At 59.4% G+C, this 56,513-nt stretch carries 53 protein-coding genes, 1 tRNA gene and 1 pseudogene (2 of these 55 running past the window's edge); 28 read left to right on the top strand and 27 right to left on the bottom strand.

Annotated elements, in window-relative coordinates; translation table 11 throughout:
- Together ACU5AZ_RS13225 and hemH are read left to right on the top strand one after the other, a co-directional pair.
- A protein-coding gene (locus tag ACU5AZ_RS13225; RefSeq protein WP_446822824.1) for a 5'-nucleotidase C-terminal domain-containing protein crosses the window boundary here: on the top strand, window positions 1-957 show its end. Its footprint begins 1,053 nt before the window's first position; only the last 957 of its 2,010 coding nucleotides appear in the window; the start codon falls outside the window, past its left edge; its stop codon occupies window positions 955-957.
- Window positions 958-1,074: 117 nt separating this feature from the next.
- On the top strand, window positions 1,075-2,106 hold the full coding sequence (gene hemH, locus ACU5AZ_RS13220; protein WP_446822823.1) for a ferrochelatase: 1,032 nt from the start codon (window positions 1,075-1,077) through the stop codon (window positions 2,104-2,106).
- Window positions 2,107-2,118: 12 nt separating this feature from the next.
- Here the strand turns inward: hemH and ACU5AZ_RS13215 are convergent, their stop codons facing one another.
- A complete protein-coding gene (locus tag ACU5AZ_RS13215; RefSeq protein WP_446822822.1) occupies window positions 2,119-2,889 on the bottom strand; it encodes an MBL fold metallo-hydrolase in 771 nt (256 codons plus the stop codon).
- An 88-nt stretch (window positions 2,890-2,977) separates the two neighbouring features.
- Here ACU5AZ_RS13215 and ACU5AZ_RS13210 point away from each other — a divergent pair, with 88 nt between their 5' ends.
- From ACU5AZ_RS13210 to ACU5AZ_RS13200, 3 genes are all read left to right on the top strand, one after another.
- Complete coding sequence (locus ACU5AZ_RS13210; protein ID WP_446822821.1) at window positions 2,978-3,931, top strand: GlxA family transcriptional regulator; 954 nt, start codon at window positions 2,978-2,980, stop codon at window positions 3,929-3,931.
- Between the two features lie 174 nt (window positions 3,932-4,105).
- Entirely contained in the window at window positions 4,106-5,116 is a 1,011-nt protein-coding gene (locus ACU5AZ_RS13205; protein WP_446822820.1) for an SPFH domain-containing protein, read from the top strand.
- A gap of 3 nt (window positions 5,117-5,119) precedes the next feature.
- Window positions 5,120-5,581 carry an NfeD family protein gene (locus tag ACU5AZ_RS13200; RefSeq protein WP_446822819.1) on the top strand — a complete coding sequence of 154 codons (462 nt, stop codon included), beginning with the start codon at window positions 5,120-5,122 and terminating at the stop codon, window positions 5,579-5,581.
- Here ACU5AZ_RS13200 and ACU5AZ_RS13195 read toward each other — a convergent pair whose 3' ends face one another.
- Entirely contained in the window at window positions 5,582-6,577 is a 996-nt protein-coding gene (locus ACU5AZ_RS13195; RefSeq protein ID WP_446822818.1) for a KpsF/GutQ family sugar-phosphate isomerase, read from the bottom strand.
- 222 nt (window positions 6,578-6,799) lie between these two features.
- Here ACU5AZ_RS13195 and ACU5AZ_RS13190 point away from each other — a divergent pair, with 222 nt between their 5' ends.
- The gene (locus ACU5AZ_RS13190; protein WP_446822817.1) at window positions 6,800-8,257 is read left to right on the top strand and encodes an outer membrane beta-barrel protein; all 1,458 of its coding nucleotides are present in this window, start codon (window positions 6,800-6,802) and stop codon (window positions 8,255-8,257) included.
- A 58-nt stretch (window positions 8,258-8,315) separates the two neighbouring features.
- Here the strand turns inward: ACU5AZ_RS13190 and galU are convergent, their stop codons facing one another.
- On the bottom strand, window positions 8,316-9,197 hold the full coding sequence (gene galU / locus ACU5AZ_RS13185; protein WP_446822816.1) for a UTP--glucose-1-phosphate uridylyltransferase GalU: 882 nt from the start codon (window positions 9,195-9,197) through the stop codon (window positions 8,316-8,318).
- A gap of 259 nt (window positions 9,198-9,456) precedes the next feature.
- Here galU and ACU5AZ_RS13180 point away from each other — a divergent pair, with 259 nt between their 5' ends.
- On the top strand, window positions 9,457-10,677 hold the full coding sequence (locus ACU5AZ_RS13180; protein ID WP_446822815.1) for a lytic murein transglycosylase: 1,221 nt from the start codon (window positions 9,457-9,459) through the stop codon (window positions 10,675-10,677).
- A 155-nt stretch (window positions 10,678-10,832) separates the two neighbouring features.
- The gene (locus ACU5AZ_RS13175) at window positions 10,833-12,044 is read left to right on the top strand and encodes an SGNH/GDSL hydrolase family protein (protein WP_446822814.1); all 1,212 of its coding nucleotides are present in this window, start codon (window positions 10,833-10,835) and stop codon (window positions 12,042-12,044) included.
- A gap of 15 nt (window positions 12,045-12,059) precedes the next feature.
- Here ACU5AZ_RS13175 and ACU5AZ_RS13170 read toward each other — a convergent pair whose 3' ends face one another.
- Window positions 12,060-13,514 (bottom strand): glutamate synthase subunit beta, encoded by a 1,455-nt coding sequence (locus tag ACU5AZ_RS13170; protein ID WP_446822813.1) that lies wholly within the window; start codon window positions 13,512-13,514, stop codon window positions 12,060-12,062.
- Window positions 13,515-13,617: 103 nt separating this feature from the next.
- Window positions 13,618-18,315, bottom strand: a complete 4,698-nt coding sequence (gltB, locus tag ACU5AZ_RS13165; protein WP_446826009.1) for a glutamate synthase large subunit — start codon at window positions 18,313-18,315, stop codon at window positions 13,618-13,620.
- Between the two features lie 593 nt (window positions 18,316-18,908).
- On the opposite strand from gltB, the gene ACU5AZ_RS13160 reads away from it, so the two are divergent.
- The 5 genes from ACU5AZ_RS13160 to ACU5AZ_RS13140 all read left to right on the top strand — a co-directional run bounded on the left by ACU5AZ_RS13160 (window position 18,909) and on the right by ACU5AZ_RS13140 (window position 22,902).
- Entirely contained in the window at window positions 18,909-19,958 is a 1,050-nt protein-coding gene (locus tag ACU5AZ_RS13160) for a threonine aldolase family protein (RefSeq protein ID WP_446822812.1), read from the top strand.
- A 275-nt stretch (window positions 19,959-20,233) separates the two neighbouring features.
- On the top strand, window positions 20,234-20,542 hold the full coding sequence (locus ACU5AZ_RS13155; protein WP_446822811.1) for a BufA1 family periplasmic bufferin-type metallophore: 309 nt from the start codon (window positions 20,234-20,236) through the stop codon (window positions 20,540-20,542).
- 69 nt (window positions 20,543-20,611) lie between these two features.
- Entirely contained in the window at window positions 20,612-21,523 is a 912-nt protein-coding gene (gene bufB, locus ACU5AZ_RS13150; protein ID WP_446822810.1) for an MNIO family bufferin maturase, read from the top strand.
- Window positions 21,516-22,289: an HvfC/BufC N-terminal domain-containing protein gene (locus tag ACU5AZ_RS13145; protein WP_446822809.1), complete on the top strand. Its 774-nt coding sequence runs from the start codon at window positions 21,516-21,518 to the stop codon at window positions 22,287-22,289. Before bufB ends, ACU5AZ_RS13145 begins: the two co-directional genes overlap by 8 nt.
- Window positions 22,290-22,317: 28 nt before the next feature.
- A complete protein-coding gene (locus ACU5AZ_RS13140) occupies window positions 22,318-22,902 on the top strand; it encodes a DoxX family protein (RefSeq protein WP_446822808.1) in 585 nt (194 codons plus the stop codon).
- A gap of 80 nt (window positions 22,903-22,982) precedes the next feature.
- Here ACU5AZ_RS13140 and ACU5AZ_RS13135 read toward each other — a convergent pair whose 3' ends face one another.
- Complete coding sequence (locus tag ACU5AZ_RS13135) at window positions 22,983-23,453, bottom strand: Hsp20 family protein (protein WP_446822807.1); 471 nt, start codon at window positions 23,451-23,453, stop codon at window positions 22,983-22,985.
- Between the two features lie 401 nt (window positions 23,454-23,854).
- Here ACU5AZ_RS13135 and ACU5AZ_RS13130 point away from each other — a divergent pair, with 401 nt between their 5' ends.
- Window positions 23,855-24,841, top strand: coding sequence for an alpha/beta fold hydrolase (locus ACU5AZ_RS13130; protein ID WP_446822806.1), 987 nt, complete (start codon window positions 23,855-23,857; stop codon window positions 24,839-24,841).
- Here the strand turns inward: ACU5AZ_RS13130 and hisN are convergent, their stop codons facing one another.
- The 3 genes from hisN to ACU5AZ_RS13115 form a co-directional block, all read right to left on the bottom strand.
- Window positions 24,842-25,615, bottom strand: a complete 774-nt coding sequence (gene hisN / locus ACU5AZ_RS13125; protein WP_446822805.1) for a histidinol-phosphatase — start codon at window positions 25,613-25,615, stop codon at window positions 24,842-24,844.
- 296 nt (window positions 25,616-25,911) lie between these two features.
- Window positions 25,912-26,796: an N-formylglutamate amidohydrolase gene (locus ACU5AZ_RS13120; protein ID WP_446822804.1), complete on the bottom strand. Its 885-nt coding sequence runs from the start codon at window positions 26,794-26,796 to the stop codon at window positions 25,912-25,914.
- A 15-nt stretch (window positions 26,797-26,811) separates the two neighbouring features.
- Complete coding sequence (locus ACU5AZ_RS13115; protein WP_446822803.1) at window positions 26,812-26,934, bottom strand: hypothetical protein; 123 nt, start codon at window positions 26,932-26,934, stop codon at window positions 26,812-26,814.
- Window positions 26,935-27,050: 116 nt separating this feature from the next.
- Between ACU5AZ_RS13115 and cpdR1 the strand changes: the two genes are divergently transcribed.
- Both cpdR1 and ACU5AZ_RS13105 read left to right on the top strand, forming a co-directional pair.
- Entirely contained in the window at window positions 27,051-27,416 is a 366-nt protein-coding gene (gene cpdR1 / locus ACU5AZ_RS13110) for a response regulator CpdR1 (protein WP_446822802.1), read from the top strand.
- A 195-nt stretch (window positions 27,417-27,611) separates the two neighbouring features.
- Window positions 27,612-27,686 (top strand) — tRNA-Val (locus tag ACU5AZ_RS13105).
- 110 nt (window positions 27,687-27,796) lie between these two features.
- On the opposite strand, the gene ACU5AZ_RS13100 is transcribed toward ACU5AZ_RS13105, so the two are convergent.
- From ACU5AZ_RS13100 to ACU5AZ_RS13090, 3 genes are all read right to left on the bottom strand, one after another.
- Window positions 27,797-29,419 (bottom strand): DUF927 domain-containing protein, encoded by a 1,623-nt coding sequence (locus ACU5AZ_RS13100; RefSeq protein ID WP_446822801.1) that lies wholly within the window; start codon window positions 29,417-29,419, stop codon window positions 27,797-27,799.
- Between the two features lie 137 nt (window positions 29,420-29,556).
- Window positions 29,557-29,991 carry a hypothetical protein gene (locus tag ACU5AZ_RS13095; RefSeq protein ID WP_446822800.1) on the bottom strand — a complete coding sequence of 145 codons (435 nt, stop codon included), beginning with the start codon at window positions 29,989-29,991 and terminating at the stop codon, window positions 29,557-29,559.
- A gap of 463 nt (window positions 29,992-30,454) precedes the next feature.
- A complete protein-coding gene (locus ACU5AZ_RS13090; RefSeq protein WP_446822799.1) occupies window positions 30,455-30,790 on the bottom strand; it encodes a helix-turn-helix domain-containing protein in 336 nt (111 codons plus the stop codon).
- 387 nt (window positions 30,791-31,177) lie between these two features.
- On the opposite strand from ACU5AZ_RS13090, the pseudogene ACU5AZ_RS13085 reads away from it, so the two are divergent.
- A pseudogene (locus ACU5AZ_RS13085) lies at window positions 31,178-31,958 on the top strand (IS5 family transposase).
- On the opposite strand, the gene ACU5AZ_RS13080 reads toward ACU5AZ_RS13085, so the two are convergent.
- Window positions 31,955-32,830, bottom strand: a complete 876-nt coding sequence (locus ACU5AZ_RS13080; protein WP_446822798.1) for a LysR family transcriptional regulator — start codon at window positions 32,828-32,830, stop codon at window positions 31,955-31,957. The pseudogene ACU5AZ_RS13085 and the gene ACU5AZ_RS13080 overlap by 4 nt on opposite strands.
- Before the next feature lie 65 nt (window positions 32,831-32,895).
- On the opposite strand from ACU5AZ_RS13080, the gene ACU5AZ_RS13075 reads away from it, so the two are divergent.
- Genes ACU5AZ_RS13075 through ACU5AZ_RS13045 form a run of 7 tightly spaced genes read left to right on the top strand, consistent with a single transcriptional unit; the run spans window position 32,896 to window position 39,783 of the window.
- Window positions 32,896-34,059 (top strand): polyamine ABC transporter substrate-binding protein, encoded by a 1,164-nt coding sequence (locus ACU5AZ_RS13075; RefSeq protein ID WP_446822797.1) that lies wholly within the window; start codon window positions 32,896-32,898, stop codon window positions 34,057-34,059.
- A 15-nt stretch (window positions 34,060-34,074) separates the two neighbouring features.
- Window positions 34,075-35,013, top strand: coding sequence for an ABC transporter permease (locus ACU5AZ_RS13070; RefSeq protein WP_446822796.1), 939 nt, complete (start codon window positions 34,075-34,077; stop codon window positions 35,011-35,013).
- Window position 35,014: 1 nt separating this feature from the next.
- Window positions 35,015-35,836 (top strand): ABC transporter permease, encoded by an 822-nt coding sequence (locus ACU5AZ_RS13065; RefSeq protein ID WP_446822795.1) that lies wholly within the window; start codon window positions 35,015-35,017, stop codon window positions 35,834-35,836.
- Window positions 35,833-36,936, top strand: a complete 1,104-nt coding sequence (locus ACU5AZ_RS13060; protein WP_446822794.1) for an ABC transporter ATP-binding protein — start codon at window positions 35,833-35,835, stop codon at window positions 36,934-36,936. The genes ACU5AZ_RS13065 and ACU5AZ_RS13060 overlap by 4 nt, the downstream gene beginning before the upstream one ends.
- The gene (locus ACU5AZ_RS13055; protein ID WP_446822793.1) at window positions 36,933-38,198 is read left to right on the top strand and encodes an amidase family protein; all 1,266 of its coding nucleotides are present in this window, start codon (window positions 36,933-36,935) and stop codon (window positions 38,196-38,198) included. Before ACU5AZ_RS13060 ends, ACU5AZ_RS13055 begins: the two co-directional genes overlap by 4 nt.
- Window positions 38,195-39,094, top strand: a complete 900-nt coding sequence (locus ACU5AZ_RS13050; RefSeq protein ID WP_446822792.1) for a polysaccharide deacetylase family protein — start codon at window positions 38,195-38,197, stop codon at window positions 39,092-39,094. Before ACU5AZ_RS13055 ends, ACU5AZ_RS13050 begins: the two co-directional genes overlap by 4 nt.
- Complete coding sequence (locus ACU5AZ_RS13045; protein ID WP_446822791.1) at window positions 39,091-39,783, top strand: DUF1989 domain-containing protein; 693 nt, start codon at window positions 39,091-39,093, stop codon at window positions 39,781-39,783. The genes ACU5AZ_RS13050 and ACU5AZ_RS13045 overlap by 4 nt, the downstream gene beginning before the upstream one ends.
- 9 nt (window positions 39,784-39,792) lie before the next feature.
- On the opposite strand, the gene ACU5AZ_RS13040 is transcribed toward ACU5AZ_RS13045, so the two are convergent.
- Complete coding sequence (locus ACU5AZ_RS13040) at window positions 39,793-40,671, bottom strand: LysR family transcriptional regulator (protein WP_446822790.1); 879 nt, start codon at window positions 40,669-40,671, stop codon at window positions 39,793-39,795.
- A 127-nt stretch (window positions 40,672-40,798) separates the two neighbouring features.
- Here ACU5AZ_RS13040 and ACU5AZ_RS13035 point away from each other — a divergent pair, with 127 nt between their 5' ends.
- Window positions 40,799-41,491 (top strand): FMN-dependent NADH-azoreductase, encoded by a 693-nt coding sequence (locus ACU5AZ_RS13035; RefSeq protein WP_446822789.1) that lies wholly within the window; start codon window positions 40,799-40,801, stop codon window positions 41,489-41,491.
- Between the two features lie 263 nt (window positions 41,492-41,754).
- Here ACU5AZ_RS13035 and ACU5AZ_RS13030 read toward each other — a convergent pair whose 3' ends face one another.
- The 6 genes from ACU5AZ_RS13030 to ACU5AZ_RS13005 all read right to left on the bottom strand — a co-directional run bounded on the left by ACU5AZ_RS13030 (window position 41,755) and on the right by ACU5AZ_RS13005 (window position 49,336).
- Window positions 41,755-42,300 (bottom strand): recombinase family protein, encoded by a 546-nt coding sequence (locus ACU5AZ_RS13030; RefSeq protein ID WP_446822788.1) that lies wholly within the window; start codon window positions 42,298-42,300, stop codon window positions 41,755-41,757.
- A 214-nt stretch (window positions 42,301-42,514) separates the two neighbouring features.
- A complete protein-coding gene (locus ACU5AZ_RS13025; RefSeq protein ID WP_446822787.1) occupies window positions 42,515-43,096 on the bottom strand; it encodes a hypothetical protein in 582 nt (193 codons plus the stop codon).
- Between the two features lie 179 nt (window positions 43,097-43,275).
- Window positions 43,276-45,576, bottom strand: a complete 2,301-nt coding sequence (locus ACU5AZ_RS13020) for an nSTAND3 domain-containing NTPase (RefSeq protein WP_446822786.1) — start codon at window positions 45,574-45,576, stop codon at window positions 43,276-43,278.
- Between the two features lie 132 nt (window positions 45,577-45,708).
- Window positions 45,709-47,658, bottom strand: a complete 1,950-nt coding sequence (locus tag ACU5AZ_RS13015; RefSeq protein ID WP_446822785.1) for a DUF3732 domain-containing protein — start codon at window positions 47,656-47,658, stop codon at window positions 45,709-45,711.
- Complete coding sequence (locus ACU5AZ_RS13010; protein ID WP_446822784.1) at window positions 47,655-48,143, bottom strand: three component ABC system middle component; 489 nt, start codon at window positions 48,141-48,143, stop codon at window positions 47,655-47,657. Before ACU5AZ_RS13010 ends, ACU5AZ_RS13015 begins: the two co-directional genes overlap by 4 nt.
- On the bottom strand, window positions 48,140-49,336 hold the full coding sequence (locus ACU5AZ_RS13005; RefSeq protein ID WP_446822783.1) for an ABC-three component system protein: 1,197 nt from the start codon (window positions 49,334-49,336) through the stop codon (window positions 48,140-48,142). Before ACU5AZ_RS13005 ends, ACU5AZ_RS13010 begins: the two co-directional genes overlap by 4 nt.
- A 364-nt stretch (window positions 49,337-49,700) precedes the next feature.
- On the opposite strand from ACU5AZ_RS13005, the gene ACU5AZ_RS13000 reads away from it, so the two are divergent.
- Window positions 49,701-50,384, top strand: a complete 684-nt coding sequence (locus tag ACU5AZ_RS13000; protein WP_446822782.1) for a hypothetical protein — start codon at window positions 49,701-49,703, stop codon at window positions 50,382-50,384.
- A 160-nt stretch (window positions 50,385-50,544) separates the two neighbouring features.
- Here ACU5AZ_RS13000 and ACU5AZ_RS12995 read toward each other — a convergent pair whose 3' ends face one another.
- Window positions 50,545-51,063 (bottom strand): superinfection immunity protein, encoded by a 519-nt coding sequence (locus tag ACU5AZ_RS12995; RefSeq protein WP_446822781.1) that lies wholly within the window; start codon window positions 51,061-51,063, stop codon window positions 50,545-50,547.
- Complete coding sequence (locus ACU5AZ_RS12990) at window positions 51,063-51,590, bottom strand: DUF805 domain-containing protein (protein WP_446822780.1); 528 nt, start codon at window positions 51,588-51,590, stop codon at window positions 51,063-51,065. The genes ACU5AZ_RS12995 and ACU5AZ_RS12990 overlap by 1 nt, the downstream gene beginning before the upstream one ends.
- Window positions 51,591-51,729: 139 nt before the next feature.
- Here ACU5AZ_RS12990 and ACU5AZ_RS12985 point away from each other — a divergent pair, with 139 nt between their 5' ends.
- Window positions 51,730-51,996: a helix-turn-helix domain-containing protein gene (locus tag ACU5AZ_RS12985; protein ID WP_446826008.1), complete on the top strand. Its 267-nt coding sequence runs from the start codon at window positions 51,730-51,732 to the stop codon at window positions 51,994-51,996.
- A 26-nt stretch (window positions 51,997-52,022) separates the two neighbouring features.
- On the opposite strand, the gene ACU5AZ_RS12980 is transcribed toward ACU5AZ_RS12985, so the two are convergent.
- Both ACU5AZ_RS12980 and ACU5AZ_RS12975 read right to left on the bottom strand, forming a co-directional pair.
- Complete coding sequence (locus tag ACU5AZ_RS12980) at window positions 52,023-52,373, bottom strand: DUF3768 domain-containing protein (protein WP_446822779.1); 351 nt, start codon at window positions 52,371-52,373, stop codon at window positions 52,023-52,025.
- Window positions 52,374-52,396: 23 nt separating this feature from the next.
- On the bottom strand, window positions 52,397-52,978 hold the full coding sequence (locus ACU5AZ_RS12975) for a hypothetical protein (RefSeq protein ID WP_446822778.1): 582 nt from the start codon (window positions 52,976-52,978) through the stop codon (window positions 52,397-52,399).
- 478 nt (window positions 52,979-53,456) lie between these two features.
- Between ACU5AZ_RS12975 and ACU5AZ_RS12970 the strand changes: the two genes are divergently transcribed.
- Window positions 53,457-54,002: a hypothetical protein gene (locus ACU5AZ_RS12970; RefSeq protein WP_446822777.1), complete on the top strand. Its 546-nt coding sequence runs from the start codon at window positions 53,457-53,459 to the stop codon at window positions 54,000-54,002.
- Between the two features lie 80 nt (window positions 54,003-54,082).
- On the opposite strand, the gene ACU5AZ_RS12965 is transcribed toward ACU5AZ_RS12970, so the two are convergent.
- The 3 genes from ACU5AZ_RS12965 to ACU5AZ_RS12955 all read right to left on the bottom strand — a co-directional run.
- Window positions 54,083-55,297, bottom strand: coding sequence for a tyrosine-type recombinase/integrase (locus ACU5AZ_RS12965; RefSeq protein ID WP_446822776.1), 1,215 nt, complete (start codon window positions 55,295-55,297; stop codon window positions 54,083-54,085).
- A 223-nt stretch (window positions 55,298-55,520) separates the two neighbouring features.
- Complete coding sequence (locus ACU5AZ_RS12960) at window positions 55,521-56,180, bottom strand: phosphoribosyltransferase (protein ID WP_446822775.1); 660 nt, start codon at window positions 56,178-56,180, stop codon at window positions 55,521-55,523.
- Window positions 56,177-56,513, bottom strand: partial view of a D-amino-acid transaminase gene (locus ACU5AZ_RS12955; protein ID WP_446822774.1) — the 3' portion only. 518 nt of this gene lie beyond the right edge of the window; only the last 337 of its 855 coding nucleotides appear in the window; its start codon lies beyond the right edge, outside the window; its stop codon occupies window positions 56,177-56,179. Before ACU5AZ_RS12955 ends, ACU5AZ_RS12960 begins: the two co-directional genes overlap by 4 nt.

The following is a 56,513-nucleotide window of genomic DNA, read 5'->3' as shown; positions in this document are numbered from 1 at the left end:
GTCTGCCGCGTCCGGGAATGCGCCATGGGCGATCTCGTGGCCGACGCCATGGTCGACCGCGTCAAGGATCAGGGCATGACGATCGCCATCCAGAACGGCGGTGGGTTGCGTGCGTCGATCGACGGCGGCGATGTCACCATGGGCGAAGTCCTGACGGTCCTGCCGTTCCAGAACACGCTTGCCACCATGCAGCTGAAGGGCGCCGACGTTGTGACCGCGCTTGAAAACGGCCTCAGCCAGATCGAGGACGGCGCCGGACGCTTCCCGCAGGTCTCCGGCCTGAAATACAGTTTCGACCGGTCGAAGCCGGCCGGCAGCCGCGTCGTCTCCGTCGAGGTCAAGGAAGGGGATGCCTACGTGCCGCTCGATCCCGAGAAGCTCTACGGCGTCACCACCAACAACTACATGCGTTCCGGCGGCGACGGCTACAAGATCTTCGCAACCGCAGCCCAGAATGCCTACGACTACGGTCCGGGCCTGGAAACGGTGGTCGCGGACTACGTTGCCGCTCATAGCCCGTATCAGCCGATCGACAGCACCGACCGCATCACCGACGTGACCCCGGCCGATTATGTCGCGCCGACGGCCGCACCGGCAACGGCAACTGCCGCCGAAGTGGTCAAGGACCAGAAGAAGGCCACGACAGAAGCTGCTCCGGCCAAGACGGAAGCCGCGGCACCGGCCGAAACACCCGCCAAGACCGAGGCACCGGTGAAGGCCGAGACCGCCACTCCGACGGAATCGCCGGCAAAGCCCGAGGCGACCACGACGTCGGAAATGCCGGCCAAGACCGACATGTCGATGAGCTATGTCGTCAAGAAGGGTGATTCCCTCTGGACGATCGCCAAGGAGCAGCTCGGTGACGGCGGCAAGTGGCCGGCGATCGCCAGGGAAAACAAGCTGCGCCATCCGGACGTCATTTCGATCGGCAAGGAGCTGACGCTTCCGAAAATGTGATCGGAACGCCGGAACCGACCGTAATAAGGACAGACAAATGTCCGGCCCGGGCTTTGCCGGGCCGGATTTTCTTTCTAGATAGCCTACACATGACTCCGTCAAAGGACTGATATCGAAATGCTCACCGCTTCCTCCGCGCTCCCGTCCGATCACCCGCCCGTCAAATTCGGTAAGGTCGGCGTCCTGCTCGTCAATCTGGGAACGCCGGACGGCACCGATTTCAAGTCCATGCGCCGTTATCTGGAAGAGTTCCTGACCGACCGGCGTGTCATCGAGTGGTCGCGGCTCTTCTGGTACCCGATCCTTTACGGCATCGTTCTCAATCGTCGTCCGGGCAAGGTCGGCAAGGCCTATGAGTCGATCTGGAACAAGGATCGCAACGAAAGCTATCTGCGGACCTACACGCGCAGCCAGGGCGAGAAGATGGCGACTGCGCTCGCCGATCTGCCGAACGTGACGGTGGACTGGGCCATGCGCTACGGCCAGCCGTCGATCGCCTCGAAGATAGACGCGCTGCAGCAGGCCGGCTGCGAGAAGATCCTGCTCTTCCCGCTCTATCCGCAATATGCCGCATCGACGACGGCAACCGTCAATGACAAGGCCTTCGAGAAACTGCAGCAGATGCGCTGGCAGCCGGCGCTGCGCACCGTGCCGGCCTATCACGACGACCCGGTCTACATCGAGGCGCTGGCCAATTCCGTCACCAGCCACCTCGCGACACTGGACTGGGAACCGGAGAAGATCATCACCTCGTTCCACGGCATTCCGCAGTCCTACTTCAAGAAGGGCGACCCCTATCACTGCCACTGCATGAAGACGGCTCGCCTGCTGCGCGAGAAGCTTGGCATGGGTGACCGGCTGATGATCACCTTCCAGTCCCGCTTCGGGCCGGAGGAGTGGCTGCAGCCCTACACCGACAAGACGGTGGAAAAGCTCGCCCAGGAAGGCGTGAAACGGATCGCGGTGATGAACCCCGGCTTCGTGTCCGACTGCCTGGAAACGCTCGAGGAAATCGCCGGAGAAGCCGGCCACATCTTCATCGAGAATGGCGGCGAGAAATTCACCCACATCCCCTGCCTGAACGACAGCGAGGACGGCATGCGCGTCCTCGAACATGTCGTCCGGCGGGAACTGCAGGGCTGGGTCTGACCACCTCTCGTCTCAGGCGAGCGCCACACGCTCGCCGCGTCCGATCGTCCGCAGCCGGTCGCTGATCCCGAAGGTCGTAAATGCCTCGACCAGCACGTCAGCGGTTTCCGTGAAGTGCTCCCATCCTTCGTTGTGGACCGGAATGACCAGCGCATCCTTGAAGGCATGCGCCGTGTCGAGCACGTCATTGACCGACATCGTCAGGTCGAACGGGCCACGCGCCTGGGCGGCACCGGTGAACGCAATGATGTGGCCGGGCGAAAAGCGGCGAGCGACCTCGGCCACGCCCTCATAATAGACCGTGTCACCCGTCACATAGACCGGATTCACGCCGTCGGCCTCGATCATGAAGCCGATGACGTCGCCGGAGATCGGCTCAATGCCCGCCGGTCCGTGGCGGCACGGTGTCGCGGTCACACGGACGGTACTGCCATCGGGCGCCGTCAACTCGACATGGTCCCACACCGCGAGCCCCCTGGCGGCACCGCCCAACCGCCCGGCGCCGACCTCCGTGGTCAGCACCAGAGGCACGCTTTCGAGGAATTGCCGCCCTGAATCGTCGAGATTGTCCTTGTGCTGGTCGTGGCTGAGCAGCACAGCGTCGATCGGACCGAGCGAGCCCGGGTCGATGACCGGGTCCGAGGTTTTCCGGAGCGTGACGGCACCATGATATTCGCATCCGGCGTGGTCGAAGGTGGGATCAGTCAGAAACCGCAAGCCCCTGAACTCGATCAGGACCGTTGGTCCATTGATCAGCGTGACGACGAAATTCTGGTTTGGCATTTTCAACTCCTTTGATAGAATAATGCCAAAATCTTATAACGGCACAACGAATGCACAATTGGCCAATTCGCCATTATTGGAGTGATTAATGCCAAACTCGACCAGCATCGCCATCCTGTTCCACAAGCATGCGGCGGTCAGCTACGCGCTGCTCTGCCAGTCGGTGTTCAGACTGGCCAATCGCATTTCCGGCGAGCTGTTATTCGACGTCCGTTTGGTCGGTGCCAACAGACACCACCAATGGGAGAACGGACAGATCAACCTGCAGCCCATGACGGACATGACACCGGGCTCCTATCTCGTGATCCCGCCTATCGAGGACTTTTCCGAGGAGACCGCACTTCGCGACAAGGACATCGCCATGATCCAGGCCGCCCATGACGCAGGCACCGTCATCGCGTCCGCCTGCCTCGGCGCCCTCCTGACGGCTGAGGCGGGCCTTCTCAAGGACCGGGAAGCGACCACCCACTGGTCACGCATCGATTATGCGGCAAGACGCTTCCCGGCGGTTCGCTGGAACGGCCGGGAAATGCTGATCGACCACGGCGACGTCGTCACCGCCGGCGGACTGCTCTCCGCCGTCGATCTATGTCTCCACATCGTCCGCAAGACCTGTGGCCGCGAATTCTCCCTGCGGCTCGGCCGGCATCTCCTGGCGGACACCATCCGGCAGAAGCAATCGCTCTATGCCGTCCATCTCACCGCGCCTCCGAAGGATGCCGGCAGGTTCGCGGCGCTGGAAGCAGAGATCGAGCGTCGGCACCCCGACAGCCCCTCCGTCGCGGAGATGGCAGACTTCTGCGGCATGAGCCTGCGCAGCTTCCATCGGCATTTCGAGGCGAACTACGGCGTCACGCCGGTCAAGTATCTGCAGCTGCGGAAGATCGAAAAGGCGAAAAGTCTGCTTGCCGAAAGCCACATGCCGCTCGAGGTAATTGCCGGGCAGACAGGGTTTTCGGACATGGCCTTCTTCCGCTCGGTCTTCGCCCGGGAAACCGGCCTCACGCCAGGCCAGTTTCGGCGAAAGGCTGGCGCCGCTTGAGCTGTATCTGGCTGGCCGGACGGCAAGAATAGACGACGAATCCGGCATGCCGCGATCCTGCGGGATCGCCGCAACCGATTATGCTCCCTGCCGATTTCATCTTGTGTTCGCGAACAATCCATACCATTTGAACTCTAGTTGAATTCTTATGCCTGGGGTTCAGGGGAGGTTGTCATGAGTTTTACCGGTTTCGACATCGTCGTCATCGCGCTTGTCGTACTCGTCATTCTGGTCGTCTTCGCGGGCGTCAAGACCGTGCCGCAGGGCAACAAGTACACGATCGAGCGGTTCGGCCGCTACACGCGCACGCTCGATCCCGGCCTGCATCTGATCGTCCCGTTCATTGACCGCATCGGCGCGCGCCTGAACGTCATGGAGCAGGTGCTCGACGTTCCCACGCAGGAAGTCATCACCAGGGATAACGCCAGCGTCTCCGCCGACGCCGTCGCCTTCTACCAGATATTGAACGCCGCCCAGGCCGCCTACCAGGTCGCCAATCTCGAGCTCGCCATCCTCAACCTGACGATGACGAACATCCGTTCTGTCATGGGCTCGATGGACCTCGACGAACTCCTGTCGAACCGCGAGACGATCAACGACCGCCTGCTGCGCGTCGTCGACGAAGCCGCGAGCCCGTGGGGCATCAAGATCACCCGCGTCGAGATCAAGGACATCCAGCCGCCGACCGACCTCGTCAATGCGATGGGCCGGCAGATGAAGGCCGAGCGCGAAAAGCGCGCCCAGGTTCTGGAAGCCGAAGGCTCCCGTAACGCGCAGATCCTCCGGGCGGAAGGCGCAAAGCAGTCGGCGATCCTGCAGGCGGAAGGCCAGCGTGAAGCGGCATACCGTGAGGCCGAGGCTCGCGAGCGCTTGGCCGAAGCGGAAGCCAAGGCCACCCGCATGGTGTCCGAGGCGATTGCCGCCGGCGACGTGCAGGCGATCAACTATTTCGTCGCCCAGAAATACACCGAAGCCATGCAGGCGATCGGCTCGGCCAGCAATTCCAAGATCGTGCTGATGCCGATGGAAGCCTCTTCGCTGATCGGCACGCTCGGCGGCATCGGCGCGATCGCCAGGGAAGTGTTCGGCGACGCGCCGGCCTCCTCGGGAGCGGCGCCGCAGCCCCGCCCGGCCCGCACCGCGCCGCCGGTCAATCCCTTCAACATGCCGCCGCGGGAGGAATAAGCCATGATCGTCGGTCTCGCGGTCTCATTCGGCCCGTGGAGCTGGTGGATTCTCGGCCTCATCCTGCTTGCCGCGGAACTCGCCCTGCCAGGGTTCTTCCTGATCTGGATCGGCGCCGCGGCCATCGTTACCGGTGTTCTGTCGCTCGGTCTGTGGGACAATCCGATCTGGATGTGGCAGATCCAGCTTCTGGTCTTCGCCGCCCTGTCCATGGTCGCCATTATCCTTGGCCGGCGCCTGTTCTCGCGCACCAACCGGCCGACTGACGAACCCTTCCTGAACCAGCGCGGCGAAAGCCTTGTCGGGCGCACGGCCACGCTCGCCGAGCCGATCGCCAACGGTCGTGGGCGCATCAGGCTGGATGATACCTACTGGTCTGTGATGGGACCGGATCTGCCGTCGGGAACCTCGGTCAAGGTGGTCTCAAGCCACGGCCGAGACCTCAAGGTCGAACCGGTAGCCTGATCAGACGACCCCGATCCGGAAGAGATCGTGGAAGTGAATGATGCCTTCGGGCCGTCCATCGTCGTCAATGACGATGAGGGCGGAAATACCGAGCTGATTGAGAAGGGCCGTGGCGTTGGCAACCAGCGTCGCGGCCTTCACCGTCTTCGGGGTCCGGGTCATGATGTCGTCGACCATCAGCTCCGACAGATTGCGGTGCAGGTTGCGGGCCATGTCGCCCTCGGTCATGATACCGCAGAGCTTGCCGTCCTCGCCGACCACGCCGACGCAACCGAAACGCTTCTTCGAGAGCGTAGAGACCGCTTCCGGCAGGGACGTACCCGCCGCGACCAGCGGTACGCGGTCGCCGGTGTGCATGATGTCCCCGACATGGGTGAGGCTCGCGCCGAGCTTGCCACCCGGATGGAAGGTCTTGAAATCGAGCGCGCTGAAGCCGCGCGCTTCCAGCAGCGCAATCGACAAAGCGTCGCCGATTGCTAGCTGCAGCAGTGCCGATGTCGTCGGCGCCAGCCCGTGCGGGCAGGCCTCCTGCGCCTTCGGCAGGCAGATCACGATATCAGAGGCCCGTGCCAGCGCCGAATTCGCACCGGACGTGATGGCGATCAGCGGAATGGAAAAACGCCGGGAATAGGCGACGATGCCCTGCAGCTCCGCCGTCTCGCCGCTCCAGGAGAGCGCAATGATCACGTCGCTCGGCGTGATCATGCCGAGATCGCCGTGATTGGCCTCGACCGGATGGACGAAAAAGGACGGCGTGCCGGTGGAGGCGAGCGTTGCGGCGATCTTGGTGCCGATATGGCCGCTCTTGCCGATGCCGGTGATGATCACCCTGCCCGGCAACTCGCCGATCAGCCGCACCGCCGACAGGAAGCTTTCCGCCAGATCGCTTTCCAGCACGTCGATCAGCGCCGTCAGGCCATCGCGCTCGGTGGTGAGGGTCCGAATGGCGGACGCGAGCGCGTCGGCCTCTTCAATTTTCAAAGCCGTCTTGATCATGGCGACGAGCGTTAGCGCTTTCTGTGTCGGCTGTCCAACATCTATTGCATGCCGCTGTGAACGCCCAACACTAAACCGAACATTAACCATATGGTTTTACGGTTTGCTAAGTCATTTTCGCGTTCGGGAAGCAATCAGACAGTTATGGCGAAGCATCGCAGCAAACCTGCCGGTCCGGCGGGACCCGGTTCCGCACAGCGTTTCGCTGTGGCGGCACTCTGCATGCTGACAGCCGTCGGTTCCCCTGCCAATGCCCAGACGGCACCGGACGACGGCAGCGACGTCACCGACGATTTCCAGACATCGACCTCGACGCTTTCCTTCGACGACGCCACGACCTCCAGCGCGGGCACGGCCTCCGGAACGGCCACGGCCGGAACTGGCGCGACGGCAACAGGGACAGCGGCGCGCGCGGAGACCCTCGCCCCCGCCACGGCCGACAGTGATGCCATCGACCCGTCATCGCTGGATACGGCGCAGATCCAGGAGCTTCGACGGCAGAACCTGCGCGAAGGCACAGTCGACAATCTGAAAACGGCCAGCACACCGAAAGCCGATGACGACGGAATATCGCTCGGCACCATGAGACTGCGCACTTCGCTCAGCCAATCCTATGGGTATGAGCAGCAGAAATCCGACACGGACAACCGGAAGCGCAACTACCTTGAGACGGAGCTGAAGGGCACGCTGACCTCTGACTGGTCACTGCATCAGCTGACGATCACCGGTGATGGCATCTGGCAGAAAAACCTGAACGGCGAACTGGAGGAAAACCCCTCCGCCTCGCTGGACGCAGAACTGCGTCTCGACCTGTCCAATGACACGACCGTCACCCTGAAAGCGGGATACGACTTCCAGCGGGAAGACGCGAACGACCCGAACGCCATCACAGGTGCGACGGCGCAGTCCGGTGTTCATACATTCTCGACCGGAATCGAGGCCAGCCACGACATCGGCATCCTGCGCGGCACGGCCGGTCTGGACCTGTCGCGGACGATCTACACGGCGGCCAAGCTTGCCGACGGCACGTCCCTCTCGCAGAGCGACCGCAATGCCGACACCGTGACCGGCACCGCCAGGCTCGGATACGAACTGTCGCCGGCGCTGATACCGTTCCTCGAGGCATCCGCCGGCCGGACATTCTACGACAAGACCGAGGATTCCGCAGGCTACAGGCGTTCCTACAACACCTATAGCGCCGTCGCCGGCGTGGAGTTTGACGGTGGCGAGAAGTTGAGCGGCGAACTTGCCGCGGGCTACGAGCTCAGCGATTTCGACGACGACCGGCTGGACACGATCAGCGGGCTGAAGGTGGAAGGCAAGCTGCTCTGGTCACCGATGCGCGGCACGACGCTTGCGACGACGCTGACCACGAAGGTCGAACCGTCGTCGAGCGGGGCGGTCAGCGGCTCGACGCTCTACACCATGAACAACACTCTGAGCCGAGAGATCCGCGACGATCTCGTCGCCAGGCTGACCGGCAACACGACGTTCCGGGCCTATCCATCCGACAGCACGGGCACCAATCAGTTCATCTGGTCCGTCGGCGGAGGCCTGACTTGGTCGCTCAGCCGTTATCTCGAACTCGGCGGCGATGTCACCTACCAGTACACCGACAACCAGACCGGCTCGGACGTCGAAGACCTGACCGCCAAAATCGGCCTGACGCTGAAACGCTGAACGAAAAGGCCGCGCAGATCTCTCCGCGCGGCCCGCTTTTCAGGATATGCGTCGAACCTTACAGCTTCGCCGCCATCGCCTTGAACTTCTCGGCAACCGACGGACGGATGTCGTCCCGCTGCAGGGCGAACGCAACGTTCGCCAGGATGAAGCCGTCCTTGGCGCCGCAGTCATAGGTCTCGCCCTTGAAGTGGTAGGCCGAGAAATCCTGCTCCTTGGCAAGCTTCAGCATTGCGTCGGTCAGCTGGATTTCATTGCCGGCGCCCGGCTCCTGCCGCTCGAGAATCTGGAAGATCTCCGGCTGCAGGATATAGCGGCCGTTGATGAACAGGTTCGAGGGCGCCTCGCCGCGCGGCGGCTTTTCCACCATCTCGGTGATCCGGAAGCCTTCTCCGACCGGCTCGCCGATCCCGACGATACCGTATTTGTAAGTCAGCTCCGGATCGCATTCCTCGACGGAAATGATGTTGCCGCCGGCCTGGTCGTAGAGATCGACCATGCCCTTCAGGCACGGCGTCTCGTGCTTCATCACCATGTCGGGAAGAAGCAGCGCGAAGGGCTCGTTGCCGACGATGTCACGGGCGCACCAGACCGCATGGCCGAGGCCGAGCGGCTCCTGCTGGCGGGTAAAGCTCGTGGTGCCCGCCATCGGGCGAAGGTCGGAGAGAAGCGACAGCTCGGTGCGCTTGCCGCGATCCCGCAGCAGCTGCTCCAGTTCGAACTGGATATCGAAGTAATCCTCGATCACCGCCTTGTTGCGGCCCGTCACGAAAACGAAATGCTCGATGCCCGCCTCGACCGCCTCGTCGACGACATACTGGATGACCGGCTTGTCGACGACGGTCAGCATTTCCTTCGGTACGGTCTTGGTCGCCGGCAGGAAGCGGGTGCCGAGACCGGCAACAGGCAGAATGGCTTTGCGAACTTTCTTGATGGTCACGCGGTCCTCCTCGTTGAAATCGGGCGTGATAGAGGGATATGGCACTGCTGAACAATGAATAAAGGTTTTTCCGGGGCGTTTTACAAAGCCGGGCCCGCAAAAGATAGCCCGCATGCAGTCAACGGCAACATTATGGTGATGACTTCCTAGCATCCGTGGTAAACATTTTGTTGACCATGTTTCGGTATGTTTTCGTGTCAGGTCAAACAATGGCCGCAAACCACCCCCGATTTTTAAATCAGACCGGCGGGAGACCCGAATGAGCCTCGTGAATACAATTCTGAAAAAAGCCGCAGTTGCGCTGATCGTCGGCGCCACCACGCTGAGTTTTGCCGGCGCAGCCCGTGCAGACGCAAAATTCCAGCGCTGGATCAACGGATTTTATGAAACAGCCGCCAAGAACGGCATTTCAAAGAAGACCTACCAGCGCGCCTTTGCCGGCGTGACCGACCCGGATCCGGTCGTCCTTCAAAAGGCGAACTACCAGCCCGAATTCACCTCGCAAGTATGGGATTACGTCGATTCGCACGTCAATCCCTACACCGTGCGCATCGGCCGCGAGATGGCGGTCAAATATGCCTCGACACTGACCAAGCTCGAAAAGCGCTTCGGCATCGAGCGCCAGGTCCTCCTGGCCATCTGGTCGATGGAGAGCAGCTATGGGGCTGTCCTCGAGAACTCCGAACGGCTTCACTATGTCCCGCGCGCGCTGGCAACGCTTGCCTATGCGGATCCGAAGCGGTCGAAATACGCCAAGACCCAGCTGATCGCAGCGCTGAAGATCCTGCAGAACGGCGATGTCTCGGCCAAGGGACTGACAGGTTCCTGGGCCGGTGCCATGGGTCACACCCAGTTCATTCCGACCAGTTACCTGCTCTATGCGGTCGACGAGGACGGCAACGGCCATCGCGACATCTGGAATTCCATTCCCGATGCGCTGGCCACTTCGGCCAACTTGCTCTCCAAGAACGGCTGGGAAAGCCACCGCACCTGGGGATACGAGGTCGCCGTTCCGCGCAGCGCGTCGAAATACGAAGGCCAGACCAAGACGCTCTCCCAATGGGCAGCCCTCGGCCTCAGCCGTCCGAACGGCAAGGGCTTCGGCTTCGCCGATGACCGCGCCGTACTGAAGATGCCGGCCGGTTCCAACGGACCGGGCTTCCTGATGGTGCGCAACTTCTTCGTCATCAAGAAGTACAATGCCGCCGACAAGTATGCCCTTGCAGTCGGCCTCCTCGCCGACGAGATCGCGGGCTATGGCGGCATGCAGCAGCGCTGGCCGCGCCCGGCGGGAACGCTGGACGTCAAGCAGAAATTCGAGCTGCAGACCCGGATGAAGGAACTCGGCTATTATGACGGCGAAGTCGACGGCAACATCGGCTCCGGTTCACGCGCCGCCATCGCTGCCATCCAGAACCGGCTCGGCCTGACGGCCGACGGCGAGCCCAGCGAACGGCTTTTGAACGCCCTGCGCCGCTAGGCCTCTGGCAATGAAGGTCACTGAAAGACCGGCCGCACTGGCCGGTCTTTTTTTGGCTTCGGGGAAGCTCCGGGAGAATGAGGCTGGCAGGGGCCCCGCTTCTTTTGTTATGACTGGGCTGGCGGATGCGCCTGCATCCGGTCGGGAGGGATCGATTGACTGACGGCCAGGCACGAACGGGACGGGCGAAGCACCCGGGCAGAAGCATCTCCTTCCGCCTCGGCATCATCCTTCTGTGCGCTGCGCCGCTGGGTCTCGTATCCTCGGCCGAAACATTCGCCGCCGAAAAGGTCGGCAAACGGCGCACCATCCTGCAACTGCTGTTCGGCAAACGGCAAAAGCCTGAGCCGCCGCCGGTGGAAGTTCCCCAACCTCGCCGCAAGTCGGTACGCCGCAGCGTCGTCAAGATTGAGACGAAGCCCCCCGTCAGTGCCGATGCCAAGAAGGCAGGCGACGCGTTGGCGGTGGAGAACACCGGTCCGGTTTTCAAGGTCCTGGTGGCCGGCGATTTCATGGCGAGCGGCCTGGCGAAGGGCCTCGAAGACGCCTTCGCCGACGTTCCGAATGTCGATATCGAATCGCGCACCAGTGCGGCCTCCGGCCTTGTCCGCAACGACTACTACGACTGGCAGGCAAAACTGCCGTCCTTTATCGAACAGGTCGAACCGTCGATCGTGGTGATCATGGTCGGCTCCAACGATCGCCAGGCCCTTCGTGGCGTTGCCGGCAATCCGCAGCCGCTGAGTGAGGATTGGCAGAAGGAATATATCCAGCGCGTGCAGGCGCTGGTGCGCACGGCAACCAGCAAGAGCCTCCCCGTCATGTGGATGGGCCTGCCGTCTTTCCCCAATGCCTCCATGTCGGCCGACATGATCAAGCTCAATGAAATCTACCGCCGCGAGGTCGGCAAGATGGGCGGCGAGTTCGTCGACATCTGGGATGGTTACGTCGATGACGCGGGCAAGTTCGTCATGAGCGGTCCCGACGTCAATGGCCAGCAAGTGCGCCTGCGTGGTCCGAAAGGCATCAACATGACCGATGCCGGCTTTCGAAAGCTCGCCTTTTACGCCGAAAAGCCGATCCGCCGTCTGCTGGGCGGCACCTCCATCGGAAATTCCGTGCTGCTCGGCGGGTCGAGCCTCCCGGATCTCATGAGCCTGCCACCGTCGCAGCTGGCGGCAATCACGCGGGTGCCGCCGATCGGCCTGTTCGATCCGGAACTGGACGGCGGTAAGACGCTGCTCGGTGCAGCGCCCTATCCCGGTTCCAGCGGACTGACGGCCCGCGACCTTCTTCTGGAAAGCACGGACACCACGTCCGCGCCGCCGGGTCGTGTCGACTATTACGACCTTCCCCGGCAGCAGTAAAACGGCAAGCCGCCGTCAGCGCGGCAGGACGGAGCTGCCCATCAGCGCTTCGTCGATGGCGCGCGCAGCCTGACGGCCTTCGCGGATCGCCCAGACCACCAGCGACTGGCCACGGCGAACGTCGCCGGCAACCCAGAGGCGATCGACCGACGTGCGGTAGTCCCGGTCGTTGGCAACCACGTTGGTCGAGCCGCGACGGTCGGTATTGAGCTGCAGCTTTCCGTCGAGTTCCTTCACCACGCTGTCCGAGAAGGGACCGCGGAAGCCGATGGCGATGAATGCCAGGTCGGCCTTGATGACGAATTCCGTACCGGCGATCGGCTTGCGCTTCTCGTCGACCTTGCAGCACTTCACGCCGGTCAGCACGCCGTCTTCGCCAACGAACTCGAGCGTTGCGACCTGGAATTCGCGGTTCGCGCCTTCGGCCTGCGAGGAGGAGGTACGCATCTTGGTCGCCCAGTAGGGCCAGACGGCGAGCTTGTCTTCCTTCTCCGGCGGCATCGGGCGGATGTCGAGCTGGGTGACCTTGACCGCGCCCTGGCGGAAGGCGGTGCCCACGCAGTCGGACGCGGTGTCCCCGCCACCGACGACGACGACATGCTTGCCGCCGGCCAGAATCGGTTCGGACGGCCAGCCGACGCTGTCGATGTTTTCGCGGCCGACACGACGGTTCTGCTGGACAAGGTAGGGCATGGCGTCATAGGCGCCGTGCAGGTCGACACCGGGAATGCCGGCTTCGCGCGGGGTTTCCGAACCACCGCAGTAAAGCACTGCATCGTGATCGGCGAGCAGCTTCTCGACGGTCACGTCGACACCGACATTGACGCCGCAATGGAAGGTGACGCCCTCGCCCTTGATCTGCTCGACGCGGCGATCGATGAAGTTCTTCTCCATCTTGAAGTCCGGGATGCCGTAGCGCAGCAGGCCGCCGGGCTTGGATTCGCGCTCGAACACGTGAACGTCGTGGCCGGCGCGGCCGAGCTGCTGGGCAGCAGCCATGCCGGACGGGCCGGAGCCGATGATCGCGACCTTCTTGCCGGTCTTCACCGTCGCCGGCTGCGGGACGATATAGCCCAGTTCATAGGCCTTGTCGGCGATCGCCTGCTCGACGGTCTTGATGGCGACCGGCGTGTCTTCCAGGTTCAGCGTGCAGGCTTCCTCGCAGGGAGCGGGACAGACGCGGCCGGTGAACTCCGGGAAGTTGTTGGTCGAATGGAGGTTGCGGATCGCTTCCTTCCAGTTGCCGTTATAGATCAGGTCGTTCCAGTCCGGGATCTGGTTGTGGACCGGGCAGCCGGTCGGGCCGTGGCAGTAGGGAATGCCGCAATCCATGCAGCGCGCCGCCTGCTTCTGCACTTCCTGATCCGACATCGGGATGGTGAATTCGCGGAAATGCCGGATGCGGTCGGAGGCGGGCTGATACTTCGCCACCTGCCGGTCGATTTCCATAAAGCCAGTAACCTTGCCCATCGTGATAATCCGTTCCGTAAATCTTAAACGTTGCCTCTACGCCGTGCCGGCGCATGGGAAGCGGCGCCCGAACGGTTCCCCCGTCCGGCGCCGCCCGTATTCGTTACTCGGCGGCGATGCCCATCCGCATGCGTTCCATCTCTTCGAGCGCACGGCGGTACTCGACCGGCATGACCTTGCGGAACTTCGGACGATACTCGACCCAGTGATCCAGGATCTTCTTGGCCTGTCCCGAACCGGTGTAGTGCAGATGGTTCGAGATCAGCTGGTAGAGACGCTCCTCGTCGTGACGCGTCATGTCTCCGGAAACGTCGACGCGTCCCTTGTGCATGAGGTCGCCGCCGTGGTGGTGCAGCTTTTCCAGCATGTCGTCTTCTTCCGGCACCGGCTCCAGCTCGACCATCGCCATGTTGCAGCGGGCCGAGAAGTCGCCGGCTTCGTCGAGAACATAGGCCACGCCGCCGGACATGCCGGCCGCGAAGTTGCGTCCCGTTTCGCCGATGACGACGACGACGCCGCCCGTCATGTATTCGCAGCCGTGGTCGCCCACGCCTTCGACGACGGCGACGGCGCCGGAGTTGCGCACCGCGAAGCGTTCGCCGGCGACGCCACGGAAGTAGCATTCGCCCTCGATCGCGCCGTAGAGCACGGTGTTGCCGACGATGATCGACTGTTCCGGAACGATCCTCGTGTTTTCCGGCGGACGGACGATGATGCGGCCACCGGAAAGTCCCTTGCCGACATAGTCGTTGCCGTCACCGATCAGGTCGAAGGTGATGCCACGTGCGAGGAACGCACCGAACGACTGTCCGGCCGTGCCACGCAGCGTCACGTTGATCGTGTCGTCCTTCAGGCCCTTGTGGTTCCAGCGCTTGGCCAGCTCGCCCGACAGCATCGCGCCAGCGGACCGGTCGACGTTGCGGATCGGCATTTCGAAGGCGACCGGTTCCTTGCGTTCCAGCGCCGGCATGGCCTTCTCGATCAGCTTGCGGTCGAGAATGTCGTCGATCGGATGATGCTGGCGCGAGGTCCAGTGGGTCGCCTCCTTCGGCGCATCGACCTTGTGGAAGATGCGGGAGAAATCGAGCCCCTGGGTCTTCCAGTAGTCGAGCATGGTTTCCTTTTCCAGGAGACCGGATTCGCCGATGATGTCGTTGAGCTTCGTGTAGCCCATCGACGCCAGGATCTCGCGTACTTCCTCGGCAATGAAGAAGAAGTAGTTGACGACGTGCTCCGGCGCGCCCTTGAACCGCTTGCGCAGGACAGGGTCCTGGGTCGCGACGCCGACCGGGCAGGTGTTCAGGTGGCACTTGCGCATCATGATGCAGCCGGCCGCGATCAACGGCGCGGTCGAGAAGCCGAATTCGTCGGCGCCGAGAAGCGCGCCGATGATGACATCGCGACCGGTCTTGAGACCACCGTCGACCTGCAGCGCAATGCGTGAACGCAGGCCGTTCAGCACCAGCGTCTGCTGGGTTTCGGCAAGGCCGATTTCCCAGGGGCTGCCGGCATGCTTGAGTGAGGTCAGCGGCGAAGCGCCGGTACCGCCGTCGTAGCCGGAAATGGTGATGTGGTCGGCCCGCGCCTTAGCCACACCGGCGGCAACCGTGCCGACGCCGACTTCCGAGACGAGCTTGACCGAGACATCGGCCTCGGGGTTGACGTTCTTCAGGTCGTAGATCAGCTGCGCCAGATCCTCGATCGAATAGATGTCGTGGTGCGGCGGCGGCGAGATCAGGCCGACACCCGGGGTCGAGTGACGGGTCTTGGCGATCGTCGCATCCACCTTGTGGCCGGGCAGCTGACCGCCTTCGCCGGGCTTGGCGCCCTGCGCGACCTTGATCTGCAGCATGTCGGCGTTGACCAGATATTCGGTCGTCACCCCGAAGCGGCCCGAGGCGATCTGCTTGATCGCGGAGCGTTCCGGGTTCTTCGAGCCGTCGAACAGCGGCATGTAGCGGTCGGCTTCCTCGCCGCCCTCACCGGTGTTCGACTTGCCGCCGATCCGGTTCATGGCGATGGCGAGCGTGGTATGCGCCTCGCGCGAAATCGAGCCGAAGGACATGGCCCCGGTCGAGAAGCGCTTGACGATTTCCGTCGCCGGCTCGACCTCGTCGATCGACACAGGCGTACGGCCGAGCGCCGCGGCGTCCTTGATCTTGAACAGGCCGCGAATGGCGTTCATGCGCAGCGCCTCGCCGTTCACCATGTCGGCGAACGCCTTGTAGCGATCCTGGGCGTTGCCGCGCACGGCGTGCTGCAGTTCGGCGACCGCATCCGGCGACCATGCGTGGCTTTCGCCGCGCATGCGGAAGGCATATTCGCCGCCGACGTCGAGCGTGCCGGCGAGAACCGGGTCACGACCGAAGGCCGCGGAGTGGCGATCGGCGGTTTCGCGGGCGATCTCTTCCAGGCCGATGCCTTCGATGGTCGTCGCGGTGCCGAAGAAGTACTGGTCCACCAGCGCCTTGGAAAGGCCGACCGCATCGAAGATCTGCGCGCCGCAATAGGACTGGTAGGTCGAGATGCCCATCTTGGACATGACCTTCAGGATGCCCTTGCCGATCGCCTTGATGTAGCGATAGACGACTTCGCTGGCATCGACTTCCTTCGGGAACTCGCCGCGCGCATGCATGTCGAGCAGCGTGTCGAAGGCGAGATACGGGTTGATCGCCTCGGCGCCGTAACCGGCGAGACAGCAGAAGTGATGCACTTCGCGCGGTTCGCCGGTTTCGACCACGAGACCGACCGAGGTGCGAAGCCCCTTGCGGATCAGGTGGTGATGCACGGCGGCGGTCGCCAGCAGCGCCGGGATGGCGATGCGGTCCGGGCCGATCTGGCGGTCGGAGAGCACGATGATGTTGTAGCCGCCGCGAACGGCCGCTTCGGCGCGCTCGCAGAGCCGCTCCAGCATTTCCGGCATGCCTTCGGCGCCACGCTCGGCATCATAGGTGAAGTCGAGCGTCTTGGTGTCGAAACGGTCCTCGGTATGACCGATCGAGCGGATCTTCTCGAGGTCGCCGTTCGTCAGGATCGGCTGGCGCACTTCCAGACGCTTCGCCTTGGCCGCACCCTCGTGGTCGAGAATGTTCGGCCGCGGGCCGATGAAGGAAACGAGGCTCATCACCAGCTCTTCGCGGATCGGGTCGATCGGCGGGTTGGTGACCTGGGCGAAGTTCTGCTTGAAATAGGTGTAAAGCAGCTTCGACTTCGACGACATGGCCGAGATCGGCGTGTCGGTGCCCATCGAGCCGATCGCCTCCTGGCCGGTGGTGGCCATCGGCGACATCAGGATCTTGGTGTCTTCGGATGTGTAGCCGAAAGCCTGCTGGCGATCGAGCAGCGACACGTCGCGGCGCAGCGCGCGCGGCTCCACCGGCTTCAGGTCCTCGAGGATCAGCTGCGTCTGGCTCAGCCACTTCTGGTAGGGATGCCTGGAGGCAAGCTCCGTCTTCATCTCCTCGTCGGAGACGATGCGGCCCTTTTCCATGTCGATCAGCAGCATTTTGCCCGGCTGCAGGCGCCACTTCTGGATGATGTCCTCTTCCTTGACCGGCAGCACGCCCGCTTCCGACGCCATGATGACGCGGTCGTCGCTGGTGACGATATAGCGGGCCGGACGCAGGCCGTTACGGTCGAGCGTCGCGCCGATCTGGCGGCCATCGGTGAAGGCGACAGCGGCAGGTCCGTCCCACGGCTCCATCAGGGCGGCATGGTATTCGTAGAATGCCTTGCGCTCTTCGCCCATCAGCTGGTTGCCGGCCCAGGCTTCCGGGATCAGCATCATCACAGCATGGGCCATGGAGTAGCCGCCGCGCACGAGGAACTCGAGCGCGTTGTCGAAGCAGGCGGTGTCCGACTGGCCTTCATAGGAGATCGGCCAGAGCTTGGAGATGTCGTCGCCGAAGAGCGGCGAGGACACGGACGCCTGGCGGGCGGCCATCCAGTTGACGTTGCCGCGCAGCGTGTTGATTTCGCCGTTATGGGCGACCATGCGATAGGGGTGCGCCAGCTTCCAGGACGGGAAGGTGTTGGTCGAGAAACGCTGGTGGACGAGAGCGACGGCGCTTTCGAAGCGCGGATCGTTCAGGTCCTTGTAGTAGGCGCCGACCTGGTAGGCCAGGAACATGCCCTTGTAGACGACTGTCGAGGTCGACAGGGACACGAAGTAGAAGCCGAGGTCGCGGCCCGCCTCTTCCGCATAGATACGGTTGGAGATGACCTTGCGCAGGATGAACAGCTTGCGCTCGAATTCGATGTTGGCGGTGCAATCCTCGCCGGCGCCGATGAAAACCTGCACGTGGCGCGGTTCGGTCGCGGCAATGTCCGGGGCCTTGGAGAGCGACGCGTTGTCGACCGGCACGTCGCGGAAGCCGAGCAGGACCTGGCCTTCCTCGGCGACGACTTCGGTGATGATGTCCTTGAAGTGTGCCGCAAGCTCTTCGTCCTGCGGCATGAAACAGTAGCCGACCGCATATTCGCCCGCCTTCGGCAGGGTCACGCCCTGCGCCGCCATTTCCTCACGGAAGAAGCGGTCGGGGATCTGCACGAGAATGCCAGCGCCATCGCCCATCAGCGGATCGGCACCGACGGCGCCGCGATGCGTCAGGTTTTCCAGCATGAACAGGCCGTCCTTGACGACCTGATGCGACTTCTGGCCCTTCATGTGGGCGACGAAGCCGACGCCGCAGGCATCGTGCTCGTTGATCGGATCGTAGAGACCCTGCTTCGGCGGAAGGCCGCGCACCGCTTCACGCATAACGGTCCGGATGGCTGTCGAACCGGCCGCCTGGCGTGCCATGGCCGCTGATGGCGTCATCTTCGTCATCGTCATTCCTCCTGCCGGCCCGCAAATGCGGGCTTTCTGTTGGGTGCTGGTCACCGGAAAACCGGGTCTACAGGCTCTTTGCAATATTCATTTGAAGCCAGCTGCAGCCATCCACTGCCGGGACGGTATCCAATGAGCCTGCGGCCGCTCTCTTAACAATGGCCCTGAAGGCATGCCGTTGTCGGCGCCGATCAATCGTCAGGACTATAGCGTTTTCGGTCGATATGGTCAGGCCCCTTGGCGATATTTTTGCCGCAAGGCTGAAATTAGGACAACAAAGCTGACCTAATTTCGATAAATCTATGACAGAAAGCCGGGCTTTTCGCAAGAGCCTCGAAATAAATTCTGCAGGCTCTGGCGGTCGAAGCTTTCTCGAATGCTGACATTTCTGAAACAAGCTTCCGTCAACGCCATCTTCTGCGCAATGGCAAATCTGCATCGAAAATGACGGCAGCTGTGCCGGGATTGAAACCCTGGTCACATGGCGTATACCGAAGGCTCAAGACCGTGACGCTTTCCTGACATATCCGCAAGCCGACGATCCACCATCAGAGAGACCCGCCTCCATGTTCTTTGCCTCCGACAACTGGGCCGGCGCCCATCCCGCCATCAGCGAACGCCTGTTCAAGGAATCCGGCCGCTTCGCCGCCGCCTACGGCACGAGCGACCTCGACCGTCACGTCGAAAAGACGTTCAACGAAATCTTCGAAAGGGAAGCCGCCGTCTTCTTCGTCGGCACCGGCACCGCGGCCAACTCGATCGCGCTCGCGAGCATAGAAAAGGCCGGCGGCGTCACCTTCTGCCACTCCGACGCACATGTGGTCGCCGACGAATGCGGCGCCCCGGAATTCTTCGCCAATGCATCGCGCCTGTTCACCGTCCCCGGCCCCGAGGGCAAGATCGACCCGGCACGCCTGCAGGCCGCCATTCGCCGCTTTCCGCAGGACGCCGTGCATCAGGGTCGCGCCCAGGCCGTCACCATCACCCAGGCGACAGAAGCCGGCACCATTTACAGCCTGCAGGAAATAGAGACGATTTCCGCCATTGCCTCCGAACACGGACTGCCTCTTCATATGGACGGAGCCCGTTTCGCCAATGCGCTCGTCGCGCTCGGCGCCACCCCGGCGGAAATGACCTGGAAGCGCGGCGTCGACGTGCTCTCCTTCGGCGCGACCAAGAACGGCTGCTGGTGCGCCGAGGCGCTTGTGTTCTTCAAGCCCGACATGGCACGCGACCTGCCCTTTATCCGCAAGCGCGGCGCACAACTCTTCTCCAAGACCCGCTTCATCGCCGCCCAGTTCGACGCCTACCTGAAGGACGGCCTGTGGCTGGAGCTTGCAGGTCACGCAAACGCCATGGCCGATCGGCTGCGCGAGGGGCTGGACAAGAGTGCCCATGGACACCAGGCATGGCCGACGCAATCGAACGAGGTCTTCGCCGTTCTCGACGAAGACACCGCCAGGAAGGCGGAGCAGGCCGGCGCGAAATTCTATGACTGGCCGGTTCCCGTCGACGAGCCCTACATGCTGAAGGACAATCAGCGCCTGATACGCCTCGTCACCAGCTTTGCGACCAGCGAGGAGGATGTCGGCCATTTTGTCGACCTGATCGCCTGACGAAGAAGTCCTTATCCCTATCCATAAAGCCGGCCGGATATCCGCGCCGGCTTTTCGTTTGGCATCGACGCCCCACCAGGTTGCTACGCCTGGCTTATCACCGCGTTATCACGCAGCCGTCAGAAATGCGCGAAAAAGTCTCACGCCGGAGTGACGCCGAATAACGTGCCATTGATTTCCAATTGATCGCCACATTTGGGAATGTCTCCTCACCGGAACGAACGAACCGGTCCGCAACGAGAAGATGCGGATTTCATTTTCCAGAGGAGAATACCATGACCACCAAGACCACCTTCAACGCATCCGCTCTCGCCGGCGCCGTTGCTCTCGCTGTCACCGGCCTTGCCGCCCTGTCCGCCACCGGCGCACAGGCCGCCGAGAAGGAAAAGTGCTTCGGCGTCGCCATGGCCGGCCAGAACGACTGCGCCGCTGGTCCGGGTACGACCTGCGCCGGCACCTCCAAGGTCGACTACCAGGGCAACTCCTGGAAATACGTCGAAGCCGGCACCTGCGCGACGATGAGCCTGCCCGGCGATCGCATGGGTTCGCTGACCGCGCTCGACCGCGACGTGCCGAAGACCTGATCCGGCCATGACCTTGCATCGGGCCAACCGGCCCGATGCACCCCAAAATACCAAACCGGGAGTGCCGCCATGACTGTCACCAACCTCCAGTCCGAATCCGAAGCGACCGGCATTCCGGCCTTCACCATGCCGCGCCGCGCCGGCGCCGGCTTCAAGACCAGTCATGCCGATGCGATACTCGCCGACGATTACCGGATCGGCTTTCTGGAGGTGCACGCGGAAAATTACATGGGTGCCGGCGGCCATCCGCATCGCATCCTGACCGCGATGCGCGAGCGGTTTCCCCTCTCTATCCACGGCGTCGGCCTGTCGATCGGCTCTCCTCAGGGCCTCGATCCGGATCACCTCGCCCGCCTCAAGACCGTCGTTGAGCGGTACCAGCCCGCACTCGTCTCCGAGCATCTCGCCTGGTCTACCCACGACACGACATTCTTCAACGATCTTTTGCCTGTGCCCTATAACCGTGACACCCTGAATCGTGTCGTCGAACACATCGACCAGGTCCAGGACACGCTCGGCCGCAAGATGCTGCTCGAGAACCCGTCGACCTATGTGGCTTTCAACCAGTCGACCATGAGCGAGACGGACTTCATCCGCGAGATCGCGGCGCGCACCGGCTGCGGCCTGCTGCTGGACATCAACAACGTCTACGTGTCGGCGACCAATCACGATTTCAAACCGCTCCGATACCTCTCCGACTTTCCACTGGATCTCGTCGAGGAAATCCACCTCGCCGGGCATGCGGAAGATACGGACGACGAGGGCGACAGGCTGCTGATCGACGCTCACGACCGTCCGGTCGATGAAGCCGTCTGGTCTCTTTATGACATCGTCATCGGCCAGACCGGGCCGCTGCCGACGCTCATCGAATGGGACAACGACGTTCCCGAATGGGACGTGTTGAAACGGGAAGCGCTGCTGGCGGAAGCCATTCTGCACCGCCACGCCGGCAATTACCTCATGGGAGCCCGGCATGGCTGAGACCGCCACGACAAGGCTCACGGACGCATTTTCCGAGGCGCTGCTCGATCCCGACAGGCCTTTGCCGGAGGGAGTCGTCGGCCCGTCCGGCAAGCAGGCGACGAAACGCTTTTCGGTCTACCGCAACAACGTCTCCGTCGGCCTGGTAAACGCGCTGGCCGACATTTTCCCGACCGTCCAGCGGCTGGTCGGCGAAGACTATTTCCGCGCCATGGCCCGGATCTATGTCCAGGAGCATCCGCCGCAGTCACGGCTGATCTTCGAATACGGCAAGGATTTCGCCGATTTCGTCGCGGACTTCGAGCCGGCAAGGCATCTGACCTTCCTGCCGGATGTCGCCCGGCTGGAACGCCTTTGGCTGGATGCGTTTCACGCAGCCGATGCCACGCCGCTTGATCCGGCTGCCCTCTCCGCCTTTCCGCCCGAACAAATCGCGGACCTGCGCTTCACCGTTCATCCGGCGACGCGGATCTTCCGCGCGTCGCACGCCGCCGTTTCCATTGTCTCGCGCGACCGTTCGGGGCAGACGCTTGCCGATCTCGACCCGACAAAGGCCGAGGACGGCCTGGTCACCAGACCCGGCTTCGACGTCGAACTGCGTCACCTGCCCAAGGGAGCGGCGAGCTTTCTGGAAGCATTGATCAACGGCCAAACGCTTGGCGATGCCGCCGGCGCGGCGATGACCGAAAATCCGGAACTCGATCTGTCCGGCACGATCGCCGGCACGCTTGAGGCCGGCGTCTTTACAAAATGCACTGCCGGCTGAGAGCCGAACGGACCTGGGGGGCTATGAAATGACAATCCTGCAAACGCTGACAAGGCTCTACGTCAATATCTTTTCCACCGTCGAGCGAGCATTGGACGGCTGGTTCCTGGGCCTCGCCGCCCGGCTGGTCTTCCTGGCCGTCCTCTACCTCTATTTCCTGAATTCGGCGCTGACCAAGGTCGGTGACGGATTGCTCGGGCTCGTGCACCTGTCCGCCAGCGCCTACTACCAGATCGTCCCGCAGGCGGTGGATGCCGCCGCCGGCGATGTAGACGCCATCGCCTTTCTGCCCTGGGGGTTGATCGTTCATCTCGGCACCTATGCCGAATTTGTTTTGCCGGCCCTGATCGTCGCCGGCCTGTTCACCCGCGCCGCCGCACTGGGCATGATCGGCTTCATCGCCGTGCAGACCCTCGTCGACATAACGCTGCACATGGTCGATGCCGCAACGATCGGCGCGCTCTTCGACCGTTTCCCCGACAGCGTCATCGCCGATCAGCGGCTGCTCTGGGTCTTTCCCCTTGCCTATCTCGCGATCAAGGGTGCGGGACTGGTGTCACTCGACGCCCTGCTCTGGCATCGCTGCCGGCCGGTTGCAGTCATTGCCGCGTAGCAAGCCACGCTTCCACCAACGAAAAACGGCACCCCGATCGGGGTGCCGTTCCATGTTAAAGGCATTGTCAGGCTCGCGCGTCAGGCGGCGTTGGCCTGTGCCTCAATGGCCTTCTGCTGATTGGCAGCGCTCGCGTCGATCGCGATCCGGCGCGGCTTCATGGCCTCCGGAATGTTGCGCAGAAGATCGATGTGCAGGAGCCCGTTCTTGAGCGAAGCGGACTGGACCTCCACATGGTCGGCGAGCTGGAAGCGGCGCTCGAAAGCACGCTTGGCGATGCCGCGGTAGAGGTACTCGTTTCCGTCTTCGGTCTCCTGGGCCTTTTCACCCTTCACGATCAGCACCTGGGCATGGGATTCGATCGAAAGCTCGGTTTCGTCGAAGCCGGCGACGGCCATCGTGATGCGGTAATTGTTCTCGCCGGTCCGCTCGATGTTGTAGGGCGGATAGGCCGGAGCCTGTTCGGGCTGGCCGACGCCGTCGAGCAGGTTGAACAGACGGTCGAAGCCGACGGTGGAACGATAGAGGGGAGAAAAATCAAATTGACGCATGGTGTCCTCCTTCATGAAGCGACGATGTGCGGTTGCTTTTATCTTCGGCGTCCCGTTCTGGCGAAACCGAAGCACTTTGCGGACCCATTGACTTTGAGCGGCGCCCGCAGAAACGAGATGGGAATTGCCGATTTCGAATTCAAGAGCCCCGCGCGAGCCGCAAACCTGAACCTCGGGTGAACGGCCGGTTCCGCCCAAATTCAGCTTGAACTTAATAAGAAGGAGACCGTCGGACCGAATGCGTCCGGCGGCTGGGGCAAAACGTCCCGCCCGCCTCAGCCTACTTTGGCCGGCTCGTCGCGCGTAACTGGACGGGCCGGTCTTTTTTCTTTGACGAGAGCCGGGGCTTGCGCCTACTCATGGGGCGCTCCGTTCAATTCCCGACGCACCGGATCAGACTGATGATGGAAGCCAATCTGCGCCTGAGCGCCGACAATCCGCCGCCGCGCAACTACACGGCGGGGTTCTTTACCGGGCGGGATGGCGTGGCGCTGCGCTATGCGATCTTCCGGACGGAACGCAGCATCGCCCGCGGCACCATCATCATTGTCCAGGGCCGCAATGAAAGCATCGAAAAATACTTCGAGACGATCCGGGACCTGAACGAACACGGCTTCTGGGTCGCGACCTTCGACCTTCGCGGTCAGGGTGGCTCCGAGCGCCTTCTGCCCGATCCGCGCAAGGGTCACGTCGGGCGCTTCGCCGACTATGAGGAGGATCTGGAAGCCTTCCTGCAGAAGGTGGTGCTGCCCGATACCCGCCTGCCCTTCTATCTGATCGCCCATTCGACCGGCGGGCTGATCACGCTGTCGGCCGCGCCGAGGCTCGCCAACCGCATCGAGCGCATCGTCGTCGCCTCGCCCTTCATTGCGCTTCGTCGCAACGGCATGTCGCAGGGCGCCATCGGGCGGATCGCCGGCGCCTGTTCCCTGCTCGGCCTTGGCGGCTGCAGGCTGACCGCCGATCTTGGCGAGCCGCCGTTCGACGGCAATGTCCTGACGTCGGATCCGGTGCGCTTCGAACGCAACCGGCGGATCACGAGGCAATATCCGGCTCTGGCGGTCGGACCGCCGACGGCGCGCTGGATCTACGAGGCGACGAAGACGATGAAAAAGGTGCACGGCCACCAGCACCTCGCCTCCATCATGATCCCGACGCTGGTGCTGGCCGGCAGCAACGACCAGTTGATCCCGATCGAGGCGCACGAAAAGCTGGCGGAATACTTCCGCGCCGGCCATCTGATCACCATTCCCGGCGCCCGCCACGAAATCTTCCAGGAGCGCGACATTTTTCGCGCCCAGGCGATGGAGGCCATCAAGGCCTTCATACCGGGAGCGGATACCGAAGAGCGGGAAGCCGGCGACGCCGAGGCCGCCGCCGAGGCCTGATCAGCCGGCGAGAAGCGCAATCGCCTCCGCATGGACCGCGGCGCTGCCGGCGGCGATGATGCGACCACCGTTTTCCGGCCTGCCGCCATCCCACGTCGTCATCACGCCGCCCGCCTGCTCGATCAGCGGGATGAGCGCGCCGACGTCATAGGGCTTGAGACTGTTTTCGACCACCAGATCGACGTAACCGGCGGCCAGCAGCGCATAGGCATAGCAATCGGTGCCGTAGCGGAACAGCCGGACCTTCTCCTCGACCGCCCGGTATCGCGGCATGTCCTCGCCCGCAAAAAGATGCGGCGAGGTGGTGAACAGGATGGCGTCCGACAGGGAACCGCAATCGCGCGTCCTGATCTGGCGCGTGCCGTCCGGACCGGCATACCAGGACGCGTTGCCGTCGGCGAAATAGCGCTCCCGCGTAAACGGCTGGTCGACCATGCCCATGACTGCGCGTCCGTTCTGCTGCAGCCCGATCAGCGTACCCCACACCGGCACGCCGGAAATGAACGCCCGCGTGCCGTCGATGGGATCGATAACCCAGACGAGTTCGCGGTCCAGGCCGATATTGCCGTGCTCCTCGCCGAGAATGCCGTGCTCGGGATAATGCTGCTCGATCAGCGCGCGGATCGCCGTCTCCGCGCCGCGATCGCCTTCCGTCACCGGGTCGAAGCTGCCGACCTCCTTGTTGACGACGGCGGCACCGCTTCTGAAGCGCGGCAGGGTTTCCTTGCTGGCGGCATCCGCGAGGAGATCAAAGAAGGCGCGATTGGGAAGCATGGGACATCCATCTACAGGCGGGAACGATGGTCCTGCTCTACCCGAAAACGGGTGTGATGCAAATGCCGCAGTTTGCGTGCATTTTCACGGCAAATGACGAAATGCACATTTTTTGATCGTCGCGCATTCGCTAGGCACTTGACTTTTGTGCGCCGCAAAAATAACGTTTCCATACAGTCTTCCGACTGTAAATACCCTCCTTGGGTGTTTCCTCCCTAGACTTAACCGCGCCTAAGGCGCGGTTCTTTTTTGCCGGGACGGCGTATTTCCGATAATTCTAAAGTAAAGAAGTCGCTTTATTCTGCGGCAAGCGCAGTATCGGCGGCGAAGTCGTCGACGAACTCGGACAGCCTTTCCATGAAGGCACCGATCGCTGCCGCCACGGCATGGAATTCCGGCCTTTTCTGCAGCGTTACTTCGTCGATATAGAGCGCCCTATTGATCTCGATCTGCAGTGCATGCAGGCCGCGCGCCGGACGTCCGTAATGTTCGGTGATAAACCCGCCTGCATAAGGCTTGTTGCGGATCGCGCTGAAGCCCATTTCTTCGAGGATCTGGATCGCCGCGCGGGAAAGGTCCGCCGCCGCGCTCGTGCCGTAGCGATCGCCGATGATGAAATCGGGCCGGATCGCCGAGCCCGCGACACGGACATTGCCGGGCATCGAATGGCAGTCGACCAGAATGCCGAAGCCGAAATGCACATGTGTCCGGGCGATCAGCCGGCGCAGGCAGGCGTGATAGGGCTTGTAGACCCGCTCCACCCGTTCCAGCGCCTCTTCCACCGGCAGCCGGTGGGCGTAGATTTCCATGTTTTCCGCCACCAGCTTCGGCACGGTGCCGAGACCGCCGGCAACCCGCAGCGAGTTGATGTTGGCATAGGCCGGCAGCTTGCCCTCGAACATGCGCGGGTCGAGCTCGTAGGGCTCACGGTTCACATCAAGATAGGCACGCGGAAAATGCGCCACCAACAGCGGCGCACCGAGATCTGTGGCGGACGCGAAGAGTTCGTCGACGAAGTGATCCTCCGATCGGCGGATCGAATGCGCGTCGAGCCGCGTCTGGCGCAGGAAGTCCTCGGGGTAGTGGCGCCCGCTGTGCGGGGAATTGAACACGAAGGGAACCCTGACCGTTTCCGGCTCGCGGACCTCGAAAAGGTCGCTCTCACGTTTCGCCCAGTCCATTTCGCCTCTTCGGTCTCAGGGTCTGCGGTTGCGAAGCGACCACAATTCGACATACTTGGCTGAATCACCAGATATTTCAATGGCCACCGGCGCATTGCCGCTGACGGCATGTTGCCAGTTGCTTTCCAGCAAGTCCATACTATGCTCGTGCGGCTTGCCTGTGGATTGCGTCGGCATTCACTGGATATTTACCGGCAGGCCTTTAGGCTTGTGGCTCTAGTTTCTTGTGCATCCCATAAAAGACGGTCACCTAAATGAGTCAGAAAATCCTCCTCGCCGAAGACGATAACGATATGCGCCGCTTCCTGGTCAAAGCGCTGGAGAAGGCCGGCTACGCCGTCGTGCACTTCGACAACGGGGCAAGTGCCTATGACCGGCTGCGCGAAGAACCCTTCTCGCTGCTCCTGACCGACATCGTCATGCCGGAGATGGACGGCATCGAACTGGCGCGGCGCGCGACCGAGCTCGACCCGGACCTCAAGGTGATGTTCATCACCGGTTTCGCCGCCGTGGCGCTGAACCCTGATTCCAAGGCTCCGAAGGACGCCAAGGTGCTTTCCAAGCCGTTCCACCTGCGCGATCTCGTCAACGAGGTCAACAAGATGCTGGTGGCCGCCTGAGGCGAAAAAGCCGGGGTTTCCGGGCGAAATTCGAAAGATGGAATTTCCTCCAAAAACCCTATTGACGCCATCCCCCCTTTTGTGGTCTATGCCCCGCACCGACGGACGTCGCGGGGCAAACGCCCGGCAGAAAGACAGCCGACGGTAACTCCGCAAAGCGGCATTTGCCTTACGGCAAGCATCGCGAAATGGAATGGGCGTGTAGCTCAGCGGGAGAGCACTACGTTGACATCGTAGGGGTCACAAGTTCGATCCTTGTCACGCCCACCATTCCTTTCAAGCACTTAGCGATAGCTTTCTGCCTGCGAGCCTGTAGCTAGCAATCACCTAGTAAGCACGAAATTGGGAACTGGCGGGAACGCGTACCTTACTAAAGGGCGTCAAGTGTCAAGCGGAAACGCGACCTCCTTTAGCACCTTGTGGTCAAGGCGAATGAAGCGTCGGCTAGTAGTGCCAACTCTGCTTTGATAATAGGAAGAGTTGCCACTTCGCTGTAGCAGCCCGGCGACATTGCGGAACTCTGATAAAGCCTTGTCTTCGGCGCCATCCGTGAATTGCGCCAAGTGCCCCTTCTCAATCATTACCCATTTGGTCTTGCGCTCATCTATCGTAAAGACCGAAGGGCACAATCGCGCCTCGGCAATCTTCTTGCCATTGATATGCGGAATCTGATCAGCCCCGATCGCCGCAAGGATATCACGTGAAATATGCCGAAGAAGCTGCCTTGAGTTATCCTTGCCGGCCTTCTGCCCCTGGTCCCTCCGGTAGAGACGTTCGCAAACTTTAAACGGAAAATGTTCGGGCCAGTCAACAACGCCAGCTTTTTTCAATTCATCTCCGACCGCAGCGAACTGAGCAAATTTTTGCGCGGCAGCTTGAGCCAGCCCATCCGCGTTCGGACCTGCAAGTTGTAGGGTGTAGTTGGCAATTGTATTAGGCAGCCTCTTCTGAATTTCCTCCTTGCGCCTGACAACTCTGCGGAGCCAATCGCGAAAGCTGTGGCTGGAGTATTTTTTCATCGCCACTTCGAGTGCCTTCATTAGCCCGACTCTCGCCTCGCGGGTCAGGTCTGAGTTCCAAATGCCACCAGAGCTTTCCGGGGGCACAGGCACAAAGAGGAGACGTGCATCTATACCCGTCCCCGGCTTATAAAAACGCAGACTCCGGATATCCTTCTCTCCCACCATGAATGAAATCGTCTTCCACGTCAGGTTTGGAAAATGATCCCCTAGAGCTCCCCCGTTCGACCTAGAGGCACCACGACCATTTGCCGCCTTGTATGTGAAGTTGGTCAAAGTTTTATCAAGATCGGCGTCGGATCGAATCCCTACCTCGTCAAAGACAACCACGCTATCTGAGTGCGCATGGAGAATTTCCTCAAGTGCGCGAGGCGTAAATTCGAAGGAAAGCGGCACCCCGTCATACCGAGGTTGAGTTAGCGTGTTGATCAGTTTTGCCAAGGTCGTTTTGCCCGTGCGGCTCTCACCCCAAATGCTGATTACTGGACGCTCCCCACTCTGTAAGATTCCCAGCACCGGACCTGCAAAGGCCACCAATGTAGCCAACGCCACATAGTCACTCTTCAGCGCCAGTTCATCAATTAAGTCCAAGAGTTCATCGTTTCTTTGAGGCAGCTCGACTCTTTTCTCCTGCAACGATTGATCCAAGATCCAGCGAGATTTGGCCCCTCCCCCAATCACTTCTCCATTGAAGACAAATACGTCGTCATGCCATCCGTTGCTGACTACAAGACGGTGCGGCATCTTTTTGATCGAATCTGTCGCCTTTGCGATTTCGGAGCTTAAGCGCCTTGTGACACACGGGTTAAGTCCTGCAATTAAAAGTTGCCTGCAACACGCTTTGTTGTCTGACAAAATTGATGCTGGCAACCATACCTTTACGGGACGATCTTTCCCGAATTTGGCACCTAAGCCAACATAAGCTTCGTTAGTTCCCTCGCGGACTACGCCGGAAACAATTTGGATTACAAGGTCATTATCCATACCATTCTCCATTGGGGTGAGCAGTGAGCACTGCTTACTTGCTCAGGCTACACTGCGGTAAAACGCTCAATTCAGAGCCGACGAAACTTTGATATGCAGTTTGTACATTGTTTGATCAAAACTACGGATCCATGGCTCTAACCTCCCTGTTTCGGATAGATTTCGAGGAATTTGCGCACTATTGGCTGCAACTCGCGCGTTCGGAAGTCGCGCATGATTTCGGCTGGAAGACCGTTGAGAATAAGCAATTCATCAACGTGCACTCCGGCCATCGAAGCGAGCCACTCAGCCAGCAAAGACCCTGTCATTCGATTACGCTTACCCTTTCCGGATCGACCATCTGCAGTAAGAAACGCTGTTCGGATCTCTGGAAAGAATTTGAAATGATAATTTAGAAGCCTCTCAGCATCCTGTGATGAGGGTACAACCTTTACCTGAAGCGGGTGCCCGAAGCTGCTTCGCGGAACAACCGTCGCGAACCCCGCACGGAGCGCTTCCAGAGGAACACCAGAGACCAAGAGGTGCATGTGCGGCTCGAAAACAAATCCGTCACCGCCGCCGCTGGCAGACACCTCGAACACTCCAACTGACCACATCGAAGGATGCTGCCCGCGGAGATCATTTAATAGAGAAGTTATCTGTCGCTTGCGGGTCGCCAAGCGGAATGTAGATAACCTTCCCACAGAGCGGCGATCATTGGTGTTGGCAAATGTGACATGCGCTAGCCCCACTCGACGAAGATCAAGGGCGGATCGCAAAACGGCTAGTGCCCAGACACGCGCCCGAAACTGTTCAAGGAGACAAGCTGCGCTACGTCGCTCTTGGTCGATGGACCGCCACGCGGAATGAAAGGCTCTGCTTCGGTCACCTTTAAATCCGCAACCCTCGAGTAAAGCGATGTTAGAGAGCTGACATCGCCTTATCGCGGATAGTGAAAACCTATTCTCTGAAAAAATACTCTTCAATCCTGCCCGGACTTCAAACTCATTGACGTGCAGATATCTCTCAACAAGATCGGAGGTTACACGTTCGGGGCTACGCATCGACGTCAGATCCACGATCGGAGGTCGATTGCTTTCTTCGGTGTAGAACAAAGCAATTTATGTCCGCCTGCCGATAGAAGATGCGGCTTCCAACTTGGACGAACGCAAGTTTGGGGACACCACTGCAGCGCCAGTTGGCCAAAGTTTTCTGCGATACGCCCAGAAGTGACGCAGCCTTCATTGGGGAAAGCAACGCGTCATCAGAATGAGAATTCAATAGGGCGCTAGATGGCAAATCAAAGCGGCAGCCTAAAGATTGGTTCAATGTCAAGATCGCTTCGAAAACTTCCTTTTTCGAAGGGTGTTTCTTGAGGATACGTGTTTTCATCGCTCTTTTCCTTCAAAGAGCGGAGTCAACTGGAGCTTTGCTGAGGAAAATCCCCTATGAAACACTCCAATCAACACCGCTCAGTGTTTTGCACACCGATGGTTAAGTTGATTGGACGTCCACTCCGGGCAGTGGGGAAGATGATTTCGACCAAGAACCCTAGCGCAGCCCGCTAGAAGCCGGGTTCCCAAACGACCGCTGTTATTTTTCGCAACGGTTCGTGTCCGTAAAATTGCTGGAATTAGCCAGCCACCATAGGTTGGCTCGGACTGCGTAAAATTTCAAGAAAATTCTTGAAACAGTCAGTTCCTGCCGTGGTCCTAGGCACAGGACCAATTGATTTTGGCTTAGGATCGTGATTCAGGCCTCCTACAAGCAGTTTGAATGATGAGTGGCTTGTTTTGGTTGACGGACGCGCAATGGCCCGTTTTCAATCTTACTTTCCAAAGAGCCTTGGGCCGCGAGCGCGTTGATGATCGACGCGTTCTAAGCGGCACCACTTTCGTCAACCGCAACGGGCTCAGGTGGTGCGATGCGCCGAAGGAATATGGCCCGGCGAAGACGCTTTATAACCGCTGGGGCGACAAGGGCATCTTTATTCAGATGATGGAAGGACTGGCTGTGCCTGAAGCTGCAGAGCATAAGACCATCATCATCGATGCGCCCCATCTCAAGGCCTACCACACGGCTTCCAGCCTGCGGATAAGAAAGGGGCGCGGGTCGCCTGATTGGGCGCACGAAAGGCGGCATGAACACCAAGCTTCATGCCACAACGGATGCAAGTGGTCACCCGATCAGTTTCTTCATAACGGCTGGTCAGGTCAGCGACTATACCGGTTCTGTGCCGCCTTACTTGATGAACTTCCCAAGGCCAAAATGGCTACTGGCCGACCTTGGCTATGATGCCGACTGGTATCGTGACGCTTGACAGGCGAAGGGGATCACTCCCTGCGTTCCGGCTCGCAAATCCCGAAACAAGACCGTCAAATACGACAAGCGCCGCCACAAACGACCCAGCCGCATCAAGATCATGTTCGGTCGCCTCAAGGACTGGAGGCGGGTTTCAACACGCTACCACAAATGCCCAATGGCCTTCTTATCCACCATCGCTCTCGCCGCAACCGTCAATTTCTGGCTCCAATCAACGAGTCCTGAGCCTGTGAATTAGGGTTTCAAATGCTGCCTGAGGAGAGTCACGAAATCCCGAGCGATCTCTGAAAGCTCCTGAAAAGGTGGGTAGAGGATTGCCACAGCGTAGTCGATCGCAGGGCGGAACGGTCTCTTTACGACGTTACCCGTAAAAGGAGTGCTCACTACCGGATCGATGATGCCCACGCCGCAGCCGGCCTCGACCAGTTCGCAGGCGGTCGAAAAGAACTCCGTTTCAGCCACGACATTCCACCGCGCGCCGTACTTCGAGAACGCGACCGCCAGTTGCTGATGAATCGGATCGCCGCGGAAGAGGCTGACGAAGGGTTCACCGTCCAAATCGGCGGGAGTGATGACCGATTTTCCGGCGAGCGGATGATCCAACGGCATTATGCATTGGCATTCGTAGGAAAAGACCTCCATGCGGTTGCTGGGATAGTCCAACGGCAGTTCAGCAATTGCCAGGTCGAACTGCTGTGCCGAGATCAATTGACGCACCGTTTCCGATGGGCGTGAGATGATTTTCACCCGCACATTCGGACGATCGATAGTGAACAACGACACGATCCGAGGCAGCAGGCTGATCGACATGCTGGCATAAGCGGCAATCGACAAATGGCCGCGCTGACCCGCCCGGATTTCCTCAGCCGCGCGTACCGCATGCTCCAACGCTTCAACTGCGCTGTTAGCTTGGTCTTGAAATAACTTCGCTTCAGCCGTGGGTTGCAAGCGACCGGAACGGCGGACGAACAGCGCAAATCCGAGCTCTTCCTCAAGGTTGGTGATGATATGGCTGACAGCAGGCTGCGAAATGCCCAGCATTTCGGCAGCACGGGTCATTGTCCCGTGCCGCATCAGTGTCAAAAAACATTCGAGTTGCCGCGTTTGCATGCGGAAGACTATAGATTTTAGTTATAATCAGCGCAATTCACATTATTTGTATTTTGGTCCGCCGCATGGCTGCATTCTTCCTGCGCCCTCTAACGAGCGCCAACTGGGAGAAAACAACGATGAATACGCAACCTTCTCGACGTTCGCTGCTGAAGTATGGATTAGCCGCAACGACAATTCTGGCTACACCATCAATTTTGCGCGCACAGCAGACACAGGAATTGACCATGCTGACCTGGGCAGGACATGCGACGCCAGAGGTCGTTGGCCCGTTCGAACAAGCTCATAATGTCCGCATTCGTGCCAAGGAATATGTCGGCGGTGACCAGATGTTGGCCCAGATCGCTCAGTCGCCCGTCGGTACCTATGATATCGTGTTGGCCGACGCGGAATATGTCTCGCAATTGTACCAGGCAGATTACATCGAACAGCTTGATCCCAAGGATTACCCGTTCGACGATTTTTTCCCAGAGTTCCAGAACTTTGAGGGCCACTGGTTCGATGGCAAGCTGTATGCAGCTTTTCTCCGTTTTGGTTTTCTGGGCCTGTCGCACAATATTGACGCGATCAGCCCCCATCAAGCACGCAGCTACAAGGCCATGTGGCAAGCTTCGCTTCGTAGCAAGATTGGTCACTTCGACTGGCACCTGCCGAATTTCGGCGTGATCAGCCTGAACAATGGGAATCCAGCTCCCTTCGATCTTTCCGACACCGCATGGCAGGGTGTTCAGGATAGCGCCATGACTTTGCGCCAGCAGGTTCGGGGTTTCTACGATTATGGCGGTGCGTTGTCCGCGTTGCGCTCGGGCGAGGTCGTGGCCATGCCCGGAATCGGCGACTGGATCACCGGCGTGCTTCAGCGCGACGGCGCTAGAGTCACGACCACGATCCCCGAGGAGGGTGGCTTGCAATGGACCGAGTCTTTGTCGATCGGCAAGGGCTCGCGCAACCAGGATCTCGCACGGGAATTCATTCGCTATATGCTCAGCCCCAAGGGGCAAGTCGCTACAGCAACGCTGAAAGCCTATCCCGCAATGATTCCCACGCATGCCGGCTGGAAATTGCTGAACAAGTTGAACGCCGCCGAGGCAGCGCGACAGAACATGAATCTGACGGGTGCTAATGCGCTGGACGAAATCCGTGCTGGGCGTATCCAGCTGCGCCGTCTGCCGGTGCAGCAGCCGCTTGAAACCTGGAATGATGCCTGGGTGCGGTACAAGAACGCGTAAGTGCAGGACGGAGCCATGCGGCTTGACGCCGCTATTGCCAGGTCGCTGATCCGACCGGCATCACACATCCATAGCAAGGATCAATCAATGTCAATCTCATCCACGCAGATGCGTTTGCAACGGCGTTCCTGGTTCGCTGTCTGGGCCGCGCCAATGCCGATCTGGTTCACACTGTTCTTTCTGGGGCCGCTGGGGTTGCTGGTCGCTATCTCGTTTTGGTCGGTGCAAAACTATCGCCTAACGCCGGACATTAATCTTAGCGCCTGGCGCTATATCATGGGATTGGACTTTCTATGGAGCAGTTTCTGGCTCAGCTACGGTCTGGGGTTGCTCAGCGCGATGCTTGTGTCACTGCTAGCGTTTCCGGCGTCCTATGCGATCGCCTTTCTGGTGTCGCCGCGCCAAAGGTTGATGTTGCTGGGTCTCGCGCTGGCACCGTTCTTCACCAGTTATCTGGTTCGTATCTATTCCCTTCAGGTCTTTCTGTCCGAAGGTGGCGTTCTGCCTCAACTGGCTAGAGCAGTTGGCCTAAGCGGCTCCAGCATGTTGAACACTTATTTCGCGCTGTTTCTAGGCCATGCCACGCTGACCCTACCGATAGTTCTGGTGCTCCAAACGCTGGCACTGGCAAACATAGATCGGTCAGAGCTTGCCGCCGCCTCTAATCTGGGCGCGCGCCCAGTCAATGTACTGACGCGGATCATCCTACCTGCAGCTCGGACCGGGCTGTCAGTGGGCGTGCTGTTTGCCTTTCTGCTGTGTTACGCGGAATTCGTCAGCGCCACTTATCTGGGAGGAGGTCGCTTTCAAACCATGCCGATCCTCCTGACTGACATGATCCGGGGTGGTCAGCAATGGCCCCGCGCAGCTGCATTGTCTCTGATGATGATGGCGATTCTGCTGGCGACTTCGCTCTTGGCAGTGCTGTGGGCATACCGAAAAGCGGGGCGCTGAGATGGACCGCGATATGAAACACGTTCTTCCGACGCCTGTCTGGTTTTGCGGCCTAATATTGGTCTTTGTCATCCTTTACGCGCCGATCCTGTCGGCCTTAGTATTTTCGTTCAGCATCGACAGGTTCCCCAGCCTCAACATCAGCGGGCTTAGCATGCGTTGGTATGCGCAGGTGTTCCAAGACCCGCGCAATGCTGCTGCGCTGACAAACAGCCTCACGATAGCCCTGTCCACCGCGCTGATTGCAAGCACACTGGGTTTCGCGGCGGCATACGCGGATTTCAGGTTTCGCTTCTTCGGGCAGCGCAGCATTTTGGCGCTTGCACTTTTACCGCCGACTGTGCCCGTCGTTGTTCTTAGCCTTGCAATGCTGTGCTTCTTCTCCCGCCTTGGGCTGTCCGGTAGCATTACTGCGATTGTTATTGGCCATGTCGTAATGGCAACGCCCTTCGCGATGGCCATTTGTCGATTGCGGCTGGAACAGATGCCATCCGAGGATGAAATCGCGGCCCAAAATCTGGGCGCGACGCCGGGTCGGGCCTTGTGTCTGACCGTGCTACCCCATATCGCCCCGGCGATTGTTGCGGCGATGATGATCACCTTTGCGGTGTCACTGGACGAATATGCCATCGCCTGGTTCGTTGGTGGGCTGGAACAGACGGTCCCTGTCATCGTCCTGAACACGCTACAAGGGCAGGTCGATCCAACAATCCATGTCATCGGCACGCTGACGTTCACCGTTACGCTTACGCTCGTCTTCGCTGCACAGGCGCTGCTGTTACGCAAGGCCCATCCGAACAATCAGAATAAGGTGTCACAATGACCAAGCCGCTGCTCCAACTCGACAATATATCCAAATGCTATGGTCAGTTCACAGCCGTAAATAATCTAAATCTCGGGATTGCCTCAGGCGAGTTCGTTGCGATCATGGGCCCCTCCGGCTGTGGCAAGACGACCACTTTACGCATGATGGCCGGACTGGAGGATCCTACCCGCGGCGAGGTGCAACTTCAGGGACGAAAGATCAGCGACCTGCCGACGTGGCAGCGTGAAACACCGCTAGTCTGGCAAAACCTTGCACTGTTTCCGTACATGACTGTGCAGGACAACGTCGAATTCGGCCTAAAGATGCGCAAGCTGCCTCGAAGGGAACGAAGTAAGCGTAGTGGTGAGTGGCTGGAACGATTGGGGATTTCGGCTTTTGCAGATCGCAATGTGGCCATGCTCTCCGGTGGTCAGCGCCAGCGTGTCGCATTGGCACGCTGTCTAGTGCTGGAACCCAAGATTCTGCTCCTCGACGAACCGCTTTCAGCGTTGGATGCACATATGTCGATCCGCATGCAGGGAGAGTTGAAGCGCCTTCAACGCGAACTTGGCATCACTTTCGTCTATGTGACACATAGCCATTCCGAGGCGTTTTCAATGGCCGACCGCATCGTCATCATGAATGGTGGCGCGATTGAACAGCAGGGGCGACCGCAGGATATCTTCCAGCGCCCTCAAACCCGTTTTGTCGCGCAGTTCATTGGGGGAAACAGCATTTTCAGCGGCACACCTTCTACTAAGTCAAAGGGTGTAGCAACAATTGACAGCGCGGACGGAATCCTCCGACTGCCTGGCTTGTCCGCACTGATGTCGGACGCACCGATAGAGCTGTCCGTGCGCGCTGATCGAATCGCGCTGAGCGTTCAACCGCGCGGGGTGGAAAACGAGGTGTGTTGTACCCTGATGTCTGAGGAGTTCGCGGGCGCGGTCGTCAATCTTTATCTGGAGTCGACTGCGGGGACTGAGATAGTCGCCCAACTGCAACGCGGCGATCTGGACCGGCTCGCTGCGCAACTGGGTCAGCCAATCTTTGCTTCCTGGGCGCCAGAAGATGGCGTCGTGCTGGGGCGAGAAAAGGATGGAGTTCGGCTGCAATGATCCCGTGCGAGCTTGAGCAGACGCTTGCAGCTGCGCGGTCTGCTCCAAAGATATTCATATCGGTGACAGAAGATCGAGCGCGTGCAGAGTCGGCGTCTTCGGAAATGCGAAGGGAGCTTGGAGCAGGTCTTGGTTCTTTAGACGGAGCGACAGTGTCATGGAAAGACATGATTGCTGTTGCGGATGTGGTGATGACGGCGGGCTCCGCCACGCGGCGCAACCTGTCGCCAGAGCCAGTAGATGCCCTGCTAGTTGCACGTGGCGTAGCCGCTGGACTGATCACAATAGGCACCACCAACATGTCAGAGTTCGCTTTTTCTGGCATCGGGCACAACCCGCATTTTGGCACGCCGCTGATAAATGCCAGGGTTCCGGGGGGATCCTCCTCAGGGGCAGCGGCCTCGGTCGCGCGCCGTATCGTGCGGTTAGCCGTGGGGACAGACACGGCCGGATCCTGCCGCGTACCTGCGGCCTTTCACGGGCTATTCGGCTTTCGCCCCACGCGCGGACGCTATCCGATGCGAGGCATCCTGCCGCTGGCGCCCGACTACGATACGGCCGGGCTAATAACCGGATCAGCACGGGATCTGCTGGACCTCGACACGATTATGTCCGAGGACACGACAAAGGCCGAAAGAACGTTGCAGATCGTGCTGGATAGAGGTGCCACGGATCAGGCCGAAGGTCCCATCACACTCGCCATTCGGGAGGCCCTTGCTTCCGCTACTGCCGTGGGCTTCTTCATTCGCGAGGTGCCATCAACGATCCTGTCCAAGGCTATCTCACTAATTGACAAATATGGTTGGCCGGGCGGCGCAGACGCCGCGCAAACCTATGCGCGGCTCATGGAGTCTGATCAGTTCGCGCACGTCGATCCGCTGATCGCGGCGCGGCTGAGGGCCGCTGCCGAAATGGAGCCGCAGGCACGGGGCTGCATTCGCAAAGCTGCAGCCACATTGCGGGCTGGCTGGCCGAGTCGTGATACTGTGCTAGCCCTACCGACGGTTGCAGTGATAGCGCCCGAAGCCGAGCCGCTTCTTTCCGATCCGCAGATCTTTGCGGCGAAAAACTCGCAGGTGTTACGCCTGACCATGCCCGCGAGTCTGTTGGACCTGCCAGCTTTGAGCCTTCCCATCGGCAATACCGGACCCGACCAATGGTGCGGATTACAACTGGTTGGGCCACCGGGATCGGACCGAGCCTTGCTGGCACTCGCCTGCCGCCTAGAAGCCCGAAATTGCACACGAGGAGCCCTCTCATGATCCGCAATCCGATCCCTTGGCCCGAAGGCGCGCGTTGCGCTTGCGCCATCACCTTCGATGTCGATGCCGACAGCCTGATCCACATCGCGCGACCCCAGGACAGCCACCGCCGGCTATATCCGATAAGTATGGGACGCTATGGCCCAAACTGCGGTGTGCCGCGAATTCTCGACACTTATCGAAGGCTTGGGCTACGCCAGTCCTTTTTTATGCCCGGCTGGGTGATGGAAACCTATCCACGCACGGTTGAGGCGATCCTTGAAGGCGGTCACGAGATTGGATTACACGGCTATCTCCATGAGGATCCAACAGAGCACAACAGCGCTGAACAGGCGTACTGGTTTGAACGCGCGCTGGATATCAACCGCCGGGCCACCGGCCAGAATCCCCGAGGCTATCGCGCGCCGGTCTACAACGTGACGCCCGAAGTGATCGACCTCGCCATCCGTCACGGGCTGACCTACGATTCTTCTATGATGGCTGACGACTTGCCCTATTTGGTTGCAGGCGAGGACGGCACGTTGATCGAAGTCCCTGTCCATTGGGGCAGCGACGACTGGCCGCCCTTCGCTCATTATGCTGAGATCGGCTACATGATGCCGGTCATGAGCCCGGGGCGAGGACTAGAATCGTCCTTCGAGGAATTCGAGGCACAGTATCAAGCCGGCGGGTTATGGGTTGGCATTTGGCACCCCTTCCTGACTGGCAGGCTAGCCCGCTGGCGTGTGGTCGAGGAATGGCTGGAACAAGTGCTATTACGCGGCGATGTGTGGTTTGCGCCTTTGGAGGAAATCGCGGCCCATATCGCTAGGATTCAGGCCAGTGGCGCATGGGTTCCCCATATCGAACCTGCCCGCCCCTATGCTGCACCACCCATCGAAGGACTTCAAGAATGAGCGATTTTTCCCGTCGTTTTGCCGCGCATCGCCCCGATGGCACCAATGCTTCCGCCGTGGAGGTGCTGGGCGAGCACGGGCGCATTGAAACCGGAATTACCTACGACATCCCCGCCCGGCAGGGCCGTGCGATCAGGTTGCGTAGCGGCGAGCGGCTACGTGTGATCAACACCCATGGCAGCCAGGTTGCCGATTTTTGGGCCTTCGTCGAGGAGGATCCAGGCGAGCATCTGTCGATGGAACATATGCGCCCTGACCTACGAAAGCTGACCCCCGAGCCCGGTGATGCGCTTGTTACGAACCGGCGAAGGCCAATCTTGACACTTCTGGAAGACAGCTCGCCCGGAGTCCATGACACGCTCGTAGCGTCCTGCGACGTACACCGTTATCGCAAGCTGGGGCATAAGGGATATCACGACAATTGCACCGACAATCTGCGTATGGCGCTTTCGGCCATTGGGATATCGCTGCCCGAGGTGCCTTGTCCGCTGAATCTTTGGATGAACACGCCCGCGCGCGAGAATGGCAACATGGCGTGGCTGCCGCCGGTTTCGCGCCCTGGCGATCAGGTCACGTTCCGTGCTGAAATGGATTTGATAGCGGTGATTTCAGCCTGTCCTATGGATCTGCTGCCGATCAACGGGGAGGATTCCGTGCCACGTGAGCTGTCTGTGATGATACTGCTCTGAGACCCGCCGTCACGCTTGATGGCGTAACCAGTCCAGTAGAACGTTCAATTGCCGAACTGCCGGATGGCTGGGCAAGAAAACGATCCAATAACTCGGCGCGGGCAGGGTTATTTCGGACAGTTGCACCAGGTCTCCTGTGCGTATCAAATCTGCGACCAGAACCTCTGACGCCAGCACTGCACCATGTGCCGCGACCGCTGCATCGATGGCGTGAATTTCTTCGGAAAAGCTCTGAGCGATAGCCGGGTCTGGACCGGCGACGCCAGCAAGTCTTCTCCAATAGGGCCAGCTTGGCGCATTTGCCGAGCCGCTGCGCCAGCGATAATGCAGCAAGGGCAAGGTCAAGACCTTTGTCGGTGGCAGAGGCGAAGAAGCAAAGCTGGGGGCGGCTACGGGAATGATCCGATCGACGAAAAGGCGTTGCCATTCCTCGTCAGCCGCCGGCTTCTCAGCGTAGCGGATTGCGACGTCAATGCCGGGCTGACGCAGATCGGCGAGCCGGTCATCCGCCTCGACCGCGACAGAGAGCCCCGTCTGATTGCGCAGATTCGTGAGCCGCGGCATCAGCCAGCGGCTGGCGAATGCCACCGTGACGGACAACCGCAGAGGCTGCTCCTGCTGATCTTCTTCAAAATGCGCGATTGCCGCGCTGATCTGATCCAGCGCATCCCGCAACACCGGATATAGCTCCGCACCCTTGGCGGTTAGCCTGATTGGGCGCGGATAGCGTTCGAACAGGTCGGCCCCGAGTATCTCTTCCAACTGGCGCACCTGATGGCTGATCGCGGTCGGTGTCAGGCCAAGTTCTTCGGAAGCGCGGGCAAAGTGCAGATGCCGGGCGGCGGCCTCAAAGGCGCGCAGTGCATGCAGTGGGGGTAATTTGCGCAAGGCGCCCTCCAGTGGTCCGCAGGATGAATCTAATTCATCACATGCCTGAAATATTCGATTTGGCCAAGTCGGATCGAGAGGCCTATCGCTTTACCAACAAAGTTTCCGACCCATGAAGGAGAAGACTATGACGACACTGTTGCGCATTGACGCCAGCGCTCAGTTGGAAAACCGTTCCCTAACGCGGCGGCTGACCACGCTGTTTACAGACGAGTTTATGAAAGGCGACCCACAGAGTCGCGTCATCACCCGCGATGTCGGCATGGATGCTGTGCCACCTATCGACCACCGTTTCATCCATGCCGCTTTCACCCCCCCTGCCGAGCGGGAGGCGTGGATGAACGACCGCCTGGCCCTGTCGGACCAGTTGATCGACGAAGTTATTAGCGCCGATGTGATCTTACTGGGCGCCCCTATGTATAACTACGGCATGCCATCGACGTTGAAGGTCTGGATTGACCACATCTCACGGATCGGCCGTACCTTTTCATTCGATCTGTCGCGCGGTGATTTTCCGATCCAGCCAATCCTGAGCGGGAAGAAACTGGTGGTTCTGTCCGCGCGCGGGGAGTTCGGCTTCGCCCCCGGTGAGGTCCGGAGCCATCTAAACGCGCTGGATCCCGGTATTGCGGCTTGTGCGCATTATTTCGGTGTAGCAACCGACGATATCGAGACTGTCGCAATCGAATACCAGGAATTCAAGGATGCCCGGCATACTCGTTCCGTCGCGCAGGCAGAGGAAAAGACGCGACACTTGGCTAGAGCTCTGGCAACAGAAAGTCGGGCCGCAAGTCGAAAGCCGGCCCCTGTTGCCATGTGACTGCGTCACCAATGATTGGATGGTAATCTGAAGATCGAAGGTTCAGATTCCACTCCCGCAACCTTGCAACTGACACTCCCGCGTGACCCCGCTGGGAGTGTCTTTAGCGCTCCATATCGTAATATTTTAGCCAAAATATAGTTTTATAAATCAATGAAATCCGATGATATCATAATTTAATTCTTATTTTGCATGCATATCCGAGATATACATGCATTGTTTGGAATAAAATCTAGAAATTTATATCAATTGTAGGCCGCAAGTTAATTCTGCGCAAGAATACGATGGACTTGCATGCGTGAACACCCGAGTGCCGCAGCGATCGCCGATGGCCCCAGCCCATTGGCATGCAGGCAGGAAACTTCCTCTCGGTCGATCCGCCGCTTACCGCCTTTGTAGACACCCTCTGCCTTGGCCTTCGCTATGCCTTCACGCTGCCGCTCCTTGATGAACCGCCGTTCCATCTGTGCGACCATGCCAAGGACCGTCAACACCATCTGCCCCATCTCGCCGCGAGTGGTGACGTGGGGGTCGAGAACGGTGACGAAAGCGCCTCTTTGCTCGCAATCATGGATGATGTTGAGGACGTCTCGGGTATCACGCCCGAGGCGATCAAGGCGTGCAACGACCAAGTCATCACCAGGGCGGAGGAACTCAATAACTGTGGCCAGTTCGTTGCGGCCATCGCGGGAGCCGCCCGACACCTTTTCCGATCGGATGATCTCGCATCCCTCCGCCTTCAGCTTGGCGGTTTGGATTTCCAAATCCTGGTCAATCGTGCTGACGCGTGCGTAACCTATTCGAGCCATGTGTCACCTCAGGGTTTAGGCCCGAGGCTACCCTGTCACAAATAGCCGATGTCAAGCCAGATGTTACATGGCGCGGGCAGCTGGATGTGACGTATCGGCGGGGTATACCTTCAGGTGACATGACAGCTTTGGGGCCGGAAGCGGACTGGCAGCCTTCGGTAACAGATGGGGGGGGTAAAGAGACCTTCAGCGATAGCAGCGGCGCCGTCGACCTTCAATCGTGCCAATCGAAACATCCAGTTTCTCGGATGAACGAGCGCAGGATCCAGCCTGCCTGGCGAACGAGATCTCGGTCGCGACCGTTTTGAGGCGACTTGGCGCCATGGAACAGATTGCAGCGGATCAGATAGATCGTGCGAAGAAGCTGAGGCCAAGTAGGAAGATTGCCGGCCGTCCAACCCGCCGGCTGCATCTTGACGTCCTCGCGCCGGCAGGCCTCGAGAAGGGCATCTCGGTCCATCTGCCAAAATGCGTCGAACCCAAGCTTTTTTCGAACATCGCGGACGTTCAGTACTGGCAACATGTCCGCGAAGGCCAGGACGCGCTCTCGGAACGCGCGGTTCTGGTCAAGGAGTTCATCGTAGACATCCGTCATCCGCCGATTCTCGGCTAGGGCAGTGATCATCGCGGCGTCGGAACCACCGTCTGTCACCGAATCCATCCAACCGTTAAAAGCCATCCAGGTATTCATGAACGGCAGAAAGGGAGACCGCCGACGATTGACCTCGCCGATCAACTCGCGCGCCGTGTCAGCCATTTCGGGGTCAAGCGTGCGAAAGTTGTTAAAATTGACCATTCCGACCTCACCCCTTTCCTTCCCAGGCTGCACTTGGAAGCCCAGCCTTAATCTCGAACATCATCAGCCTAATTATACAAGCGACCTGTGAATTGCTGGGGAAAAGTTGAAGCGGACGATGGCTACGCTTGGTTATTGGCAACGCTGCCTATCCCGACGAAGACGATCTGGCACGATGGTCAACTTCGATCACCTCGTAGAGACCCAAACATATCCGACACGTTGCGTTCACTAGCGCGCTCTTCGCGCCAGCGCTCTTTCCACTCGTCCTGCATGTGATCGGCGTAGGCTTCCTCATTTTCTTCGAACTCGGCCTTTGCCTCCTCGACCTTTTCAATGAGCAAGGCGACGTCCACGCCCAACTCGTCGCGAAACAGCTCAAGATCTTCGGTTAAACCGTCGAATTGCTCGCGCGACCGACATTCGCCAAGGTCATCTTGAAACATTGATCGCCGATAAGCTTCGAAAGCTGAGCGCGCCGCCGCAAGAGTGCCATCCGTATCGGCGATCGAAGTGTCGATCACTCCGATTAGTTCTCGCAACTCATCAGATCGGCAGCCGGTCTGCACTTCGTCTATTAAGGCAGATCTAATCTTCTGCTCCATTCTGTCGCGAGTGGGGGGCTCGATTGATGGCGTCCTTTCGAGAGCACGCAGAAGCTTAACCGAATCATTAATATTGGGCCGCTCGCTTTCCCATTCCTGCTGCAAGCGTGCAAAGAGCGGCGCAATGAGTGCGGCGATCTCCGGTGTTCCGAGCCCGTCTGCGACATCGATTATGACTGCGAGGCGGCGCTCGAACGTCAATCCTTTATGGCCGACCGCGCCTTTGCCAAGATCGACCCGACGATCTTTGATCATCTGAACGGCCATCGAAGCCGCGAATTGGTCTGAACGATCGCGCAGGGCGCCGAGGACGGAGCCGTTCTGCGGTGTTTTTGCGAACGACCAAACCCGATCGATCTGATCGAAATCGGCCGCGCTGGTCACCAAGTCGCTGGCATTGTCAGGAGCTTCGCGAACCACCGCGTTCAGAAGATCGAGAACCGAAGGGTCGATGACCTCGACGCCGTGAGAGCTGTAAGGTTTGATGAACGTGCCTGCGATCTCGCGCAGAGCCGAGTGGAAATCTTCGGGACGGCGTGAGAAGCCATATCGTTTGGCGCGGTATTCATGCAGCGCGCGGAACGCTGGTTTCAGCACGACGCCGGCGGCCTTCCCACCCATCGAGAAGATTGCCAGCAACATGGACCGTCCGGCGTCGGTGATTTCCTGCTCGTAGGCATGCCTCCAGATTTCCGAAGGATCGCGAAGAAGATTGTCGACAAACGCACGGTACTGCGCGACCGGCACGTTGCGGAGCCGGCGATAGCTGGAAAGCCATTCGATTAGCCGCGGATTGAACTTCTCGTGCTTGATGATCCGCAGGTAATAGTCATCACGCAGCAACTGGTCCTGATACTCGACCGGCAGGTCGCTGAAGTAGAGATGATTGTAAAGAATGCGGGCCTTCTGCGCGAAAGAGTAGCTGGGCATTCGCAGAAAGACGCGCATATCGTCCAGATCGGAGTAGCGGAGCCGTTCCGAGCGATCCATCGCCTGCGAGTAGATGTGCTCACGTGTCGTCAGGATCAGCCTAGCACTCGGTGTCGAGCGCACCATGGCGATGAACTCGAGCAACGCCTTATCACTGGCACCGGCAAGGGCTGTCGACCGGTCGCCGAGGAACGTCGCACCGATGAAATCGTCAAAATAAAAGACCTGCGGCATGCCGGGCTGAAAAAGGCTCATGCCTTCCTCGATGTCGCGCTGGATGAGGACCGCCTGAAAGCCGCGTTCGAGATGCTCATAGAGCAGCAGGTTCGCGAGCGTCGATTTGCCGACGCCCGGCGGCCCGGCGATGACTACAACGCGATGCTCGTTGAGCATTTTGAGAGCTTGCGTATAGGCGCCGCTTTGCACGTAGCGGCGAGCCTCATTGTGAACCTGACGAACCTTGAACTCGCTTCGGGTCACGGACGCATTGTGCAAAACTCGGTCCAGAACGGCTCGGCTGGCGAGCCAGAGCTTGTAGTGATTGCCCTCGATCATGGCGTGTTGGCCGAGGAGGTTGTTAAGGTCTTCCTGGCCAATGACGTCGCTTGGCTTCAGGACGTCAGCGCCGATGAGCTTGACCACCGCGTCCTTGTTGATCGCCGATAGCGGCACGGACGTGACGAGGACATAGCGGCTAGGCTTAAGCCGCCTCACCTTAGCAGCTTCTTTTGTAAGTTCCCGCATTAGCCCAGCGAGGCCGGTCTTGAGAAGATGCTTCACCTGAACGATGATCTTGCCGGAACCATTGGCGTATCGCAGGTCAATGCCGCCGTCCCTGCCAGTCTTGAAACTCTCGATAGTCACCCCCCAATGTGCTTGCAGGAGGTCACGGGCAAGAATCTCAAGGTCGTAGGGCGAAAGCTGGTGGAAATCGTAATCAGGCATTTGGATCTTCTGACTGTAAAGTGCGAGGCCGCGATTTCTCTCCGGAGCCGCGTTAGGTGCATTTTCAACGGTAGTTCTAGTAAGGTAAGCCACGCCCAGTATGCATTGGGTCCTTCGCCGGTAGCCCGGAGATCAATCTATCGGAATGTCAGGCCAATCGTCAGGTACAAGTGCCGGCGGCTTCGTCCATGGGTCTTCAACCAACGCTGCCTGAAACCAATCGTCCCGAAGATTTGCATGCTCAATGACGATGAGTTGGAAACCTGGCGCATCTTCCCTGGCAAATCGCACAAGCATCTGGAACAGGCGCCGGACCGCCTCAAGATCGGCGTCCTTTTCCGTCTTTTCGATTGATCCACCCGCTTCAGCGTAGGCCCTCTCGGAAGGGAAATAGACCTGCGTCGGCTGATCAATGAGCAGAAAGCGCGGGATGGGCTGCTCATAAGCTGCGGCAAACCTGTGAAGGGAGAGAAGGGCAGCCAGGTGATACGCGAGATGATTTTCTCCACCCCCGGTCTTGTTCATGTAAATCGGCCGAGCGGGGCGATCGATGACAACAGTAAGATTGTGCAGATCCAAGCGCGCGGGAAACTGGCCGAATTCACCCCCAAGTGCTTTGATGTATCCGCCCATGTAACTGGCTATATTGCTCATGGTCGACATCAGGCGAGCTTCAGAATCGTCTGCACCGAGCCGACGCTCCAATTCTGCCACCCTGGACTTCAAGCGTCCTTCTTCATTCTTCAATCGGGCAAGCTCGGAATCCGGTACAAAGTTCTCGAGAAACAGGCTGATGCGTCCTACAACGCGTGAAGCGGCATTGTTCCGGTTACCCATTTCCGCAAGGAATTCGCTAGCGGATATGGCGGACGCGAGCTCCAGCTCTTTCGTTCGAATTTGCTCTGCGAACCTCGCCACTTCTTCCTGCTGTTCAGCCAAATAGGAGTCCAGTGCCGGACGCTCGCCAGTCACCGCGCTTAGTTCGCGGTCCAAGGATTCCAACTCGGATAACAGGGCTTGGGCAATCGGAGTCTTCATTCCAAGATTTTCCGGGGCGAACGGCCACTGCCAATCTCCTGTCGCCGAATTGAATGGAAGTGCCTTAATCGAAGCCAAACGATCCTTCTGTTCGTGTGCCTCATTCTGAAAGCCATCCGCTCTTCGGGCAAACTGCTGGGCGCTCTCAATCCGACGCTGAACCTCTCGACGCCTGTCTCGGAGATCGATAAGTTCCCGCTCGATTCGCGAGATACGTTGCCCATCGTCATCGGGAACAGGCTGTGGCTTCCAATTCAATGCCGTACGCAGAATATCAATCACCTGCTGGGCGCCAAAATCCCCATCACGCGTGATCACGCCCACAGCGCGGGCCTCAGACAGAAGACCAAACGCGCGATTTTCTGCGCCGTCGGCGGCCTCAACCGCCTGCTGGATCATTTTCGCCTTCAACCTCAGTTCGCGTTGCGCAGCACGAAGCTGTGTTTCCAGCGTGAATTTCTCTTTACCGGACACCCCTAACAAAATTGGCAACGTGTCTCTAATGGCCTGCGGCTGAAACTGTTCGTTCTGCCGATAGAACAACTGGTCCTTGTTCGTGACGATAGCCTGCTTTTGAAAGAGGTAATACCAGGTGTGCTTGATGGTGGCGTCGAAGCTCTCCCGGCTGTTGTCGATCGGCACCTCGGTCATGTTCTCGGGGATGCCAACCAGTACCGAGAGAAGCGCGATGACACCATCGTCGTTATCGTTGACGCTTAACTCCGAATGAGCCGGAGGCTGCACCGAGGCGCCCCTGCGCACCATGGCAGCGCTCGCTGATTGGGCAGTGGGCGACGGTGCTGGCTTCGCGATGAGCACCTCTTCTCCATCGAAACGATAAATGACCGCATACCATGTGACTCGATCTCGAATGACACCCTCAGGGATCTTAAAATCGGAGCCGCCCATGCAGTACTCGATGATTTCCGACAGTGCGGACTTCCCGGTCGAAGAACGGCCAGTGATGACATTAAGCCCGTCGTGGAAACTGACGTCGCGGCGGCGGCCGTCATCGCTATAGATGTGAATGGATTTGATTTTCATGGTCTTATACCAAATGTGGTGTAGATGGTCGCCCGATCACCGATTCGCGCGAACTCTTTGCCAAGGTAAGCTGCGGCACGCTGGGTCTCGACCGTCTCCGGTGTGCCACTGACTGCCTTGCGAACGCCTCCGGGCCCGGTCAGGAGCCGGCCGTCCGGCGAAATGACGAGCACGTCGATATGCATGAGCATCCCGAGCGCCTCGAGGGTGAACGGAAAAACGTCGCTGCATCGTCTTGCAAAATTAACCTGCATTTCGGGATGCTCGGCCACAACCTTGAGAAGGTAACTTCGATTGCCTTTGCGAATGATTTCGCGAGACTGTCTTTGCAGGCAAAGAGGCAAGACGAGAAGTGAAAGAGAAAACGGCATGCCAGCCTTGTCGACTTCCTGAAACGACGCGATCGCCCGATATAAGACCAATCCGCAAAAGGCGGGATTGAACAGATTGCGTATTTCAATCGGCCGCTCTTGCCAGGACTTCATGCAGCCACTCCGAGGATCTCGGCCAAACGATCCAAGAACCGCGGGTGCCAATGCACACGCGGCGACGGGCTGGCATTTGCAAGTATTTGGAAGGCACCACGGACGACATAGGGCTCAGTTACACGTTCTCGGATGCGGAGATGGCCAGTATCTTGTTCCGCCCAACGCAGAAGCTCTCGTCCTGCAGACTGAAGGGCGGCTTCAGCACTCTCATCCGACAGGTTTTCGAAACAGATCTCCTTATACCGTGCCCATTCCTCCACGAGCCGCTCCTCGTACTCCTCGATTTCCCCCGAAATGAGCAAGTTCTCGCGGGCCCAGTTCGATCGCTGCTCAAATGCTCGGTAGTAGTCGATAATCGCAAACTGGATCCTTCTTTCGGACACCTCCAAGGTTAGAAGCTGCCGAACGAAAGTTCTCGGATCCTGGAGCGCGTCTATCTGACCAGAAGGCCGAGCGTTCCTATAAGTTATCGGCAGATTGTCGGTCCTGTATTCCTCGGCGAACGCGGCGAGCTTGTCGGAAACTTCTTGCACTCCGATGGGCCCGGAGCGTCTTCCGCTGAGGAGCTCAATGACGCAGTTCGTCCACCAGCCTTCCAGCCGCTCGAACAGCGGTGTCCGAACTTCCCGCCTGACTGTGCGGAGCCGCTTGTCGATTAGGGCCGGAACATCAGTGATGCGCGGCGCCGAGGCGAAGATCGTAATGCGGCCGTAGAAATCGCACGCCTCGTTAGAAGACAAGCTATCGAGTGCACTTTTGAGCGCAACCAGATCTTTATTTGCGGTCGTTGAAATCGCTTTGGCGGCCGCCTCGGTTCGGGCATCGTCGTCCGAGTTGTCTTCCTCGAACAGGGTCAGAAACGATCCAGACGCCACCGCTCCGGTGTGAAATAGGAGAAAACGCGATCGGGACGTAGTACGACCAGATGCATCGTAATGTTTCAGCCAAATGCGCACTGACTTCCAGAAGTCGATGGATAAATCTGTCAGCTTGTCGCCGATCACCTTGTGCTTGAGCGAGGCAAGCGATAGTGACCCGTTCGTGCTGACGAACTCGACGTCGTCGTTGCGCTCGATGAAGAGCGCATCTTCTTCCGGAAGATCAAGAGCCTTCAGCAGTGCGAACCTAGACTGGAAGGTGTAGCCTAATCCCTGCTCCGCGGCAGAATGCTCGGACTTGGTAAGTGACATATCCGATAAAACTCGATTGCTGAATCTCTCCCGCCGAAGCCCTAGTCTCCCGTGCGACAGGGCAATATCACGTTGGGCGACAGCGAATGCAATAGAGTTGCAGAAGAATTCACCAAGTTACTTCCTTGCAGTTGTGTAGGAACCGCCTATCTCGACGCTTGTGGCAGCACAGGCCGGAAACTTGAATGTACGAAGAAATTTAAAAGAAAAACTATGCACGCACTGTGTAGTCGAACCCTACCTAGGTGCGCTCATTGCTGATCAGGGCAGGTGTCAGTGTTAGTAGGCGGTCGATATGCACAAGCTTGCCGGATGACCGGATCGTCCTCTACTTAATCCGTGGTTTGAGTCGCTAAGGTGCAGCATGGTCGCAATAGTTCGAGAATTGTTTGATCGCGTTTGGAGAGTAGCAGATTCCAAGCCGGATACACGATCGTTCGACGAGCGGCTCGAAGATTTACAACGTTTCGCGTCCGGCCTGACGTCCGATCCAAACTGGCTCAAGAAGACCGAACTTCCCCGCGACTCGGACTTCGCCTTCATCGGTAAGTTTGTTCAAGTTTACTGCAGCGCCGACCTTAATGCACGAGCTACCATCAATGCGATGCGGTTCATCACTAAGGCGGAGGTCGCCGACTTCGCCGGATCTTTGAATGACACGGATGTGATTCTGCATCTCAACATCTGCGCTTCGGAGTGGACTGGTGCACTGCATATCGCGGAAGGTATTCGCAAGGCGGCTTCGACTCTTGAAATGCATAGAATTCATCGGCACGGATTCGCTCACTGGGTCGTCCGCAAGGTTCCCGGCAGGGACGCCCTAATCATACTGACGAAGAACGCGAACGAAGCGAAACGGCGAGATAACTCCCCGCAGGATCGAGAGGAAGCAAAGTTCGGGATCATGCAGTTGAGCCCGTTACGCCATGAGTTGGGCAAGCTGATGGGGCACAGCGACTACCTCGGCCAGCTTGCAAACTATCTGGAAGCAAACGGGGACCTGCTTAGGTCGGAGCTTTCTGGTCAATCTAGTCCGGCGCAATGGTAGGGCTCCGGGGCTTTCTACCAACTATGCAATCGATGTGAAGTCGGCGAGCATGTCCGCTTTCGGTAGAAGGTTTCGACCGTCCGAATGACCGAGATGAAGGCGCAAAGCTGTCATTGAAGATTCAGATCGTATGAGGGTTTCATGATTGCGGCGGTCGGCCTTAAAAATCCCGCAGAACACTTCCCTTCAGCGTTGCGTATTCATCCGCTGAGATCGCCCCTTGATCTGAAAGTGCCTTGAGCCGGGAAAGCTTCGCGGCAATCTCATCGATGTCCGCCCGCTGCGCCGGCGCAGGCACATCATCCAAAACCTTCACCAGCACCAGATCATTGACGGTGATATTCAACCCGCTCTCCCCGCCATGATTGCCGGTGGGGCTGCGGTGCACGGCCTGACAGGCCCATACGAGCGATCCGAGCCAGCCGATGCCTGTCGCGCCGAAGCAGATGTTGATGACACCGATCAGCCAGCGATTGGGATGACCGCGCCTGAAGGCGACGATGGTCGGGATCATGTAGGCCGCCCAGATGGCGATGACGATGAGGGCCAGCAGCACAAGCCCCCCTTCGCCGCCATCGGTGGCAGCAAAAGCCCTTCCCCAAGGAAGGGCAATCAAGGCCGATGCGATGGTTGCTCTGAAGGCGATCGATGATAATCGCCCAGGATGTTTCCCGGTCATCATACCGCTCCGCCCAGAACGTCCGCTTTCATCTTCTGATACTCGGCATCATCAATGGCGCCGGACGCCTTCAGCGCGGCAAGTTTTTCCAGCTGCCCCACCGTGTCGATGGAAGATGCCGACTGCCGTGCTGGAGCTGTTGCAGTTGCAGCCGTTGCCGATTCCGGCGCGGAACCGATCGGCGGTCCAAACCGATTGCTTCCCGGCGTCGAGGCCGTGCACAGAAACACGATCTGAATGATGAAGCCGACCAGCGGCACGACGCCGATAAGCAGCCACCATCCGCTGCGGTTTATGTCATGCATGCGGCGAACGAAGACGGCGAGCGCCGGCAGCATGTGCGCCAACATGATAATTCCAGTGATCGGTCCACCGCCATCTGGCAGCGACGTGCCCGCCATCTCGTCCAGGACCGCGCCCACGAAAATCGAAATGAAAAAGAACAGCGTGAACAGCCAATATTGCGACCGCGTGGAGCGGCCGCTGAAGCTGGCGTAGTTCTTCATGCCGTCAAGATAAGCATTCATAGGAAATCCCCCTTCAAAACAATGCCAGACGCCCGTTGCCGAGGCGCGGTAGGCAACACGCGAAAGTGGTGCCACAAAATAAATATGGGATCAACAGTCCGTCGATTAACAGGCCGCAGATATGTCTTTGCTGTCTGCCATGGACGTACGGCAAACCATCGGCTGGAATCTGAGGCGCATCCGCGTCGAAAAGGGCCTCTCGCAAGAGCGGTTGGCTCTGGAGGCGAGTATCGATCGCGCCTATGTGGGCCGGGTCGAGCGCGGGCAGGAGAACGTGACGGTCTCCACGCTGGAAGCCCTAGCCAATGCGCTGCATGTCCACGTCTCGGAGTTCTTTGCCGAGGTTGAGGACGGCGCGAAATGGCCGAGTGCCCTTCCATCCGGGCGGCGACCGAAGTCGAGCTGAAAGCGGAACTGGTCATCACCACCCCCTCAATACTCGTCCGCCCGCATCAGGGTCAGAACCCTGCAGGTGACGTCGTCGTCCGACGGATCGGGTGAGCCGAACTCGAGATCCTTGTCGTAGCAGTCGATCTTCCAGAAGAAACAGGTGCCGGCGACGGTGACGGAACCGAAGTCGTGTTCGCCGTAGGGGTCGTTGCCGGTGTCAAAGGCATCGAAACGCTGCACAGCGGCCATCAGGGTGAGCTTCTCGATGCCGGCGAGGGCAGTGACCCCCGGCGTCATCAGAACGCGCCCACCGACGAAGCTACGGCGAAACCGATCGTTGAGGCTGCGGATGAGCGCGGCCTGATCGGCCGCGTCTCCTGTGTTCGTTGTCATGATTGCGGTTGCCATCGCCGATCTCACTTCTCGACAAAGGCCGGATGCATGAGGCCGATATCCTCGATGCGGCGGTTGAAGGCCGGTTCCTCAAGGAAGTCGCGCCACTTGAGGCGGTAGGTGCCATCGTCCTTCATGGAGATGACGGTCGCCTCGTACCAAGGTTCACCGGCACCGTCCTTGATCAGCACCACGCTACCGACCACGACCTGATCCCAGTCCTTCGGCTTCGACACCGGCTTCTCAGGCAGAGGCTCACTCTCTTCGGCAGCCGGCGCCACACGCACCTGCTCCGCCTTCCCCCGGTCCTCCTCGGGAAGGTGTGAGGCGATCTCTCGGTAGAGGTCCTGCTTGACGAAGGGCACGAAGGCCTTGCCGCTGTCGAACAGCTTCCCCTTCGGCAGCTTCTTCAGGAAACCACGTACCTCTTCCGTTTCGACCTTCAGGGCCAGCATGCCCATGAGATCGGCTGCCTTGTGTGCCGCATGGGAGTCCGTCGCCGGGAAGAACGAGGCATGTGCCTTTCCCTTGTCGTCACGTCCCAGGAGGATGACGGCCTGCGGTAGGGTTGCCTTGCTGCCGGCATGGGTTGCGAGTGATGTCATTTTGGCTCTCCGAAAATAGAAGAGGGGCCAAACGGCCCCTCGTGTGTCGGCATGATCGCCGACTGTAATGTTATACAATAACAACTACAGATTGTCAATTTGATCCGAATGCAACCGATGCGGATCCATGACCGATCGTGCGTGGAAATCTGAAGAACCACGCCTCAGCCGCTGCAGGAATTTTGATCGTCGCCAGACGCAGCCCAGAGCGGCTAGGCGCGCGGAACCTCGAGCGCCCATCCGGGAAAGAGCCGTCCGTAAATAAAGGCTGGCAATGCCAATTAAAGTTGCAGCCCACCTAGGCTCGGGGAGATCGCCACGAGTTCAGAGCTGCCACATCTGGAGACGCGATGTCCTGTGCGAAGGCACAGGCATATGGGCCCCCTGTACCTGGATAACCTTCAGATACACACCAAACCCAACCCGTCACCCAGACATTGCCAGTCACGTAACCAAACAAATCACATGGAGACTGAGCATGACGAACAACGATGCGCTACTGGACGCCTATATCGAAATGATCGAGATAAGGGTGATAGCCGGATACGAACCTTACCTCCTCTCGCTGATGTTCAATCCGCTACCGGGTGGACCAGCTGCCAAGCAGCGCCAGATGGAACGCATTTGTGAAGGCGTCTACAATCGAATTCTGACGAGATTGGTGAAGCGTCCTAAGAACAAAGACACCACAAATTTGCCGGTCTGGATCAGTTGCCCGGATTGGCCAGTTCAACATTTGGATGGCTGGTCGGTGGCGGACAGTCAGATCAATGGCGGCATGCACATGCACGCGATCGTCCTCGTGCCGCCGAACGCCAGGACGGGCAGGCGGCTGTCGGACATCATCAATGGCAGGCAGTATACGTTTCTGGCTGGACCTGGAATGCCACTGCAGCGGCTGCATGTGGTTCCGATAACCGAGACTGCGGCGAAGACCGCCGGGTATGCACTGAAGTCGTTGGATCGGCGACGGGTGGAAGTAGACGGCATAGTAGTGCTGCCGCGCAGTAGGTCGGAGCTATAGCGCTACGCCCCCACAGATTCGGCGGACATAAGCTCGAAACATGATTTTACGAGGAGCATGAACGGCCCCACCGCGCGGCTTTACTTTAATGACCCCGCTAACTGATCGGCGATCGAAGAGGAGGTGGCATCCGCTGCCGCCTTTACCGGATTCTGCGAAAGGTGCGCGTAGCGTTGCGTAGTCTGAGCTTGCGTATGGCCTAGGAGCTTGCCGACGATGTATAGGCTCTCGCCGGAAGATACGGCAGCGCTGGCAAAGTTATGCCGCAGATCGTGTAAACGTACATCCGCGAGGCCTGCCGCCTTACGAACCTGCTTCCAAATCTTATGCAGACTAATCGGAACGGTCCCCCCATCAGCTGACGGAAAAACCAGCGGGCTGTCGGCCCGTCGAGGCAAAGCCTCTAACAAATCCAGAACCTGCCGACCCAATATCAGTACCTTCTGCCCGGTCTTGCTGTCAGGAAGTCTCGCAATTCCATGGGCGTTGTCTAACCAAGCCCACTGCAAGCCAAGAGCTTCTCCACGTCGGCATCCCGTCAGAGCGAGGAACCGGATGGCGGAAATGGCGTAGAGACTGGTGCCATTCTCCTGAGCGTTGCGAAGCGAGTCGCCAAGACGGCTCAGTTCATCAGGAGAAAGGTGACGGTCGTGTTTGATGAGCTTGAATTTCTTCACGCCTTTGGCTGGATTGTCAGCACGCACTTTCAACATCACCGCATAGGACAGCATTGAGGACAACAGATCGAGGGTTCGATTGGCGGTTCCCTTGCCGCCCTTTACGATTGCACGACCCCTTGCCTTTGTTTTCACGTCTGTAGCCGTATCGCCTTTGGCGACCCTTCGGTGGAACCGTTGAACTTCGGATTCCGTCAACTCAGCAACTGGCCGTTTGCCAAGAAGAGGCACAATGCGTCGCCTTGCCAACCCCGCTTCAATCTCGCGAGTCGATGGCTTTTTATGTTCGCACGCCTCTCTCAGGTACTCATTCAGTAGCTCAGCCACACTCACTCCCCTCTGACGCGCGGCCTTCTTTTCGGCAACCGGATCGCTTCCCCGGGAAAACTCAGAGAGTAGCCTGATTGCTTCGGACCGAGCCTGCTCCGGAGACCACGGACTCCCGAATTCACCGATGGTCGCGCGACGCGTCCGACCATTCAAACGCGTTTGAGCAACGAAAATTTTCCTGCCTTTTGGCGTGACTTTGACGCCAAATCCCTTGGGGCTTTCATCCCAATAGAATCTGTCAGTCGCTTCGGCCTCAACCTGCTCAAGCCATCTTTTCGTGATCTTCATTTCTACCCCGCCTGCAATGCTAGTAAGCACATAGTAAGCAAAAATGCGGGAAGCCTCAAGATATCAGAAAATCTGACTTACCATCAAATTATTGAAAAAACTATATAAAATACAAAATCTAGGAATTGCGGGGATGCGTGACCCCTACATTGACATCGTAGGGGTCACAAGTTCGATCCTTGTCACGCCCACCATTCCTTTTTCTTCGACATTCGTTGAAACGTCATTCGATCGCAAGGTCGATGATCGGCGTTGAAAAAACGCCGACGACAGGGCCATGCCATTCCGTCGTCGGGCTGGCCAGCCGTTCGCGCCAGCGGTCGGTCTGCAGCATGGCGCAGCCGATTGCAACCGGCTCGACGCCGCAGCTGCGCATGAGCGCGAGGCCGGCGGCGATGGAAGATCCGCTCGATATGACGTCGTCGATCAGGACAACCTTTCGGTTTTGGATGAGCGGCAGCATCCGCGGGTCGATGTAGAGCCGCTTTTGCTGGTCCGGCGTCGTCACCGACGACAGGGAAACCGAGAGCCCCTCCTCGTACCAGAACTTGCGTGAGGTGCCGAGCGCCACGTAGCGGCCATGCCCGAGCGTGCGGGCGACAGCGGCTGCAAGCGTCAGCCCCAGCGTCGGAAGACCCACAACGACATCCGGTTCGTAAGGTCGCAACAGTGCCGCCAGCCGGCCGGCAAGCGCATCCTGGACGGTAAAACTCGCCTGGGTGATGATCAGCGAGGCAAGCGCGTTCCGGCCATCGGGAAGCGGACGGACCGGCAGCTTGATCTGCCGCCCGTCATCCAGTTCCGCCACGTAGCAATCACCTGCCCGCCCGACAGAAAACGTGCCGGGCGCGAAGATGTCCTTCCAGAAATCCGTCGGCGTCACTGCGCCGCCTGGCGGCTGCGCTCGATGTAGATTTCGCGCAGCTTGGCCGCGACCGGACCGGCGACACCGTCACCGATCACCGCGCCGTCGATTTCCACGACCGGCGAGACGAAGCTGGTGGCCGACGTGATGAAGGCTTCTCTCGCATTCTTCACCTCTTCGACGGTGAACGGCCGCTCCTCCACCTTCATCTGCAGGTCGCGCGCGCATTCGAGCACCGCGTGGCGGGTGATGCCGTGCAGGATGTCGGTGGACAAGTCCCGGGTGACGATCGTGCCGTCCCTGGTCACGATATAAGCGTTGTTGGACGAGCCTTCGGTCACGAAGCCATCG

It is taken from the genome of Rhizobium sp. PAMB 3182 (genome assembly GCF_052908355.1).
The sequence above is the reverse complement of the archived record's forward strand: the minus strand, read 5'-3'. Positions and strand labels throughout refer to the sequence as shown.

Coding starts and splice junctions, on each gene's coding strand:
- hemH (WP_446822823.1), top strand. CDS start 1,075: ATGCTCACCGCTTCCTCCGCGCTCCCGTCCGATCACCCGCCCGTCAAA.
- ACU5AZ_RS13215 (WP_446822822.1), bottom strand. CDS start 2,889: ATGCCAAACCAGAATTTCGTCGTCACGCTGATCAATGGACCAACGGTC.
- ACU5AZ_RS13210 (WP_446822821.1), top strand. CDS start 2,978: ATGCCAAACTCGACCAGCATCGCCATCCTGTTCCACAAGCATGCGGCG.
- ACU5AZ_RS13205 (WP_446822820.1), top strand. CDS start 4,106: ATGAGTTTTACCGGTTTCGACATCGTCGTCATCGCGCTTGTCGTACTC.
- ACU5AZ_RS13200 (WP_446822819.1), top strand. CDS start 5,120: ATGATCGTCGGTCTCGCGGTCTCATTCGGCCCGTGGAGCTGGTGGATT.
- ACU5AZ_RS13195 (WP_446822818.1), bottom strand. CDS start 6,577: ATGATCAAGACGGCTTTGAAAATTGAAGAGGCCGACGCGCTCGCGTCC.
- ACU5AZ_RS13190 (WP_446822817.1), top strand. CDS start 6,800: ATGCTGACAGCCGTCGGTTCCCCTGCCAATGCCCAGACGGCACCGGAC.
- ACU5AZ_RS13180 (WP_446822815.1), top strand. CDS start 9,457: ATGAGCCTCGTGAATACAATTCTGAAAAAAGCCGCAGTTGCGCTGATC.
- ACU5AZ_RS13170 (WP_446822813.1), bottom strand. CDS start 13,514: ATGGGCAAGGTTACTGGCTTTATGGAAATCGACCGGCAGGTGGCGAAG.
- gltB (WP_446826009.1), bottom strand. CDS start 18,315: ATGGCACGCCAGGCGGCCGGTTCGACAGCCATCCGGACCGTTATGCGT.
- ACU5AZ_RS13160 (WP_446822812.1), top strand. CDS start 18,909: ATGTTCTTTGCCTCCGACAACTGGGCCGGCGCCCATCCCGCCATCAGC.
- ACU5AZ_RS13155 (WP_446822811.1), top strand. CDS start 20,234: ATGACCACCAAGACCACCTTCAACGCATCCGCTCTCGCCGGCGCCGTT.
- bufB (WP_446822810.1), top strand. CDS start 20,612: ATGACTGTCACCAACCTCCAGTCCGAATCCGAAGCGACCGGCATTCCG.
- ACU5AZ_RS13145 (WP_446822809.1), top strand. CDS start 21,516: ATGGCTGAGACCGCCACGACAAGGCTCACGGACGCATTTTCCGAGGCG.
- ACU5AZ_RS13140 (WP_446822808.1), top strand. CDS start 22,318: ATGACAATCCTGCAAACGCTGACAAGGCTCTACGTCAATATCTTTTCC.
- ACU5AZ_RS13135 (WP_446822807.1), bottom strand. CDS start 23,453: ATGCGTCAATTTGATTTTTCTCCCCTCTATCGTTCCACCGTCGGCTTC.
- ACU5AZ_RS13130 (WP_446822806.1), top strand. CDS start 23,855: ATGATGGAAGCCAATCTGCGCCTGAGCGCCGACAATCCGCCGCCGCGC.
- hisN (WP_446822805.1), bottom strand. CDS start 25,615: ATGCTTCCCAATCGCGCCTTCTTTGATCTCCTCGCGGATGCCGCCAGC.
- ACU5AZ_RS13120 (WP_446822804.1), bottom strand. CDS start 26,796: ATGGACTGGGCGAAACGTGAGAGCGACCTTTTCGAGGTCCGCGAGCCG.
- ACU5AZ_RS13115 (WP_446822803.1), bottom strand. CDS start 26,934: ATGGACTTGCTGGAAAGCAACTGGCAACATGCCGTCAGCGGCAATGCG.
- cpdR1 (WP_446822802.1), top strand. CDS start 27,051: ATGAGTCAGAAAATCCTCCTCGCCGAAGACGATAACGATATGCGCCGC.
- ACU5AZ_RS13100 (WP_446822801.1), bottom strand. CDS start 29,419: ATGGATAATGACCTTGTAATCCAAATTGTTTCCGGCGTAGTCCGCGAG.
- ACU5AZ_RS13090 (WP_446822799.1), bottom strand. CDS start 30,790: ATGAAAACACGTATCCTCAAGAAACACCCTTCGAAAAAGGAAGTTTTC.
- ACU5AZ_RS13080 (WP_446822798.1), bottom strand. CDS start 32,830: ATGCAAACGCGGCAACTCGAATGTTTTTTGACACTGATGCGGCACGGG.
- ACU5AZ_RS13075 (WP_446822797.1), top strand. CDS start 32,896: ATGGCTGCATTCTTCCTGCGCCCTCTAACGAGCGCCAACTGGGAGAAA.
- ACU5AZ_RS13070 (WP_446822796.1), top strand. CDS start 34,075: ATGCGGCTTGACGCCGCTATTGCCAGGTCGCTGATCCGACCGGCATCA.
- ACU5AZ_RS13065 (WP_446822795.1), top strand. CDS start 35,015: ATGGACCGCGATATGAAACACGTTCTTCCGACGCCTGTCTGGTTTTGC.
- ACU5AZ_RS13060 (WP_446822794.1), top strand. CDS start 35,833: ATGACCAAGCCGCTGCTCCAACTCGACAATATATCCAAATGCTATGGT.
- ACU5AZ_RS13055 (WP_446822793.1), top strand. CDS start 36,933: ATGATCCCGTGCGAGCTTGAGCAGACGCTTGCAGCTGCGCGGTCTGCT.
- ACU5AZ_RS13050 (WP_446822792.1), top strand. CDS start 38,195: ATGATCCGCAATCCGATCCCTTGGCCCGAAGGCGCGCGTTGCGCTTGC.
- ACU5AZ_RS13045 (WP_446822791.1), top strand. CDS start 39,091: ATGAGCGATTTTTCCCGTCGTTTTGCCGCGCATCGCCCCGATGGCACC.
- ACU5AZ_RS13035 (WP_446822789.1), top strand. CDS start 40,799: ATGACGACACTGTTGCGCATTGACGCCAGCGCTCAGTTGGAAAACCGT.
- ACU5AZ_RS13030 (WP_446822788.1), bottom strand. CDS start 42,300: ATGGCTCGAATAGGTTACGCACGCGTCAGCACGATTGACCAGGATTTG.
- ACU5AZ_RS13025 (WP_446822787.1), bottom strand. CDS start 43,096: ATGGTCAATTTTAACAACTTTCGCACGCTTGACCCCGAAATGGCTGAC.
- ACU5AZ_RS13020 (WP_446822786.1), bottom strand. CDS start 45,576: ATGCCTGATTACGATTTCCACCAGCTTTCGCCCTACGACCTTGAGATT.
- ACU5AZ_RS13015 (WP_446822785.1), bottom strand. CDS start 47,658: ATGAAAATCAAATCCATTCACATCTATAGCGATGACGGCCGCCGCCGC.
- ACU5AZ_RS13010 (WP_446822784.1), bottom strand. CDS start 48,143: ATGAAGTCCTGGCAAGAGCGGCCGATTGAAATACGCAATCTGTTCAAT.
- ACU5AZ_RS13005 (WP_446822783.1), bottom strand. CDS start 49,336: ATGTCACTTACCAAGTCCGAGCATTCTGCCGCGGAGCAGGGATTAGGC.
- ACU5AZ_RS13000 (WP_446822782.1), top strand. CDS start 49,701: ATGGTCGCAATAGTTCGAGAATTGTTTGATCGCGTTTGGAGAGTAGCA.
- ACU5AZ_RS12995 (WP_446822781.1), bottom strand. CDS start 51,063: ATGACCGGGAAACATCCTGGGCGATTATCATCGATCGCCTTCAGAGCA.
- ACU5AZ_RS12990 (WP_446822780.1), bottom strand. CDS start 51,590: ATGAATGCTTATCTTGACGGCATGAAGAACTACGCCAGCTTCAGCGGC.
- ACU5AZ_RS12985 (WP_446826008.1), top strand. CDS start 51,730: ATGGACGTACGGCAAACCATCGGCTGGAATCTGAGGCGCATCCGCGTC.
- ACU5AZ_RS12980 (WP_446822779.1), bottom strand. CDS start 52,373: ATGACAACGAACACAGGAGACGCGGCCGATCAGGCCGCGCTCATCCGC.
- ACU5AZ_RS12975 (WP_446822778.1), bottom strand. CDS start 52,978: ATGACATCACTCGCAACCCATGCCGGCAGCAAGGCAACCCTACCGCAG.
- ACU5AZ_RS12970 (WP_446822777.1), top strand. CDS start 53,457: ATGACGAACAACGATGCGCTACTGGACGCCTATATCGAAATGATCGAG.
- ACU5AZ_RS12965 (WP_446822776.1), bottom strand. CDS start 55,297: ATGAAGATCACGAAAAGATGGCTTGAGCAGGTTGAGGCCGAAGCGACT.